This is a genomic window from Ruminococcus flavefaciens ATCC 19208, from assembly GCF_000518765.1.
GTDB lineage: Bacteria > Bacillota > Clostridia > Oscillospirales > Ruminococcaceae > Ruminococcus > Ruminococcus flavefaciens.
The window spans coordinates 1-57,671 of record NZ_JAEF01000024.1; the positions used below are offsets into that span (position 1 = coordinate 1).

43 protein-coding genes and 1 tRNA gene (1 of these 44 running past the window's edge) are annotated in these 57,671 nt (G+C 39.3%); 22 read left to right on the forward strand and 22 right to left on the reverse strand.

The features are described 5' to 3' along the window. The 3 genes from L870_RS16825 to L870_RS0106330 all read right to left on the reverse strand — a co-directional run. The coding region (locus L870_RS16825) for a leucine-rich repeat domain-containing protein (protein ID WP_037271464.1) at nt 1-3,467 on the reverse strand (3,467 nt) is incomplete at its 3' end. Nucleotides 3,468-3,590: 123 nt separating this feature from the next. Then, nucleotides 3,591-3,944, reverse strand: a complete 354-nt coding sequence (locus L870_RS0106325) for an IS66 family transposase (RefSeq protein WP_162148433.1) — start codon at nt 3,942-3,944, stop codon at nt 3,591-3,593. A gap of 177 nt (nt 3,945-4,121) precedes the next feature. Beyond that, nucleotides 4,122-4,334 (reverse strand): hypothetical protein, encoded by a 213-nt coding sequence (locus L870_RS0106330; protein WP_028517431.1) that lies wholly within the window; start codon nt 4,332-4,334, stop codon nt 4,122-4,124. 300 nt (nt 4,335-4,634) lie between these two features. On the opposite strand from L870_RS0106330, the gene L870_RS0106335 reads away from it, so the two are divergent. The 6 genes from L870_RS0106335 to L870_RS18445 all read left to right on the forward strand — a co-directional run bounded on the left by L870_RS0106335 (nt 4,635) and on the right by L870_RS18445 (nt 9,982). Next, a complete protein-coding gene (locus L870_RS0106335) occupies nt 4,635-4,907 on the forward strand; it encodes a hypothetical protein (protein ID WP_028517432.1) in 273 nt (90 codons plus the stop codon). Between the two features lie 203 nt (nt 4,908-5,110). Next, nucleotides 5,111-5,398: a sporulation initiation factor Spo0A C-terminal domain-containing protein gene (locus L870_RS0106340; RefSeq protein ID WP_028517433.1), complete on the forward strand. Its 288-nt coding sequence runs from the start codon at nt 5,111-5,113 to the stop codon at nt 5,396-5,398. A 135-nt stretch (nt 5,399-5,533) separates the two neighbouring features. Further along, nucleotides 5,534-6,223: a recombinase family protein gene (locus tag L870_RS0106345; protein ID WP_028517434.1), complete on the forward strand. Its 690-nt coding sequence runs from the start codon at nt 5,534-5,536 to the stop codon at nt 6,221-6,223. A gap of 213 nt (nt 6,224-6,436) precedes the next feature. After that, the gene (locus L870_RS0106350) at nt 6,437-8,053 is read left to right on the forward strand and encodes a hypothetical protein (protein WP_028517435.1); all 1,617 of its coding nucleotides are present in this window, start codon (nt 6,437-6,439) and stop codon (nt 8,051-8,053) included. 18 nt (nt 8,054-8,071) lie between these two features. After that, the gene (locus tag L870_RS0106355; protein WP_028517436.1) at nt 8,072-8,845 is read left to right on the forward strand and encodes a hypothetical protein; all 774 of its coding nucleotides are present in this window, start codon (nt 8,072-8,074) and stop codon (nt 8,843-8,845) included. Between the two features lie 387 nt (nt 8,846-9,232). Further along, a complete protein-coding gene (locus tag L870_RS18445; RefSeq protein WP_051411441.1) occupies nt 9,233-9,982 on the forward strand; it encodes a coiled-coil domain-containing protein in 750 nt (249 codons plus the stop codon). A 195-nt stretch (nt 9,983-10,177) separates the two neighbouring features. On the opposite strand, the gene L870_RS0106365 is transcribed toward L870_RS18445, so the two are convergent. From L870_RS0106365 to L870_RS0106400, 8 genes are read right to left on the reverse strand one after another with little or no spacing between them, the layout of a single operon-like run. Then, the gene (locus tag L870_RS0106365; RefSeq protein WP_028517437.1) at nt 10,178-10,852 is read right to left on the reverse strand and encodes a hypothetical protein; all 675 of its coding nucleotides are present in this window, start codon (nt 10,850-10,852) and stop codon (nt 10,178-10,180) included. A 33-nt stretch (nt 10,853-10,885) separates the two neighbouring features. Further along, nucleotides 10,886-11,293, reverse strand: coding sequence for a very short patch repair endonuclease (locus tag L870_RS0106370; RefSeq protein ID WP_028517438.1), 408 nt, complete (start codon nt 11,291-11,293; stop codon nt 10,886-10,888). A 22-nt stretch (nt 11,294-11,315) separates the two neighbouring features. Continuing rightward, nucleotides 11,316-12,917 (reverse strand): DNA cytosine methyltransferase, encoded by a 1,602-nt coding sequence (locus L870_RS0106375; RefSeq protein ID WP_028517439.1) that lies wholly within the window; start codon nt 12,915-12,917, stop codon nt 11,316-11,318. Nucleotides 12,918-12,936: 19 nt separating this feature from the next. After that, nucleotides 12,937-15,057, reverse strand: coding sequence for an AIPR family protein (locus L870_RS0106380; RefSeq protein ID WP_028517440.1), 2,121 nt, complete (start codon nt 15,055-15,057; stop codon nt 12,937-12,939). Between the two features lie 21 nt (nt 15,058-15,078). Further along, the gene (locus L870_RS0106385; RefSeq protein ID WP_028517441.1) at nt 15,079-16,014 is read right to left on the reverse strand and encodes a PD-(D/E)XK motif protein; all 936 of its coding nucleotides are present in this window, start codon (nt 16,012-16,014) and stop codon (nt 15,079-15,081) included. Continuing rightward, nucleotides 16,001-18,760, reverse strand: coding sequence for a Z1 domain-containing protein (locus tag L870_RS0106390; RefSeq protein ID WP_028517442.1), 2,760 nt, complete (start codon nt 18,758-18,760; stop codon nt 16,001-16,003). Before L870_RS0106390 ends, L870_RS0106385 begins: the two co-directional genes overlap by 14 nt. Further along, nucleotides 18,753-20,228, reverse strand: coding sequence for an ATP-binding protein (locus tag L870_RS0106395; protein ID WP_028517443.1), 1,476 nt, complete (start codon nt 20,226-20,228; stop codon nt 18,753-18,755). Before L870_RS0106395 ends, L870_RS0106390 begins: the two co-directional genes overlap by 8 nt. 20 nt (nt 20,229-20,248) lie before the next feature. Beyond that, the gene (locus tag L870_RS0106400; protein WP_028517444.1) at nt 20,249-20,485 is read right to left on the reverse strand and encodes a hypothetical protein; all 237 of its coding nucleotides are present in this window, start codon (nt 20,483-20,485) and stop codon (nt 20,249-20,251) included. A 405-nt stretch (nt 20,486-20,890) separates the two neighbouring features. Between L870_RS0106400 and L870_RS0106405 the strand changes: the two genes are divergently transcribed. Genes L870_RS0106405 through L870_RS0106420 form a run of 4 tightly spaced genes read left to right on the forward strand, consistent with a single transcriptional unit; the run spans nt 20,891 to nt 28,050 of the window. Continuing rightward, nucleotides 20,891-23,446 (forward strand): dynamin family protein, encoded by a 2,556-nt coding sequence (locus tag L870_RS0106405; RefSeq protein WP_028517445.1) that lies wholly within the window; start codon nt 20,891-20,893, stop codon nt 23,444-23,446. A gap of 16 nt (nt 23,447-23,462) precedes the next feature. Continuing rightward, nucleotides 23,463-27,053 carry a helicase HerA domain-containing protein gene (locus L870_RS0106410; protein ID WP_028517446.1) on the forward strand — a complete coding sequence of 1,197 codons (3,591 nt, stop codon included), beginning with the start codon at nt 23,463-23,465 and terminating at the stop codon, nt 27,051-27,053. After that, complete coding sequence (locus L870_RS0106415; RefSeq protein WP_028517447.1) at nt 27,050-27,685, forward strand: HNH endonuclease signature motif containing protein; 636 nt, start codon at nt 27,050-27,052, stop codon at nt 27,683-27,685. Before L870_RS0106410 ends, L870_RS0106415 begins: the two co-directional genes overlap by 4 nt. A gap of 2 nt (nt 27,686-27,687) precedes the next feature. Beyond that, nucleotides 27,688-28,050 (forward strand): hypothetical protein, encoded by a 363-nt coding sequence (locus tag L870_RS0106420; RefSeq protein WP_028517448.1) that lies wholly within the window; start codon nt 27,688-27,690, stop codon nt 28,048-28,050. 659 nt (nt 28,051-28,709) lie between these two features. Here L870_RS0106420 and L870_RS0106425 read toward each other — a convergent pair. Together L870_RS0106425 and L870_RS0106430 are read right to left on the reverse strand one after the other, a co-directional pair. After that, nucleotides 28,710-28,785: transfer RNA gene (locus L870_RS0106425), tRNA-Gln, on the reverse strand. 201 nt (nt 28,786-28,986) lie between these two features. Then, entirely contained in the window at nt 28,987-30,621 is a 1,635-nt protein-coding gene (locus L870_RS0106430; protein WP_028517449.1) for a vWA domain-containing protein, read from the reverse strand. A gap of 402 nt (nt 30,622-31,023) precedes the next feature. On the opposite strand from L870_RS0106430, the gene L870_RS0106435 reads away from it, so the two are divergent. The 8 genes from L870_RS0106435 to L870_RS0106470 all read left to right on the forward strand — a co-directional run bounded on the left by L870_RS0106435 (nt 31,024) and on the right by L870_RS0106470 (nt 39,205). Further along, complete coding sequence (locus L870_RS0106435) at nt 31,024-33,381, forward strand: ATP-dependent helicase (RefSeq protein ID WP_028517450.1); 2,358 nt, start codon at nt 31,024-31,026, stop codon at nt 33,379-33,381. A gap of 37 nt (nt 33,382-33,418) precedes the next feature. Next, the gene (gene pyk / locus L870_RS0106440; RefSeq protein ID WP_028517451.1) at nt 33,419-34,846 is read left to right on the forward strand and encodes a pyruvate kinase; all 1,428 of its coding nucleotides are present in this window, start codon (nt 33,419-33,421) and stop codon (nt 34,844-34,846) included. Nucleotides 34,847-34,848: 2 nt separating this feature from the next. After that, nucleotides 34,849-35,847, forward strand: coding sequence for a hypothetical protein (locus tag L870_RS0106445; protein ID WP_028517452.1), 999 nt, complete (start codon nt 34,849-34,851; stop codon nt 35,845-35,847). Beyond that, a complete protein-coding gene (locus tag L870_RS0106450; RefSeq protein WP_028517453.1) occupies nt 35,831-36,328 on the forward strand; it encodes a GNAT family N-acetyltransferase in 498 nt (165 codons plus the stop codon). The genes L870_RS0106445 and L870_RS0106450 overlap by 17 nt, the downstream gene beginning before the upstream one ends. A 51-nt stretch (nt 36,329-36,379) precedes the next feature. Further along, on the forward strand, nt 36,380-36,682 hold the full coding sequence (locus tag L870_RS0106455) for a Dabb family protein (protein ID WP_028517454.1): 303 nt from the start codon (nt 36,380-36,382) through the stop codon (nt 36,680-36,682). A 62-nt stretch (nt 36,683-36,744) separates the two neighbouring features. Then, nucleotides 36,745-37,488, forward strand: a complete 744-nt coding sequence (locus L870_RS0106460; protein WP_028517455.1) for an SDR family NAD(P)-dependent oxidoreductase — start codon at nt 36,745-36,747, stop codon at nt 37,486-37,488. 56 nt (nt 37,489-37,544) lie between these two features. Beyond that, the gene (locus L870_RS0106465) at nt 37,545-38,798 is read left to right on the forward strand and encodes a bifunctional folylpolyglutamate synthase/dihydrofolate synthase (RefSeq protein ID WP_028517456.1); all 1,254 of its coding nucleotides are present in this window, start codon (nt 37,545-37,547) and stop codon (nt 38,796-38,798) included. A gap of 5 nt (nt 38,799-38,803) precedes the next feature. Next, the gene (locus tag L870_RS0106470; protein WP_162148434.1) at nt 38,804-39,205 is read left to right on the forward strand and encodes a DUF3795 domain-containing protein; all 402 of its coding nucleotides are present in this window, start codon (nt 38,804-38,806) and stop codon (nt 39,203-39,205) included. A 33-nt stretch (nt 39,206-39,238) separates the two neighbouring features. Here the strand turns inward: L870_RS0106470 and L870_RS0106475 are convergent, their stop codons facing one another. The 7 genes from L870_RS0106475 to abc-f form a co-directional block, all read right to left on the reverse strand. Next, complete coding sequence (locus tag L870_RS0106475) at nt 39,239-40,930, reverse strand: ABC transporter substrate-binding protein (RefSeq protein WP_242836495.1); 1,692 nt, start codon at nt 40,928-40,930, stop codon at nt 39,239-39,241. Between the two features lie 33 nt (nt 40,931-40,963). Beyond that, entirely contained in the window at nt 40,964-42,019 is a 1,056-nt protein-coding gene (locus tag L870_RS0106480; protein WP_028517459.1) for a M15 family metallopeptidase, read from the reverse strand. Between the two features lie 277 nt (nt 42,020-42,296). Next, nucleotides 42,297-43,088 (reverse strand): helix-turn-helix domain-containing protein, encoded by a 792-nt coding sequence (locus L870_RS0106485; RefSeq protein WP_028517460.1) that lies wholly within the window; start codon nt 43,086-43,088, stop codon nt 42,297-42,299. A 131-nt stretch (nt 43,089-43,219) separates the two neighbouring features. Continuing rightward, entirely contained in the window at nt 43,220-44,587 is a 1,368-nt protein-coding gene (scfB, locus tag L870_RS0106490) for a thioether cross-link-forming SCIFF peptide maturase (RefSeq protein ID WP_028517461.1), read from the reverse strand. A gap of 69 nt (nt 44,588-44,656) precedes the next feature. Next, a complete protein-coding gene (scfA, locus tag L870_RS18955; RefSeq protein ID WP_019679123.1) occupies nt 44,657-44,794 on the reverse strand; it encodes a six-cysteine ranthipeptide SCIFF in 138 nt (45 codons plus the stop codon). 110 nt (nt 44,795-44,904) lie between these two features. Next, entirely contained in the window at nt 44,905-45,852 is a 948-nt protein-coding gene (locus tag L870_RS18450) for a dockerin type I domain-containing protein (protein ID WP_028517462.1), read from the reverse strand. A 12-nt stretch (nt 45,853-45,864) separates the two neighbouring features. Continuing rightward, nucleotides 45,865-47,790 (reverse strand): ribosomal protection-like ABC-F family protein, encoded by a 1,926-nt coding sequence (gene abc-f / locus L870_RS0106505; RefSeq protein ID WP_028517463.1) that lies wholly within the window; start codon nt 47,788-47,790, stop codon nt 45,865-45,867. A gap of 642 nt (nt 47,791-48,432) precedes the next feature. Between abc-f and L870_RS0106510 the strand changes: the two genes are divergently transcribed. The 3 genes from L870_RS0106510 (at nt 48,433) to L870_RS0106520 (ending at nt 52,216) form a co-directional block, all read left to right on the forward strand. After that, complete coding sequence (locus L870_RS0106510; protein WP_028517464.1) at nt 48,433-50,673, forward strand: substrate-binding domain-containing protein; 2,241 nt, start codon at nt 48,433-48,435, stop codon at nt 50,671-50,673. Then, nucleotides 50,663-51,010: a TerY-C metal binding domain-containing protein gene (locus L870_RS0106515; RefSeq protein ID WP_028517465.1), complete on the forward strand. Its 348-nt coding sequence runs from the start codon at nt 50,663-50,665 to the stop codon at nt 51,008-51,010. The genes L870_RS0106510 and L870_RS0106515 overlap by 11 nt, the downstream gene beginning before the upstream one ends. A gap of 99 nt (nt 51,011-51,109) precedes the next feature. Next, complete coding sequence (locus tag L870_RS0106520) at nt 51,110-52,216, forward strand: cation diffusion facilitator family transporter (protein WP_028517466.1); 1,107 nt, start codon at nt 51,110-51,112, stop codon at nt 52,214-52,216. 178 nt (nt 52,217-52,394) lie between these two features. Here L870_RS0106520 and L870_RS16840 read toward each other — a convergent pair whose 3' ends face one another. Then, on the reverse strand, nt 52,395-54,749 hold the full coding sequence (locus tag L870_RS16840) for a glycoside hydrolase family 9 protein (protein ID WP_037271470.1): 2,355 nt from the start codon (nt 54,747-54,749) through the stop codon (nt 52,395-52,397). A gap of 408 nt (nt 54,750-55,157) precedes the next feature. Here L870_RS16840 and L870_RS0106530 point away from each other — a divergent pair, with 408 nt between their 5' ends. Next, on the forward strand, nt 55,158-56,618 hold the full coding sequence (locus tag L870_RS0106530; RefSeq protein ID WP_028517467.1) for a sugar transferase: 1,461 nt from the start codon (nt 55,158-55,160) through the stop codon (nt 56,616-56,618). 51 nt (nt 56,619-56,669) lie between these two features. Here the strand turns inward: L870_RS0106530 and L870_RS18455 are convergent, their stop codons facing one another. Beyond that, nucleotides 56,670-57,671, reverse strand: partial view of a lipase family protein gene (locus L870_RS18455; RefSeq protein WP_080676368.1) — the 3' end only. Its footprint extends 3,375 nt past the window's final position; 1,002 of the gene's 4,377 nt are visible here — the last part of the coding sequence; its start codon lies off the right edge, out of view; it ends in the stop codon at nt 56,670-56,672.

Genomic DNA, 57,671 nt, shown 5'->3' on the forward strand with positions numbered 1-57,671 from the left:
GAATTACAGCCGCTGAATATATATCCACCTATACCGTCAGCGCCACCGTAGATAACAACAGTTTTTAGTGCAGAACAATTGTTGAAAGTATACTCGCCGATAGTCTTTACAGACTTAGGTATGGTGATGTTAGTTAGTCCCCTGCACTCTGTGAATACATAGCTTCCTATGGATGTAAGTGTAGACGGGAGTTTTAAAGTTTTTAAAGCTGAGCTGCTGCAATTGCTGAATGCGTAATTTCCGATACTTATAACACCCTCAGGAATATTAGCATTTTCAAGAGATCCACAGTCAGCATAGGAGTAAACTCCGAAAGATTTAATTGTACCCGGTACAGTGATATTTTTGACACCCGGCATACGATAGAATGCATAATTCGGGATTCTTGATCCGCCTGTTACTGTGATTGATTTCAGAGACTTAGGAATAAATCTTCTATTGCCCACAGAGTTATGTATAGAGTAATAATCCTTATCGTTCCCGTTGAGGAAGAAGTCAGAGAACTGCTGTGAGCTTCCTTCCTCGTTTGCTTCTGCGAGAGAATGTCCGATGTACGGTACAGTTATATCTTCAATAGCCGAGCAGCCGCTGAATATATGATATCCTATACTTTCAGTACCTTCACTGATAACGATTTTTTTAAGTGAAGTACAATCGCTGAATACATAATCCTTTATCTTGGTTATGGTATCAGGAACGGTCAGCTCTGAAATGCCAGTGCCTGAGAACACATATGAACTGAGTTCACTGATAGTTGCAGGTATAACGATATCCGTGATAGAAGCACAGTTAGCAAATGCATATTCATCTACAGATGTAACAGCCTCAGGCATTACAAGCTGACCTTCGGGATATTTTACTTCTATTATTTTTTCATTTTCATAATCATATTCGTCATATGATACAGTTGAAAACGAAGAGCAGTTTCCGAATGCATTTTTGCCGATGCGCTTTATCGTCTGCGGCAGATTTATGGATTCCATATTGCTGCAGTTTATAAACACATTGTTGCCAATGCTTGTGATCACTCCGCCGCTTTTTTCATCACCTGCGTTTTCAATAACCGCATATTTGATAATAGAAGGATCTCTGAATGGTGATGAGCCGAAATCATACATATCGCCATATCCGCAGACATAGAGATATCCGTCTGGATAGAGCATATATGAAATATGTTCGCCAAGAGAACCTGTTTCGGAGATAATCTCATCCTTTGTAAATGAAGGAGCCGGAAGAGTCTGCGTTACAAACGGCTGCTTTGTTGTTACAAGCTGTGTAACTGCCGTGCCTGTTACTGTATGTGATCTCCCCGGTTTGTAACCACCGTCAGGATTGCCTTCCGGATCAAGTGTAACATCAGCTTCGATGGTCTTTTCTGTATGACAATTATCTATTTTTAAATTTCCGCTTTCGAGGCTGCTTCCGTTATATGTTACAGAGTAGCTATACGTACCGGGCAGGCAATAGAATACAGCATTACCGCTTCCGTCAACAGCCTGTTCTGTACCATCTAACTTAACTACTGCTCCGGGAATACAGCCTTTGTCTTTACTGCTTATAACGCTGAATGTGGTCCTGAATCTGTTATAATAACAGTCTCCCCAACCAAAACCTTTTTCCGACGAGAAATATGCATTAAAGAAAGGAAGATTTATTGAGAGATCAAAAAGATTCCAGCTTTTCTTCTTCTTGCAAATAATGATTTCAAGATTTACCTTTATTTCAAAGTCTGTTTTAGCTTGTATACAGAATTTGCAGGCATGATAATACGATGCGGTTTCATTTTTATTTATAATAACATTATCAGGAGGATCTTTCTCGTTTTTATCATATTGTACCATCATTTCGCCAATGTCCGCTTCGGCTTTGATTTTAAAACCTGCTTTTATGTCGAAGCCGACAGACGCAATATTTTCACTTGCAATTGCCAGGGATAACTTTAACTCAAGTCCAAAGTAGATCTCGCCCGTAAGTTTCATACTTACATCAATATTTTTTTCATCAAATAGTTCTGCTATTGGCTCAACTTCTCCGTCTTCATATTTAAATCCTCTGACATTGTCCCATTTTACTGAAAATGTGAATTTACCTGAAAATTCAAGGAAAATACGCGGAGAAATATCTATTAAAGTGCCCGGAATGGAAGTAGGTATCACGATTTTTGCAATTTCTAATCCTATAGATTGAGCCTTTGACGATGTTAATATATAAGGAACGTATCCGGATAAACCGTAAGTAACTTTAATTTCAGGTGTTACTTTTACGGAAAGTTCAATTTTGGTTTTTCCGAATTTCTTGAAAAAATTGAAGTTAACAGAGAGTGTTACTGAACCTGTGAGCTTATTTTCATCTTTAATCCCCTCTTCCTTTTCAGGTGTTGAGGAATCTTCATCTTTAAGAGCGAGAGGTTCCTCAAGACTGAAGGTATTTTTTACTGAATACTCAAATTTGGTATTATGTTGAGGGGCAACATACTCAAAATCGAATGTGCCGTCGTCGTCTACGATAACGTCACCGTTTTCATCTACATTCGGGAAGGATACACCTTCATCAGCGGCAGAAGTGTCGATCTGAGCCTTGCCCATATTGCCGTCACTTTCTATCTTGATGAAATCAAACATATCCTCGATATCATCATTGCCCGATACTGTTACGGTATCGCCGTCCTTTTCGATCTTTTCAACGCTTACAGCTATGATATTATCTTCATCAGGCTGTATGTAAAGGTATTCACCCTTTTCGAGAGAAGCAACGCTCTCATCAGCATTGTCAAATACGAAAACATTGTTTTCATAGTCGGCAGAAACAAGAGTATTCTGCTCTTCCGAGCTTTCTGCTATGACTGTGTCTTCATTCAGAACGAGGAAGTTTGTTGTTTCATCTTCATCGAGATTAACTACCTGTTCCTGATCGAAGTCGTTGATGTCCGTGGCAAGTATTTCCTGATATTCCTTTGTGTATCTGCTAAGGGTATAAGGTTTGCCGACGGGGCGGTTCAGCGTATCAAAAAGCTGAGCCTTTACAAGATAATACTGCGGAAGCTTTGATGCATCAGCTTTGAGCTCACTGTTGACAAGTTCGCCTTCTGAAACAGTTGTTTCAACACTGAGGACATTTTCCGAAGTCTCATCATTTATGAAAGAGACTACGATCTTTGCTTCCGTCTGCTGGGTAGATGCTATACGTACTGTTCCCGTTTCAATGTCAAATTCCAGAGATGTGATCTGGAACTGAGAGTTGCAGGCATTTTCAGCAAGTGGATTCTGTACTTCTTCTTCGGCAGCCGCGTGTTTGAAAAAGGTTCCAAGCGAATTAGTCGATCTGATATCGTAATCACCTGAGATATTGCTTGCTTCTTTTGTAGCTGCTTTCGCTTCGCGACCTACATAGTTTGATAAATGATTAGGTAGAACAGCTGTCGTACAGATTATTGCACTGAGTGTTCCTGCGATGAGTCGTTTAAACATTATACTGTTTTCCTCCTTTATATTTATTTGGCATAGTATACCTAATAAAATATTATAAGAAAAAATGCATTTCTTGTCAATATAATTTTGGGATTAATTATGTGCTTATTGAACCGTAGGTTGCTATAATGATTGAAAGTAAGCGCCTTTTATTACCCAATTAGCCAGTGATGTTCGGTTCAGATAAATACCTCTCAGCTTCCAATACTGCTCCTGACGATAAAGCGGTTCTCCAAGCTGATATTTTCTCTGCATAATATCTGCAACAAGGCTTGCGTCAGGGAGCCCTTTTTTGATAATACAGACAGGAGTTTTGTTTTCAGCTGTGATGATATTAGCCTTTGTACCGTTTTTATCACAGTTTATGCATTTGTAGACCTTGCGGTAATACTCGATTTTATACACCTTTTCTGGTATTACAGCAAGTCTTGTAGTAATGTATTCCTCTGCATATTCGGTCAGAGATCCTCCGCACACTTCGCACATCTGCTTTTCTTGCGGCAGTTCATATACTATTTTTTTAGTTTCAAGGTCTGCTCTTATCTCTTTTCTGCCACGGTGCTGTCCTGTTTTCTTCGATTTCGGTACAATAGTTTCAACTGTAGGCTCAGGAGCAGCTGTATCAGCTTCTGCTTCGGCTTCATTGAAAACACCCTAAAAAGCAAGCTGACCGTCATTGATAAACTTAGCTTTTTCACTTTTCTGTCCAAACAGCATTTTATTCCGCTTCACAACAAGTTCGGTCAGATGTTCGATACGGAGGTCTTTATCCTCATTGGATTTCTTTAATTCATCAACTTCTTTTTCAAGGGCGGAGCATTTCTGTATTACCAGATCATATGCTTTTTTCAGCTCAGCATAATTCATAACGAAAAGCTCCTTTCCTTAGTATCAGATGATTTATGATAGGGCTGAGTATAAGAAATGACGCAAAGGAGAACTGACTGCGGTTACTATCAACAACAAAAGAAGAAATCATCCCTTTAGATGATTATGTCAATAAAAAATGAATTTCATAAACAGGAAGCTCATCTTTTAAAAGGGGAGCTTTCCTAATAATTATTTCATTGACTTTCACATTATAGTGTGATATAATCGTAAGCGAAAACGCGATAAAAAAATTGAATACTATTAATCAAATATATTTTTCATAGAAAGGAAATGTTTATGGACTATGATATAATAATAGCTGTATTAATAATAATTATTTCAGTATATTTTTTGGTTAAGCGTATAATAAATGATTATAAAAAATCGCAAATTAAGAGAAAAAGGTTTTTTTATTATAAAGAAGAAGGTCATTTGGCGAGAATGTATGAAAACAGAGTAGTTTATGGAGGTTTGACAACCTTAATTGTAGGTTGCATAATATATATTTATTATAGATTAAGCGGAAAACTAGAAAATATTATCCCTTTTATGCTCAGGTATTATTTTTAATGCATATAAAAGAGTAATTGTATATGATGCCGTAGTAATAAATCCATTACACTTGATCTATCACACCATTGAAAAATAAAGTTTTACTGTTGTAGAGAAGCATATAAAACACAACATCAATTTATCCTTCTATGCAAAAAAAGAGCTTGCTATCATGCAGGCTCTTTTTGTTTTGTATCATCTTAATTATGGAGGTATCTTCAATGAACACAATCAAAAAAGCATTAAAAAGAACAGCGTATGAGTTCGATGTCCCCTTATCCGAGGTACAAACTGAAATACAAGATCTAATCGACAAATGCTACAACAGTAACGAGAAGGAAATCAATGACAACTGGCGGCAGATTTGCCCCAACGGTGAAAAGCCAACTCCTGAGCAGTTGATTGCCTATGTAACTGATATGATTAACAACGAACAAAATGATACATTACAAACGTCCAATAGAAGGTTTAATCTCATACACCTTTTACTTGGGCGTTTTTGCATCTGACAAGTGAATTGGTGTACCAAATTAGAGGCTCACCGAAATTGTATTAAAATTCTGTTGACACAGCTCTAAAAAAGAAGTATAATTTAGTAGTAAAATAAACGCTCGTTTAATTTGGTATGATTAGAGGTGTTTTATATGGTTTATGGATATTGTCGCATATCAAAGCCAACACAAAATATTGAACGACAAGAGAGAAATATTTTATCTCACTTTCCAACTGCAACTATTTATAAAGAAGTTTATACTGGTGTGGTTATAAATCGTGCTTCTTGGTTGAAACTCTGCAAAGTGGTAAGAAAGGGAGACACAATTATATTTGATAGCGTTTCCAGAATGAGCCGTAACGCCAAAGAGGGCGTAGAGCAGTACATGGAGTTGCTCGATAAAGGTATTGAGCTTGTTTTCCTGAAAGAGCCTTATGTTAATACCGAAAATTATAAGCAAGCTCTAAGTGGTGGCGTTGAACTTGTTGGTAACGATATAGCCGATGTTTATATTGAAGCAACCAATAAGGTTTTAAAGATACTCGCTGCTAAACAGATAGAGTTGGCTTTTGAGCAATCTGAAAAAGAAGTAATGGACATTCGACAGCGTACAAAAGAAGGTATCGAAACAGCACGTTTGAACGGTAAGCAGATTGGGAATGTTACCGGCAGAAAGATGGTGATAAAAAAAGAAGCTCCTGCAAAAGAACTGATAAAGAAACACTGTAAAACCTTTGGTGGAACACTTAATGATGACGAGTGCATTCAATTGGCTAAGATTAGCAGAAATACTTATTATAAATATAAACGGGAAATCAAAGATTTAATTAAGAATAGTTAAAGAATTACTGTACCAATCCTATTCCTTTCAATTAAGATAGATTTAGGGCTGAGTATAAGAAATGACGCAACGGAGAACTGACTGCGGTTACTATCAACAACAAAAGAAGAAATCATGAAAAAAAAACAGGTTCTATCAGATAGTAAAGAAGTTCGGAATATAAAAGTCAGTTAAAATAATAATCGAAATGCAGTATAAATAGGGAGTGTAAAAATGGAAAAGAAGAGTCGTAAAGAGATGTCAGAAGAAGAGGAAAAGGTAATAAGGGAAAAAATAATCAATAAATCTGCTAAATCCAGATTAATAGGCACAGATAAAAATGGAATCATGGATTTAATCCTTAGTAATACTAAGATTGATTATACCAATGGTGATAATAACAATACTGAAAGTGGTCATCATAAAATATGTTCAGAATTATTTAAAGAAATAGAATCTGATGAGTTTTTCGTTTATATTGATAATTGTGAAACATATATGGGTTACAATAATAATGAAAAACCATATTTTGAGCCATTTATAAATCAAACTGTTAATAAAGACTCAGAGGCTTTATACTATTTACATTGCTCCATTGTTACTTATAAGATGTTGGATTATGATTATACTATTAAGCATTTACGTGAGAAACGTATACTTGAATATATAGGTTACAAGCCTTATTTTATTGAATTTGTAATACCGGTTTATGAAGACGGAAAAACTGAGTGCAATATAGAAATAGGCGAGAATACTAAACAAGAGCTATTAGATTTCAGGAAGCCGCATTGGTTCAAGGCAAGGTATATAAATGAAGCAGAAAAGGAAAATTCAAAAGCACCATATGTAAATGGTAAGCTTGTAGAATGTGCAAGTCCGATTAATTTCAAAGAAGGTTGTTTAGAAATTGTTGATGCAAATCCTAACGAAAAAGATATTGAAAAGGAGATCAATGAAATCTATGCAGCATCATCTTTTGCTTCGTCAAATGAAGTGAACACTGTTTTGGCAAATAGAATTAAGCAAAAATTAGATATTGCAAGAGCATATAATGTTGGACATGGTAATTTTCTGTATTTAAAAAGTAATGATGATAAAACTAATATGATCTACGATATAGGCTATATTACTGAACTTCAAAATATGCAAAAACGACAGGCAAATAAAGCTGCTATTTTAATAAAACCGTCGATAGTTATTATTTCACATTGGGATTGTGATCATTATTACGGAGCATATGCCAATAAAGAATTAATGGAAGTCCCATGGATAGCACCAGATTGTGCTGAAAATGGGTATATTGCAGCTAAACGCCTTATAAGATTTTTAAAATACAGTAATGAAATGTATCTTGTAGAGAGACTTCATTCAACTAAGCCGTCTGTAGCCAATAATCAACCATTTGCAGAATTGATACTTCAGAATAAAAAGACAAATGCAATTTTCAAACTTGAAATTTATCGTGGTTCAGGGAAAGAAACTAATATTACTTCTAAGAACTGTGAGGGGCTCGTGGTAAAAATAACTAATGGAGACATAATAACATTGATGTGCGGAGATGTGCCATATTCATGCCTTCCTGATACCCTTACAAACAAAAAGTGTTACAATTATCTTATAGTTCCACATCATTGCCGTGAAATGAGCGTAACAAAATTAAAGTCTATTTATTCAGTTGAGAATGCTATCATCTGCGAAGGGGATAAAGTTGCTAATAATCATTATGATACCCTTTCAAATGATTTGAAAAGTGATATCCATTTTACATATGAAGCAAAACTATCTATAGATTTTAGACTTGATGAAAGCAAACCTATTGTAATAGTTAACTGTGGTGGAGATCATATATAATAGTAAAAGAGGTTTTTTATGTCATTAATTGTTTTTGTATTGTCTGTAGTTATTTCACTTTTTTGTATTATGCTTTTTGCTGCTATTGCTGCACCATTTCGATACAATAGTAAAAAAGCAAGGAAAGACGCTAAAAAAAATAAGATCTGCCCAAACAGAAAATGGCTGATTTTTCATTTCTCGTGTATTTGTATTTTTATAGTTTATTATTTGCCAATTTTGTTTTACTGTTTATACAGCCGTACTGACGAAGCCTGGCTTAAGATAATATTATTGCTTTTCAATATTGTTTCTATTTATTTAGCAATGATAATAATGGATTCTCGACTTTTTAAGCCTAAAGAAAAATCATTAGATAATAATATTAAAAATTACATATATTTATTAACGCTTATAGCTGCGTCTATCATACTTGTCATATTTGCTCTTTTAAATATTGATACTTTAAAAAAGAACTCAAGTGATGCTGATGATTTTTTGGAATATATGCTCGCTCCTTTAGCAGCTTTAATCGGAAATATTGTACCTTTAAAAAGTATGTACTCTATGAATGGCGTTAAGGCAGAAGTAAATACTAACAAAAAAAGCGAATACTTCATAGAAAATAAAAAAGATAAACATAATATCTGGCTAATTACGGGAGTCATTAATTGTATAATAGCTTTATTTTTCTTCCTTGGTTTTTATTTTGAGAAAATCAGTGCTGTTTTAGATAATATCCATATTGTTTCAATTGTTTTAGGGATTGCTGTTTCCTCTATATTAGTTAGAATGTTTAGATTAATGGAATAATTAGAGTCTTACAATGATAAGGAATACAAATGAAAAAAGTGCGGATATGAATGCCCAAAATGGCATAATGGTGAGCAAACCGCAGTTTCTACTATGAAAATGCTCAATATAAAGCGTAATCGTTTCTATTAGATAGTAAATAAGCTCAGTATATATAGGTTTTACATATTGGATTAATACGTTTATTACAAACGCTTTGTAATTATGCTATATTCAAAGCATATAACATCGGTTATCTCTGGTTGTTGCATTTGCCGAAAATTATTACTAAAATATAAATTGTTGCAGATTGATTTGAAGAATATGTGTAAATGTGATAAAATAATAATATAAACAATAGTTTCTGTGTTGATCTATAAACTATTACTTTTTAAAGGAGGTAACGTTATGAAAAAAAGGATATCTATTCTATTATTAGTATCTCTAATTTGCTGTACAACTTTTAATAGTTGTGGTTCTACTATTACGAAAGAAGAATATCAAGCGGTTGTCTCTGAAAAAGATCAAATTGAATCCCAAAATGCCAAAACAAAAAAAGATTATGATAAACTACAAGATGAATTTGATAAACTAAATAATGATCAAGAAAAGCTAAAGCAGGAATACGAATCATTAAAAAAAGATTATGAAGACTATCGTGAGAAAATGAAACCTTTTGAAGAACTCGACGCAGCTGAAGCCGAAGCAAGAAAGATTGAAGCAGATGCAAAGAAAAAGCAAGCTGAAGAAGAAGAAAAAGCTCGAAAGCAAGCTGAAGAAGAAGAAAAAGCTCGAAAAGCTGAAGAAGAACGCCGTATAGCAGAAGAAAAAGCAAGAATCGGATATGAAACTGGAATAACTTATGAACAGCTCGCAAGAAATCCTGAAGATTACAAAGGTGAAAAAGTTAAATTTTATGGTAAGGTTATTCAGGTCATAGAAGGAACAGACGAAATTCAAATTCGTTTGGCAATTGATAGTAACTATGATACTGTTGCTTACTGTGGATACAATCCCTCTATTGTTAGTTCAAGAGTATTAAATGACGATTTAATAACAATATATGGTATTTCTGTTGGTACAATATCTTATGAGTCAACGTTAGGCGGAAAAATTACAATTCCAGGAATAGCTGTTGAAAAAATAGAATTTTCATAATTGATTGACTCTGATTATCAAAGCTCTCCTTTCGGGAGAGCTTTTTTATTCTCTCACATTACGTTGTGAGTTTGACAATATTAATACACAGCGATCCTCAAAAACAAAGAATATTTGCACCTATAACAAAGAGCTTTGCTATTTGCAAAGCTCTTTTTAAAATAAATACAACTCACAACCTTGTAGTTAATACACTCAGCTTCTTCGCTTATTATTAACCATGTTTTCACCATCATATTCTTCAATCTGCTGAATAATACGATCAAGAAATTCTTTGAGTTTAGGATTGTTTTCAGCTCCTGGCGCAAACCATACATTAGATTGACCAAATCCAAAAGACATTCCTTTTCTTTTTCGCGGAACTCTCCATTTTTGATTTCTTCTTGCATTTACGGGCAAAAGTACACAATCTCTACTTTTCGCAAGAGCATTATAAGATTGGGTATAAATAACTTCATCATTATCATCATAGAACTCACATTTTTCATATTCGCGGTAAACTATAGCATGTTGATACCAACCTACTACATAAGTTTCATATGTACTTGAAAAAGGATACTTAGCACAGTAAACAACAATAACATCATCTACGGCTATTTCTTTTTTCTTATGTTCGCATCCGTAAATCTTTTCAATATTCAGTTTATTAACAGTAACTCCATTGGTAGATTTTGTTTCAACAAAGCCAAGGCAGTATTCATCAACCTCTGAACTACCATCTAATAATAATTCAACCGGAGTAAAATTATACTTTTCGTGAGCATCGCCAGTAAGTTCAACATATTCCCCACCGCCACGTGGCTGATCAGTACCATCCTCATTTCCGTCATATCTTTCCATCCATGCTATATTACAAAAAAGTATCCTCATAAAGTTATCCCCCTAGATATAAAATTATTCTGGTTAAGAATCACCTTTGATTTCTTCTATCAGTTTAATAAGCCTTTTTTCATTAATCTCACATTCCCACAAAACTATTACATTCCAGCCTTTTTCTTTCATTAACTCGTGATTCTTTTGGTCTCGTTTCTTATTATTTATAAGTTTATTAGACCAATAATCAGTGTTAGATTTAGGCCATACAAAATTTTCACAATCATGCAAATGCCAAAAGCATCCATTAATATAAATAGCTATTCTGTATTTGGGCATAATTATATCCGGTTTTCCAGGATAACGTTTATCATTTTTCCTGAACCTAAGACCGTTTCGGTGAAGAAAGCTTCTGACAAAAATCTCAGGTTTCGTATCTTTACTTCGAATATGAGACATATTCATACTTCGAACTTCTTTGCTATGATTGTCAGCCATTATTACTCCTGTTTTTAATAAATTATTTTTTCTTCAATAGTTTTGCTAATTTCTTTGCAATTGCATATGCCATTATTGGAGGGACAGCATTACCAACCTGTTGATATTGTTTGTCTTTCGTACCGCTAAAAACAAAGCTGTCTGGAAATGTTTGAAGGCGTGCAGCCTCTCTTACACTGACTGCTCTATTTTTAGTAGGATGTATCCACATTGATTTTCTGACATTTACAACTGTTCCACTAGGTTCATCATATTGCAAGCGCATATAAATAGTAGTTTGTGTTCTTTTAGGATCAGTGTAAGTATTCGATTTCATATCGTCAGATAGAGAATGGAAATTTTGACCTTGTGCTAATGCTTCAAATCGTTTCATTGCTGTCTCAGTTGTATCAGTAATAATATGATTCATAATCAAGTCAGTATCATGAAGTTCTTTTGCAAGATCTGATAAATTTTGAGTACCTAAAGTAGTTATACCAGTATCATCAATTATTGATTTGAAAGGCTCAATGTTTTCTAAATCCTCTATGGCATCTCTTACAGTTCTATATTCATCCTCATCATATTTAGGCTTTGGTAATACGGCTTTATTTGAAATATTCTTTTTTATTCCCATTATAACGAATCGCATACGACGCTGAGGAGCACCATAATCCGCTGCACATAAAACATTGCTTTTTATGACATATCCATTTTCTTCAGATTCCAAGACTGATTTTATATAATCGAATACCGCAAAAGAACGTATAACAGCATATAATCCATTTTCAATTTTGTATTCATCCACAAGCAGATTATTATCAAAGATTTCAAGTGCTTTGCTTAACATTCTTTGAATCATTATTGCCGGTTCAATAGCTTCCTTAATTGTATCTATTAGTAATTTATTATTATAGTAGTTAAGCATCGCACTAAATGCATTACATGATACTTTTTTTGTATAATCATTTATACCTGAATTTTCTTCGATATATGCTTTGGATACTTTTATTATCTTTTTTTCGTGATTAGATAATACTTTTCTCAATTTATCAATATTCTTTGTAGCTTTATAAATAATGTTTAATTCTGAATATAATTCATTCGGCCAAATTCGTTCAACTACAGCAAATCTATCCTCAATAATATCAATTGCACCTTTGAATATATACTTATCATCGAGCAACTTTAGAGGTGTTGTTTTAACCTTAATATTATATTTCTTAATAAGATTTTCATCATTCTTTTCCAAGTAAAACCTATGTACATCCGATTTCAACATACTTACATTTTCCATAACAAAAGCTTTGGGTTGAAGTTCTGATATTGCTCGAACATACTGTTTTACAAGCATATTATTTTGGCTAATAGCTGTATTTTTTTGCCTATTGGCATTAGAGAAACCTTGACATGGAGGTCCGCCTATAACTACATCTATATTACCATATTTTTTCTTAATTTCGTTGTAATCTGCAGCACACACGTCACCTCTAACATCCACTTTCGGATGATTACGACGATATGTTTCTTGCATATTTGGGTTATTTTCAAATGCCACCTTAATCTCGTATTTTCCAGTTTTTACAAAACCAAGACTAAGCCCACCTGCACCTGCAAATAAATCAACTACTTTATATTTACTCATTTTGTTTATCACCTAGAATTTACTTTAATTTTGGAGGGAATCCTTCTCCTATAGCCTTTTCGCGTAAAGCCAATAAATTTTTACATTGCCAATCATCCGGGAAATATCCCATTGACATTTTAATTGCTATTTTTAGCGCTTTGGCTTCTGTTATTGTTGCCAAGTTATGTTTTTGAATCCAAAGACTCAACTGTTTCCAATATTCTTCGCCCAATTCAAGCACTTGTTTTTGTGAATCAATTGTATTTTCAATTTTACGAAGTTCTCTGGCTTCTCGTTTGGTATTATTTTCCTCTTCATATCCTTGAAGAATTGAGTTTAAACCATGAACAGGAGTTATTGTCATAGATTTAATCTTTTCCCAGCAAGCAGCTTGTTTACACCATTGCGTAACATTTTCTACAGGTCTATCGTCCGATGTAATTGAATAATAAACCTTCTCAGCTATAATCATCATTTGCGTTATTAATACATCCGGACATTTTTGTTTTTGCCAGATTTTTTGTAAATCAATGGTTTTATCTGGGAACCATTTACGGATTAAATGATGTAATAGTGCAGTGGAATATGCAACTATATTGGCTTTATAACCGCCCTCATACCATTCCTGTTTAGGTATCAATTTATCGGTAGTTCGGTAAATAATAACTAAAGATATAGCGTTCATAAAATAATTATCATTAAAATCATCTTTTTTTGTTTCCCACTGTGCTTCGGTTCTTTTGGCAAACTCTGAGAAGTTTGATTCAGCTCCTTTGCTTACAATATGTGGATACTCATCCCATGCACTTAGAACTTTTGCTAAATCAGTTTTTGTAACAACTTGATCTTTAGGATTTTGCGTTGCAAATTTTCTTTCTTCAGACTTTGTCATATTCATCGTTGCTTGTATGTACTGACCTCTTGCACGTTCATAGAACCAGTGTGTTTCATGCTGTGCGCCGTCTTTAGCAGGAGCAAATTTGCGCCTTGAAATCTGTTCCAACCTAATATGATATTCATGGGTGGAAAAGAAATCTGCTGCTTTTATTTGATTTTGGCTATTTGCACTTTTTGAAATTACTGGTACCATAGTTGCGGCCAATTCAGGTTTAACTTGTGTCAGTTTCATTAAAACATACACTTTAGATAAGTCAGCTCCACTGCCTCTTCTGACAGATGAAAGAGTTGCTGTTGTTTGACCTCCATTTACTATCTGAAGATCTTTTGCAAAAATTAATTTTCCGTTTTTTACTACAGTATCAATTGCAGTAGCTGCCAAACCGTTATTGTACACAAAAAATCTCTCAGGTTCATTTAGGACGGTATTTCTTATATCTTTATTTACACCTCGTTTTCCTAAAAATGAACGAACATTTCCTTCAAGCATTCTGCTTCCGTATTCATCGTATAAATCAGCAATAACATTTCCCGGAACAGTGCACAAATAACTTATGCATTCATCGTTGCTGTCACCTGAGTTTGCAAGAAGGCACGGAACACCGCCTTCAATGTAATCATTAAAATCGATTTCTATTTCCTCGTGACTATTTCCGTTGCCAAATATTCTAAAAAAACGCGGCATATCCCATATTCGGTACTCAACATCGATATCGAGTATAGGTTCAGCATCTAGCACTCCTGTTCTTTTGCTCTTTTTTCTTTTTGATGATGTATTATCAGTTATATTTGCTCTTTCACTAAGAGACATATCTGTTAAGAGTATAATCACAAATTTTGAAATATACTTTGCTTGATCAGCAATGTAAGATGCAAGATCATAAGCGGCTGTACTGATTTCTATTCTGGATGCAAGCTCATGTTCAATAGCATTGGAGGCAAAAGCCCTGCATCTATCCAATGCAGTTTTGGCTTCGCTTCCTATTAAGGTTTCACTTTCACTGCTTCCAGAAAATGTTGCAACAAGTAAATAGAATGATCCATCATGTTCATCAAAAGCATAACCATTAACATTCAATGCTGCATTTCTATATCCATTGCCCTGATAGTAGCAAGGAGTATATTCAGGAAGAACGTCTCCTTCGAAGAGTTTTAGCGCACATATTTTAACAAAACTGGCAACCGTTCCATTAGCTTCACTTTCTTCTGTTGCAAGAGCATCTTCAAGAAAATCTTTTCTGTATTCCTCAAAACTTTGCATATTATACCCCCTTTTTATTTATTAATCTGCTTCCCAGTCGTAAATTGCAGGAATGCTGAGTTCGTAACTGCCTTGAATTATTGCATTTTGAAGTTGACTGCGTCTCAACCGAGGAAAAGAATCATTGACAGAGTATTTCTCTAATTTGCAAAACTTATAATACTCTTCAGAAACTTCATCGTCTCTTTTATAGCCGCAAAATGATAATCTGTTTTCCCAAATTGTTATAGTACGTTGATCAGAACCGATAATTTGTTCAATCTCTTCTACAAGTTTGTTCAGTGTGAAAGAATCTTCAGATTCTGCTGCTCTTTCAACTCTACAAATAATGATAAAACCATCGTCAGAAATATCAAGTTGATCGAGAGATGTTATATTAATTGTACTCTTGCTTAGAGATATTGTTTTGACCTCATACCATAAGTCTGAGAACGTAAAATCTCTATCCGAGTATAATGGTCCCATCCATCCTTCAACTGATTTAGATATGCCATATTTAGGAATACAAATATCTTTAAGAACTAATAATTCGCCTATAAGTCCTTTGACCTGATTCTGACTCATTCCTTCACTACGGTCTTTTTCAAATAGCCTTTGCCATTTTTTGAATCTGTTAATTACTTTTTTTACTCCCGTTGTTTCATCAGAAGAATTATATGAGCAATCAACTAGATCCCAACATAATGAAATAAACATTTCTTTCAAAGTTGAATCTGTCAAAGAAAAGCAAATTGCATATTTATGATCAGCTCTTTCGTTAGCTCTAACTTTTATTTGTTTGCTTGATAATGGCATTTTAGGCAGATAACTTGATATAAGCATGATTTGCATATTTTCATCTTCATCATATGACACGAAAAAGCTTAATGGATGAGCCGGATCAATTCTGCGACCAACGTTATTCTGTCCTTGAGGGTTAATAGAATTCCATAGGGAAAGAAGTTCAATCTTCGTCATCAAGCTGATCCTCCTCTATTTCATCATCCATGTATTCTCTTTGCTCAACAAGATTAAGATAATAAACCGCATATATTGGCTCTGAACCAGCAGATCTTGGGAATCCCATGCCATAACCTACTATCAAATCATTATTCATATCAAAATCATCAATAGCATTTTCTGAGTCAGGTAATAAGTAATGTATTATTATAATTGGGTTTCTTCCCTTAATGAGATATGCTCTGTCAGGGAAGCTCATTTTGCTGAGTTTATCTTCAGCTGCATTTCCGTATTTTTTCTCGTATTCACTTCTTTTATATTCGCGGAAATCGTTTTCTGCTTCAGCTTTTTGTTTATCCGTAAGTCCATACTTGGTTAATCCCATAGTACCAATTCTTAGCTTGCTACCATATACGCTATATGGTACAGGCTTTCTTGAAAAAGGTCTTTTAGTCGGACGAATTGGTATGCCGCAGATTCTATGGGAAATTTCAGAGGATTTACTTGAATATACAAGGACATCCCAAGTCTCAAATTCATTATTATTCTTTATATATTTGATTAGTGTGTCGGAATTGGCTTCCATATTCATAGGGTGATTGTTATACTTGCTTAAATAATCACAAATTATATCACTCGGGACATTTGTCCAAAACAGAGGTTGCTTACCGCTTCCGACAGGATTGCCACATTGCGTTATAATATCTTTCAAGAAACTGTCAGTTCTATTTCGATTGCCTCTAATTATATCTATATTTGGGCGGAAACGAGGAGTTTCAAAGAAAGATCCATCCAGAGTTATCCAGCGTTCAACTCGTTCGGAGTGTTTCATTTTGTTTTTGGCAGTTATAATAAGAGTTGTTGGATGTGCACGTACCTTTAATCCAAATTCCTTTGGAGTTGCTCCGAGACGATTCATTCTGGAAATCTCTTCACGTAGTTCGTTAGCTGCCTGTGTGATATGAGCATACCAGCCTATGGCATCGTCCGGCATCCAAATTCTGAACAAATCCTCATAGCCGCTTCTATAACCAAACCATCTGCCCATCTGCATTAATGTATCATACATTTGAGTGTTTCTATGGAAATAGCTTACCATCAAACCTTCAAGAGTAAGTCCTCTTGATAGGCTTAAACCACCAACGGCAATAACTCTAAGGCCAGTATCATTATACATAGCATAATCCAGCATTTTTGTACTGCTTTTTTGGTTGATTGTTCTAACTTCAATAGGTGAAACAGCATTATAAAGGTATTCTTTTTGAATTATTTCCCACGGAATAGCATATTTTTCAAAAAATGGATAATTTGTTTTATACCAGTCTTCTCTTAAAGCATTAAGAAATGGATTTTTGCAAGCTTCTTCTTCGTCAAGCATACAATAGTGCTTAATATCCTGAATGCTCTCGAATAGCCATTCATTTATTTTTTGACTTATCTTGTTTTGAACTAAGACAAATCGACTTACATTTACTAACATCGATCTATGTGCGGTTTTATCGCCATTAATATCACGTGCTACATTTGCTAATATAAAGTACCTTAATGCCGAATATAAACTATCGGGCAATGAATTAATTGGTATATCTTGTTTATGCTTATATGGGAAATAATCACCTGCATCGTCAAGTGTTGCTAATGATTTCGAATAAGAAGCATCATCACCAAAAAGCTCGTTACTGCCAATATAGTTTGTTGGAGCATCGAGTGAATATATATAGTCTGATGGAAATAAGTCATCATTTTCCATTTCTTCTGTTTTTTCAGGAAGAATGAAAATATTGGCAAAAGGAGTAGCTGTAACAGCTATATAAGAGCTTGAATTAAAAAGACTTAATAATTTCCGTATATGACGATTAATAGTAGTAGGGTTATTATCTTCTTTTGTGTTTATAGAAGCATTATCTGCTTCATCATCAATAAGAAGCAGTGGGTAATTAATCTTTCCATTGCCTTTTTTGTTATCCTCAAGCCAACCTATTAAGTTTTCCAGCGTCCTTGCGTTTTTCTTTAATACAAAAACAACAGGTTCTTTTGTCATATTATCAAGATTGACATTCATGCTATTTAGAGTTGCTTTTTTGAAATCACTTGCCTCAGTAGTGAATCCGGTAGCAAATCTGTTAGCATCCTTTAATCCAACACCTTTACGAAGTGTTTGACTGTTGCGTTGCAAGTAAGCCTTACTGCTTCGACCAATAAATCCTTCATCGACACGTTCTTGTGTTTGTCGTCTTAAGCTTTCAACTGTTCCAGTAAGAAGAATTATTACTCTATAACCGACATCAGCAGCTTTGTTCATAATAGCAATATAGTTAGCCGTTTTACCTGACTGAACATCACCTATAAGTAAACCTCGCCTGTGAAGTATTCCGCCTGATTGAGGATTTCCCGCAAGATCTACAATTTTATCTGATACATTATCTATTGTTGCAATAATATTTGAAGGACGTTGCATATCTTCTTCCAGATATAAAACATATCTATTCCAATAATACCAATAATCACTGCTTTCTTTAGCTTTCAAAGCATTAAGCCATGGTGTGTATGGTGTTTCAATTGAAATACCTACATCCATTTCAACATCTAACGCTGACTGCAACTTTTTTATTACAAAATCAATTTCATTTTCTGTAATATCTGGGAGCATAGGCTTTACCATATCACTTGCTTGCTGAAGTTCATCTTCTTTAGGCACTCTATTGGGAGCAATGTTTTTTAAACAAGCTCGAACAAGATCTTCAAAAAGTTTTAAATTAGCCATCGTTATTCAACTCCTCTGTAAGATATTCAACTATTTTTTTATAATTGCAAAACGGATCGGTTTGAATCATTATTTGTATTTGCTCACTGCGCATTGGGTTGTCTTTAATATTATTAAGTATGATTTTTGCGAATTCCCAAGCCTCTGCTTCGGCATCTTTTTCTTTTCTGACATTAACTTGTTCTTCATTATTCAAATCAACATATAACTGATTTAAAGGAAGATTACCCTCAACAAGTTTGAGGTAATTTTCAAGCAATGACTTCTGTGCTGAATCTAAGGATTCACATAAAGTGTTTAGAAAAATGTGATCGCGATTAAGATTATAAACCACACCTTCTCTTATATGTGTCTTATTCCAAAGATGATTGCCTTTATCGCTTATTTCACGTTTTCCGCGAAAAGTCCATGCACGCTTGCTACCTTCTGAAATTCGTTCTACAATTCGTTCCAAATTCTTTTTAATTACATCAGGCGGAATTGCAGAGGATTTTCTTATATCTAGTGTCCATAAATGATCGAGTGCATTAGGAATGTCCACTCGTATTCTTGCTAATTTGGACAATTCATCTTTCCTGTGGAATCTAAACCAGGTTCCCCACACTAATAAACGCTTATTTCTGTATATGTAAAATCCTTGATTCTTTGTTAGTCCTTCACTACCGCCAAGTTCATCCTTTTCTTGACGTGTCAACTTGCTGATATGCGGAAGCATATAACAAGATACATTAACAATATGCTTTTCAATAATAAATTTTTCATCTGCCTGAAAATTTGTACTTTTACCGATAAGAAACGGATCCTTAGGTGTTAACGGTAGCTTATTGATATTTATACTTATTTTTTTAATTCCCGTTTCTCCAGATAAATACCTATGAAAGACCAATGAAAGGTGATTTCGTACATAGTCCATTTGCTTATTCATGATTTTATCTGTAGCAGTAGCACCTTCGAGCATCCTGTCTAAGTTTTCCCATATTACTAATGTTCCATGTTCAAGCTCTTTTAATTGAATATTGTATTGAGGGATTTTATCTATATCAGCTTTATCTAGCTTAATCAATGACCAAGAACCAGTACGATAAACTTCGTCCAAGTCCCACCTTCGCCCTTCAAGAACAGCACCTTGTTTAGAAATTACGGTAAGGCAACGACATTGTGAAAGAGAAGCTGTTTTTAAGCCCAAGCCAAATCTTCCTAAATCATTTTCAGCTCGATCTTTTAAAGAACTCTGGCTGCCATATCGCATAGCATTATTAATTTGCGTTTCGTCCATTCCTACACCATTATCTAAAATTGAAACATATGGAACAGCATCATATGGGGAGAAGAAAATATTGATCTCATTAGCTGATGCAGCAACACTATTATCGACAATATCAGCAATTGCAGCTTCTAAATTATATCCTATTGCTCTTGTGGATTCCATAAGAACTGGTGCAAAAGGCGGCATATCAATTATTTTCATACTTTTACCCTCATTAAAATTTATAAATCAAGCTCTTTACCAATAAGTTCAATTAGATATTTGGCAGTATCTTTGTCTAATTGCAATGATTGGCTAATTTTACCTGGATTTTCACGATCAGATCTACCATAAGTGTCAATCTGAATATATTTTTCGCCATACATTTCAAAAGTCGTATAAGTAGTATATACCTTTTCATGTACAGAATTTCTCTGTTTTTCTATTTTCTCAATGTTATTTATATCTAATTGAGCCATGATCTTATCCCTCCTGTAATATTATAAAATTGTTTTAACCAGAAAAATGGTGAATTTCTTCTGATTGTACATTATCTCAAAATATATTATAACACAAATGCGCTTTTATGTCAACGATGTCGAAATTATAGTTAATGTTATTATCTTTAAAATTTAAATAATTAAAACCAGGAAAGTATACGATTATATTTGTTTATATGTAACTGCTATTAAGAACGATGATTGGTTTAAATTCTCTTTTTTTTATTGTGCCTTTGTGATAAATAAATCTTTTCTGCTTTGTATATTTTAACATTATTTATTAAGAAAATGTTATGTTTCAACATATGCAATTGACTATACGCAGCTTAATTTGTATAATTATTATATAAGAATTCCTTTTAAGGATTTATAAGGAGGGTAACTATGTCCAACATTATTAAATTCAAAATTGTAAGTAATCCATATAAAGAGGATATAAAATTTGGCACTATAGATGAAAACTCTAATCAAATGATAGAAGTATCAAAAGATGAAAACAGTGATTTGAATAGCGATGAAATAAGAAAAGGTTTCTTTCCTTATAATGTAAAGAAAATAATTAACGAAATAATAGCTATGAAATCTAAACAAGGAAATGTTATTCAGATAGAATTTGAAGGAACTGATGATGAATTTTCTGAGTTAGAAGAGCTATGCCAAGAAAAAGAATACCAGAACAGAATCGAGCTTTTGCCTCAAACAAGATACCTAAATAATGCAAAAGATATACTTCCAAAGATTGCCGAAATTTTTCAGGAGATGCAGCCTCTAATTGCTGACAGCATTAATTCTAATCCAGAAATAGCTTTGATGAGAAAAAAATTCGATGAAGCTGTTGATAATAAAAAAATCCCCATATGTGTTATTGGTAATTACAGTTCGGGTAAGTCAACATTTATAAATGCGCTTATTGGCAAGGAGATATTACCAAGTGGAGATGATCCAATAACTGATTGTGTGTATCAGCTTAATCGTTCACACAGTTCAGAATCAGGTTATGTTGAATTTGATTATTTTAATTTACCATTAAAAATATCAATAGAAAAACATAACAGCAGAGGAAAAGGATGTGTTATTTCTGGTCCGGGCAAACGTGATGATGAATTTATGTGTGAAATACAAGATGAGATGGATAAACTTACAGCGAGTTCTATCCATGTAAGAATTCATTTTTTACTTGTTTTAATTGAAAAACACAAAAAGAAATTAAAAAGGAATAATATTGAGAAAGATATTAGTTCATTAATAAAAATCAATCTTCCTTTCAGTAAAGAAGGCGTTCTTTCTCAATCACAGTATAATTATGTAATATTTGATACTCCTGGAGAAGGTTCTGCAACGAATATTGATCACTCTAAAATTCTTGAACAGCAAATGCAACTTTTATCTAATGGCCTTATAATGTTTATTACTGATAATAAATCACTTGATAAAGTTGAAGGAAGGGATTTGTGTGAGAAAATAATATCAATGAATTGTTTTGACAAAAGATTTACCATGGTTATTGCTAATCGTGCAGATAGTGCACGATTACCTAAAGATGGCTATTTTGAACCTGAAGAAATAGAGGATAAGCTTAGTCAAACTGTATGTAGGACATTACAATCAAATCGAATTTTTTATGTTTCATCTATTGTTGGATTAGGTTCAAAACAGGAAGATGACTTTATCGATGAAGATTATCAAGATGTGTATGACAAAGAAATCGAGTCATATCTTAATCCAAATTCAAAACATCCTAAAGCTTTATATAAATCAAATATTATTCCAGTGCAAATAAAGAATAAATGTGTTAAGTGGTCGGAGGAAGAACCCAATAAAGCATTTGCTAATAGCGGACTATTTTGGATTGAACAGGAAATTAGATTATTTGCTGAAGTACATTCACCCTATAATAAGTGCACTTTGTCAAAGAAATTCCTTGATGAAATAATCTCTGAAACGACAAATCGCATTGTTAAAAATGTTAAGCAGTGTGAAGTAACAAAAAAAGAGTTGAATGAAAAACTCATAAATGACAAAAACGAATTTATTATTTCACTTGATAAAAAAGTAAAGGAAGTTGGAGATGAAATTGCTGCTAATTATCCAACCAAAGAGATGAAAGACATTACAGTAAAAGCATATAATTCTATAACGCGCGAATACTTAGATGAAAGACAAACAGCAATTGAAAAGGAAATCGGTGAAAAGCATAACTATAATGAACTAAAAAGCGCACCTGTTTTGACTCAAAAAGATGCCGCTGACGCCCCCCCTGAAAATTCTAAATCGTTTACTGCGTATAAGCAGAAAAAAGAGTATAAAAAGAATCTTCATGATCTTGAAAAACAAATTGAAAAAGAAGTATCCGAATCTCTTCTCAAAGAAATAAAAGAACAATTTACCCAAGACATTCACGGTAACCAAACTAAACTAGAGATGGCTTCACAAAATTATTGGTTACAAGCTTCAGAATCATTTAAAAATACAATGATAGATTATGTAACTAAGTCAGAGGGCATAAGTGATGAGAAAAAAATAGAACTTGAAAAGATAATTGCGGATTATAAGACTTTAACATTCGAAAAAAATGCGGATATGGTTTTTGTTTTTTCAGAATTGACAAAGCATTGGCTCAAAATAGGTAGTTTTGTTATTGGAGCTTCCAACTCTCTAAATCTTAATAAATTAAAGACAAGATATAACTCTTCAATGCGTGATAATACCAGTGAAATGCTAAATAAGCTTAAAACGAGCCATGAAGGCAGTTTTAAGACATGGAAAAGCAACTTAATCAATGATCTTAAAGACAACATCATAAAATTAAACCCTGATCTAAGAGATCTTAATAATAGTATTATTCAGCAAGAAGAAAACATTGCAAAATCAGAGAATACCAAAAATCGTTTAAATGACTATAAGGTACAGATTGAAAATTTAATGAACTGGATTCAATAATCATGGAGGTGTTTAAATGGGATTAATGAAGATAATTTCAGGAGCCACATCAAAGGTTAATGATAAAATTTCCAAAGCAGCAGCTCTAAGCCCTAAACAACTAAGTGATATAGCTGATAAAAGAGAAAATTACCTTCTCGAAATGCCTAAACCTAATGATGTGATTGCTCAGGCTACAACGGAAAAATTAATTGCTGCTAATAGTATTGAAGTATTTAATGCTTATCTGCCGCAAATATCAAAAATATATTCTCCAATTGAAAAGGATTTTTTCGATAGTGAGTATAATATACGATATTTTAATATTACAAAATGGGTTACTGACAAAAAGGAAAATAGCCTTGAAAAACTTGTAAATGTATATGCTGTTTTATCTGATGAAACATGTAATATTGCCCTTGTTTTTCATAGAAAATGTCAAGAAACACAAGTGTATCTAGCTGTAACCAATACTAAAAACGCTAACAATAATAATGATGCTGATACGTACAAAAAGCGCCTTCAGGAAGCTATAAAAGGGAATTTTCCTGGTACTGAATTTGGTATTGACTCTGGAAGCGGTATTCCGCCTTTTCTAAATAATGATATTCCTTATTCTGTTGCATCAGCCTCAAATATTCCAACGGAAAAATCAGAAAAATTTATTAGTCAAACTATTGAAAAACTATTGGACGGTATTGTCCCTAGTAAAAATAAGGAAGAATATACCTTGATTTTACTAGCTTCACCAATAAATGATGTCGAAGATAGAAAACTTCGACTTGCAGAGATATACACTGGTTTAAAGCCATATGAATCATGGCAAACAAATTTTACTTTTACTGAACTACACACAGAAGGTTCAACAGCTACGGTTGGTGTGAATGTTGGTGCAAGTGCTGGTATTCAGAATGGGCAGACATCATCTGCTACGAATTCTGACGCTGTTGCTAATAGTGAAAGTGATACAGAGACAGACACAACGAATGATGGAACTTCAGATACAAATAGTGAAATGAACTCTGATATGACTTCAGACACTGACACGACGGCAAATTCACATACTGATAATAAATCATCTTCAAATACAGATACAAATACTATATCAAACACTGATAATACATATGAGGCTACAAGTGATAATAAAAATGTTAATGCTTCTTTGATTCTCGTTGGCGGCGGAAGTAGTTGGGGAACAACATCTGGCTCTGGTAAAGCAAGTACAACTGCTAAAGGAACAGCCAAAACACTAATGGAAGGCTCGGCTGATACTGTAACTAATACAGCGGCTAAAACCGTTGCCAAGACTCTTGCTAATACTGTTTCTAAAACGACTTCAAGTCAAGTTGGGCATGCTGTTGCCAAAACACTTGGAAAAACAGTTACTAATACCCTATCAAAAACAGCTGGAGTATTTAGCAGCACTAGCTTAGGTGTGAATTTTGGAATGAATTTTGCTCGTTCATCAAATGTAAGTGCATCAGTTGGAAAAAACGAAGGTATTGTACAGTCGTTTGAAAACTACAATATAAAGCATGCTTTAGAATTGCTTGAAGATCAAATGAAACGCTTAGAACAAAGTACCGCTCTTGGTATGTGGGATTTTGCAGCATATGTTCTTTCTGAAGATAGAAATGTTGCAAATAATGTTGCTCATACTTATTTGTCATTAACTCAAGGTGAATCGTCATATATGTCAAGTTCAGCTGTCAATCTTTGGAGAGGTGACATAGAAAGTACTGACATTTATGCAAAAACGATATGCAGTTACTTAAGAGAATTACGACATCCAATATTTGCTTTAAATCCTGACATAGTTAATTCAAAAGAAGGAAAAGACTTTCAAGTTTATCCAACAGTTGTAACAGCAACAACAAGTCTTTCCGGTAAGGAACTTGCATATTCATTGAATTTTCCGCAAAAATCCATTTCTGGACTGCCTGTTATTCAATGTGCAGATTTTGGAAGAAGTGTATCTTCTTTTGAGATTTCTCCTGCTGAAGAGGAAAAATATTATTTGGGAAACATTTTTCATATGCTTCATGAGGAGAAGCTTCATGTAGAATTGTCACCAAACGCTATGACATCCCATACGTTTATTACCGGAAGTACCGGTTCCGGTAAATCAAATACTGTTTATCAATTACTAAGTGAAGCGATAAATGATGGGAAACATTTTCTTGTAATTGAACCTGCAAAAGGCGAGTATAAAAACGTATTCGGCAATGAAGAAAATGTAAGCGTATTTGGAACGAATCCATATTTGATGCCTTTGTTAAAGATCAATCCGTTTAGTTTTCCGAAAAAAATACATATTTTAGAACACCTTGATGGATTGATTGAAATATTTAATGTATGTTGGCCAATGTATGCTGCAATGCCGGCAGTATTAAAAAACGCCATTGAAAGCGCATATGAAGATTGCGGTTGGGATTTAAAAACTTCTAAAAATGCTTTTTCAGATGACTTGTATCCCAATTTCGATGATGTTGTTCGCAATATAAAAAAGATAATTGATTCAAGTGAATATGACACCGAAAACAAAGGTGCTTATAAAGGCTCGCTTATTACAAGGCTTAAATCATTAACAAATGGTATTAATGGAATGATTTTTACAAATGATGAAATATCAAGTGAAGCTTTATTTGAAAACAATGTTATATGCGATTTGAGCAGGGTGCGTTCCAACGAAACCAAATCATTAATAATGGGACTTCTAATTTTGAAACTTCAAGAATATCGCTTAGAAAGTTCTAAAATGAATGCTGATTTACAACATATAACTGTAATTGAGGAAGCTCACAACCTTTTGAAGCGTACTTCAACAGAGCAGCCTGTTGAAGGAGGTAATCTGCTTGGCAAAAGTGTCGAAATGCTTTCGAACTCAATAGCCGAAATGCGAACATACGGTGAAGGATTTATTATTGTGGATCAATCACCTGGATTGTTGGATATGTCTGTAATTCGTAATACAAATATCAAGATTATAATGCGCCTTCCAGATGAAAATGACCGTATTCTTGTAGGAAAAGCTGCAAATCTCAATGATGATCAAATTATTGAAATCGCCAGATTTCCAAGAGGTGTTGCTGCTGTATACCAAAACGAATGGGTTCAGCCAGTATTATGTAAAGTTAAACATGTTGAATATGAGGAGACTCCTTATAACTATACACCATGTAAGTCAGAAATAACAGAACTAAACTTTAATGATAAAATACAAATAGCTAAACTATTATGTAATGGTATTCGGATTGATAAAGAACAATTTATAAGGGAAATAAAACCAAAGTTAACCAATGCCAATCTTTCCTCATATATTCAAGTTCTTATTCAAAAAACTCTAAATAATCCTCCTAATCAAGCTAATATGGAACAAATCGGAGAGATTGTACGAAGTTTATTCCCTGATCTTTACTCCGAAACCAAGAAGATTTGTTCGGATACTTCTGACAAGAAAGCATGGACAAATCATATTGAAACATTGCTTTTACAGAAATATAATCAAGATATTGATGATATTACTAGACGGTATATTATTCATGGCTTAGTTCTTGCATATGTATACTTGCATCTCAATGATGTAAATACATTAAAAGATTGGACGGAAATGGGGGGGTTAAAATGATTGAAGCATTGGCAAAGGCAGCTGAAACAGCTGCAAAAGCAGAAAAAATTGCAGAAGTCAAAAATATTGGTTCAAAAGCATTTGATCCACGAAAACCGATTGATATCATTAATAAAGAATTCAAGATAAACGATAAGCCTAATTTTGATCCTCAAAAGCCATTAGATATCAAAACAGATAAGTCTTTGGTTCAAAATGAAGTTCGAGGTAATAAAGAAGTAAGTGAATTGATAAAAGACTATTTAAATGATTTAAAAAGCAAATCTGAATGTCCTGACACGCTTAATGAAACACCTTTTAAGGAATCTGATTTAAGAAAAATTAGTCCCGAAGAAAACGTTTCAGCTCGTAAAGATTTTGATAACAAAAAAGCAGATCTAAGAAAACAATGGGAAGAGAAAACTGGAAAGGAGTGGCCTGTTTACAAAGAAGATGTTTATTCAGATTCAAGGGCTTTAATAAGGCAAGCCGGAACCCCATATGATGCACATCATATTCAACCACTAGAGCTTGGCGGAAAGAATGAAGTTGATAACATTACTCCAATTCATGCCAAAGATCATTATGATAAGCAAGGAGTGCATGCGCCAAACAGCCCATATAGCAACTTGGTGAAGAAAATAGGAGGATAAAAATGACTATTAAAGAATACTTAGGCAAAATAAAAGAGCTTAAAATTGATGAGATAAAAGTTAATCATATTGAAAAACAATATTCAGAAGGAATACCCAAAAATGTAAAGCGGTTAATATCTAATTGTGACAAGACTATCTTTTTTGATAACGATAACATTCTTAGACTTCTTTCCTTTTCTGAAATAATGAACGCCGAAAAAGATTTACACGTTGATTTTAAGTCGAGAAATATGATTCCTCTTTTTGATTGTGGTGATAACGACTTTATAGTTTACAATTATAAAGATGCTAATTGGGCAAAATTCAATATAATTGATGAAGTCATTTTCAAAACTGAAAACAATTTAGAAGAAGTGTTTTGAAAACAATATCCCTCTATTTCATAAGAAATAGAGGGATAAATTTTTTATATAAACCTATTGACATCCCCATTGTGATGTGATATAATAAATTCTGTAATATAAAAAAGCACCTCGCAAGGAGCATCAGAGCTGGTAACTCTGACACTCCTGATAATCAGACAGATGCAGCAACATCTGAATGACTTAGCAAGATGGCTATTTTGCGTGTATTATTATATCACGTTGAATATAGTATTGTCAAGCCTTTCAGTGTATGTTTTGCGGCATCAGACTGAAAGGTTTGTTTTTATATATTACCGTGAACAATGGTAACTTGACAATTAAATATATAGATTTGAAGCGAAGGTAAGCATATAGTAAATAGCGGTTTAATATGCTTTTCACACTTTACATTAATGAGCCATGACGTGAGCCTGTTTAGTAGAACTAAATCAACTCTTGGGTTTGTCAAGACAAGGCAGTATTCTGTATTGCCGTTGTTACAAGTAACAACGTAAAAAGTATCACGAGCCATATAAAGTGTAGAAAGCGAATAGGTGGACAGTACCATACCAGCTCGGTGACACCTATTCGAGAACAAACAACAGCTGTCAAATCAAACTATAGTTCAGTAAGTAAAAAACGGTTCACTGAACAGTGAACCGTTCTCACTGATATATTGGTTGGGGTGGAAGGATTTGAACCCTCGAAATAACGGAGTCAGAGTCCGCTGCCTTACCACTTGGCGACACCCCAGTGTATGTACTGATTTATTCAGCTTTATTATTATATCACCTATGTAAGTGTTTGTCAATAGGGAATTATATATTTTTATGTTTTAACTTTAGTTCGTCACAAAGCAGCAGCTCCCGGGCTAAAATGACCGAACCCGGGAGCTGTGCTCCGCATATAAATACATTCTTCTTTCTTTTGGACTACTCTATATAAACTCCTATTTCAGCGATATAATCTTTCAGCGAGCATTGCAAGCTCCGAAAGCTCTACCGTTTTCTCATTTTCCTCCAACTCTCCAACTGTGTCGATCACATGATCATAACTCGAATTGCCCTTATACTCGGAATCTTTAAGAAGCATTGCAAATTCTGCTGCCGCTGAAGCGAGTTTTATAGACGCTGATGGTTCTTTGTTATATTTCTCCATTCCGAAAAGCTGACTTTCGTATACGTCCTTATCGTTGTCTACAGGCTTATATGTTACGGAAAGCTTGCAAAGCTCGCTTCTTCCATTATCTTCAACGGGCTGTGTTTCGTGCTCGGAAGCGAATTCGAGCTGTACTCCGCGGTAAGTCTCCCCTGTTTCAGCAAGCTCTACTTCGTAAAGTGCAGTTACACTATGACCTGCTCCGACCTCACCTGCGTCCTTAGTATTGTCGTAGAAGTCCTCTGCATTCATAAGTCTGTTATCGTAACCGATAAGTCTATAGCTCTTTATCCTTGAAGGATTGAACTCTACCTGTATCTTTACGTCCTTAGCTATTGTATATATAGTGCCTGCCATTTCCTGAACGAGAACTCTGTACGCCTCGTCTACAGAGTCTATATAGCTGTAGTTGCCGTTTCCGTTATCAGCAACTGCTTCAAGTCTGTCGTCCTTATAGTTGCCTGTGCCGAAGCCTAAAACCGAAAGATATATACCCTTATCGCGCTTTGTTTTTATGAGCTTCACAAGCTCGTCCTCAGAGCTTGCGCCTATGTTCAGATCACCGTCTGTAGCAAGGATAACTCTGTTGTTTCCACCCTCGATGAAGTATTTCTCAGCAAGCTCGTAAGCCTTGTTTATTCCGCCCTCACCGTTAGTTCCGCCCGATGCGGTGATATCATAAAGTGCCTCAAGGATAGCGTCTTTGTCCTTTCCGCTTGCGCCTTTCAAGCGTGTAGAGGCATCACCTGCATATGTAACAATAGAGATGCGGTCATTCTCACCAAGTTTTTCAGCCAGCATTGAAAACGCGCTCTGTACCAGCGGGAGCTTGTTATAATCAGACATTGAGCCTGATGAGTCGATAAGGAATACCAGATTTGAAGGCGGAGTCTCCTTCTGTTCAAGACGCTTGCCCTGTATGCCTATCATCATAAGCTTGTTTGCCGGATTCCACGGGCAGTCTGCGATCTCAACATAATCACCGAAAACTCTTCCCGCTTCTGGATCGGGATACTCATAGTCGAAGTAATTGATGAATTCCTCTGCGCGTACGGCGTCCTCGGGAACTATATTTCCGTTCTCAAGCATTCTTCTTACATTTGAATATGAAGCAGTATCCACATCTACCGAGAAAGTTGAGAGGGGCTCGGCTTTAGGATCCTTGAAGCCTGCTTCGATAAAGCCCTTATAATCCTCATTGGGCGAAACGCTTTCCGCAGGCTTCCATGTCTCGCAGGCTGCTTCAGCAGGGGCTTCGTCACAATAATCGTCTGTGTCAGGAGTTACTATCACATTATTATTGCTGTGTCCGCTGTTTGGAGCATAGTCTCCCGAAATATCATTCTGACCTTCTGCGCAGCTGCACATTGCTGTCATCATCACTGCACAGGCAGCGGCTAATGCTGTAGTTCTTGATAGCTTGGTACTCATATAATTTCCTCCTTTATTGTCCTTGCGGACAAATTTTATTTCGTATTCTATGCTTTAATTATACCCCTGTATCAACTCATTTACAACAACAGAAAAATGCCATTTTAAAGACGATTTAAAGTATATTCCCTTAATATAAAGTTTCATTTTCTTACAATTTATTGAAAATATTACAGCTTTCTTGCAGAAGTGTATCTCCGCAATACGATGCAAAACGACAAGTCTCGCCTTATACTTCAAGAAAAGCAAAAATCTTTTCCTCGAATGTTGCTTTATAGTAAATAATGTGATATAATGGAATTATCAGTTTTGAGAGCGTGGGGTAAAATAGTACCTCACTTTAATAGTACATCGGGATATACTATTAAAACAGATAAATCAGTGTTTAATGGAGATCATTTTATGGACATTAATTCTTACATTTCAGCAAAACAGAATGCACTGAAAAAGTATTTCAGTCGTATGAACGATATGCAGCAGGAAGCCGTTTTCACAGTAAACGGTCCTGTTCTTGTGCTTGCAGGCGCAGGAAGCGGAAAGACCACTGTTATCGTTAACCGTATTGCTAATATGATAAATTTCGGAAATGCTTATTTCGACACAACACGCGAAGGAAGTGACGGGGATATCACTTTCCTAAAGGACTACGCAGAGGGAAAGACTGACGATTTCGACACTCTCAGGGATATCGTCGCAGTTGATCCTGTGCGTCCGTGGAATATCCTTGCCATAACCTTTACCAATAAAGCAGCAGGCGAGCTCAAAGAAAGACTTTCCGCTATGATGGGTGAAGAGGCTCTCAATATCAATGCTTCCACATTCCACTCTGCCTGTGTAAGGATACTCAGAAGCGAGATTGAAGCTCTCGGATACGGCAGAGACTTCACTATATATGACTCCGACGACAGTCAGAGAATGATAAAAAATGTAATGACAGAGCTTGATGTTTCCGAAAAGCAGCTTGCTCCCAAGGCTGTCCTCAGCGAGATAAGCTTTGCAAAGGACAAGATGTTATCTCCTGCGGATATGCTTGCCGATGCAGGTCAGGACTACCGCAAGAAGATGATAGCCAAGCTCTATACTATATATCAGGAGCGCATGAAAGCAGCAAATGCTCTTGACTTTGACGATATACTTGTACGCACTGTCGAGCTTTTCGAGCAGTTCCCCGAAGTTCTCGAAAAATACAGGAACCGCTATAAATACATAATGGTGGACGAGTATCAGGACACCAACCATGTACAGTTCAGACTTGTATCTCTCCTCTCGGAAGGTCACAAAAACCTCTGCGTCGTAGGTGACGACGACCAGAGCATATATAAGTTCCGCGGTGCCAATATTGAAAATATACTCGGATTTGAGGAGCAGTTCGCAGGTGCTAAGGTAGTACGTCTCGAACAGAATTACCGTTCCACACAGACTATACTTGATGCGGCTAACTCAGTCATAAGCAACAACACAAGCCGTAAGCCCAAGACTCTCTGGACATCAGGTGATAAGGGTGACAAGGTCTACTGGTACAAGGCTGTTGACGAAACAGACGAGGCTAAATTCGTTGCAGATACTATCCTTGAAAGATACAAGGAAACAGGAAAGTATTCCGATAATGCAGTTCTCTACCGCATGAACGCACAGTCAAACTCTATCGAGCGTATGCTTGTAAAATGCGGTATCCCCTACCGTGTTTACGGCGGTATGCGATTCTACGACCGCAAGGAAATAAAGGACGTTACCTCATACCTTGCATTCATCAACAACCATAACGATATGCTTCGTTTCAGACGTATAATAAACGAACCAAAGCGCGGCATCGGTGACTCAACACTTGCTATCATCGAGGATATCAGCCGTGACCTTAAAATATCGCCTTTCGAGGTAATGAAAAACTGTGAGGAGTACGCTCCCCTTTCAAAGAAAACATCAGCACTGAAAAGTGCGTACACTCTTTTCGAGCTGCTTACAGAAAAGTCAGAGGAGCTCCCTCTCGATGAATTTCTCGATTTCCTTCTTGATAAGACAGGCTACCTCGACAGCCTTAAAGCTCTCGAAAATGCAGATGTAAAAATAGAGAACGTACAGGAGCTCCGTACATCTATGGTGCAGTACATGGAACAGGCTGAGGAGCCTACTCTCAGCGGTTTCCTTGAAGAAGTTGCACTCTATACCGAAGCTGACCGCGATGACGGAAGCGACGACAAGGTAACTCTTATGACTGTACATTCCGCAAAGGGACTTGAATACGAAAACGTTTTCGTTGTAGGTCTTGATGATGGTATCTTCCCAAGCGCACGTTCCTTCGACAGTGAGGACGATATGGAAGAGGAAAGACGACTTGCCTACGTTGCCATAACCCGTGCAAAGAAGCGTCTTTACCTTGCAAATGCAAGACAGCGTATGCTTTTCGGTCAGACTCAGCACAATATCACTTCACGCTTTATGAAAGAGATAGGCAGTGAGCTCGTTGAAAAGCACGACAATGCAGCCGCTATGAAGCAGCAGCTTGAGTCAGAGAGCAATGCTGTTACGGAAGTTCGCTCGGCTACTTTACAGCAGCAGCTTGCAAGAAATAAAAAGAGCACAGGCGCTCCCAAGGAAGCTGTTACATATACCGCAGGCGAAAAGGTATCACACAGCATATTCGGCGAAGGCGTTATAGTTTCCGTAAAGCCCATGGCTAACGATTCCATGCTGGAAATAGCTTTCGATAAAGTGGGCACTAAAAAGATAATGGCAAACTATGCAAAGCTTAAAAAGCTCTGATGCTAAACTATATTATAATGATATAAGGTGATTCCATATGAGAAAAACAAAAATTGTATGTACTATTGGTCCTGCAACTGATGATGAAAATATCATGCGTGAGCTTATGCTGGCAGGCATGAACGTTGCACGTTTCAACTTCTCTCACGGAGATTACGAGACACACGAAAAGCGTTTCCACGTTATAGAAAAGCTCCGCAAGGAACTTGACCTGCCTATTGCAACTCTCCTTGACACAAAGGGGCCTGAGATACGTCTTGGCAAATTCGTTGACGACAAGCCTGTAGAGATACACGACGGTGACACCTACACCCTTACTACAGACGATGTTCTCTGTACGGATAAAGTCGGAAGCATAAGCTTCAAGAAGCTGCCACGTGACGTGAGCATGGGTACAAGAATACTCATTAACGATGGTGTTATCGAGCTTCTTGCAGAAAAAGTAACTACCAACGAGATAGTATGCAAAGTAATTCACGGCGGAACACTTTCCAACAACAAGGGAATAAATGTACCCGGTGTAAAGCTCTCAATGCCATACCTCAGCGAAAGAGATATGGACGACCTTGAATTTGGTTCAAAAATGGGCTTTGATTTCATCGCCGCAAGCTTCGTGCGCACAGCCGCAGATATCAATTACCTGAGAAAATTCACACAGAGCCTCGGCTGGTTCGATGTAAGAATAATCGCTAAGATAGAGAATACAGACGGCGTTGAGAATATCGACGAGATACTCGAAGCCGCTGACGGTATCATGGTAGCCCGTGGAGATATGGGCGTTGAGATACCATTCGAGCAGATACCTGCAATACAGAAATCCCTTATCAAGAAGGGCTACAATGCAGGCAAGCAGGTCATCACAGCTACACAGATGCTGGAGTCTATGATAACAAATCCGCGGCCTACCCGTGCTGAGATAACTGACGTTGCAAACGCTCTCTATGACGGCACAAGTGCTATCATGCTCTCGGGCGAGACAGCCGCAGGTGCTTACCCTGTCGAAGCTGTAAAGACTATGGCTCTTATTGCTGAGACTACCGAAAACAATATCAATTACAAAGCTCGCTTCTCGTCACGTCGCGCAGATCAGAACGGTACAGTTGCTGAGGCTATCGCTCACGCTACCGTTACTACTGCTCACGACCTTAATGCAAGAGCTATTATCACTGTATCTCTCGGCGGACAGACTGCAAGACTTATTTCCAAATACCGTCCCAGCTGTCCTATCATAAGCTGTACTATGAGCGAAGTGGTATGCCGTCAGATGAATATGAGCTGGGGCGTTATACCGTTCATTATAGACGAAAAGACCAATACCGACGACCTCTTCGCAGCAGCCGTTGAAGCAGCAGAGTCCCACAGACTTGTTGAGGACGGCGACCTTGTGGCTATCACCGCAGGCGTGCCTCTCGGTGTATCGGGTACTACTAACCTTATGAAAGTTGAGAAAATAGGCGGTAAATAATAATGACTACCCAGAAACAAAACAGAATATTTGAAATAATCTTAGGTGTGATCTTAATTGTACTTTCAATAATATCATTTAAATCATTCATAAGATCATATTTCCCGTATTCAAGACATATTTCATGGGATGATATCAAAGATTTTTTCAGCATGGGAAAATACGCAGTGCTGGCAACGATCAATCTTATTGCCGTACTATTTCAGGCAGTATTTGGTTTAATGCTGATAACGGGAAAATACACTAAATCTTGGCTTCAGATACCGTTAGCCATAACAACTGCGGCACGTATAATCTCTACGTATATCGTATGGCTTATCATCGAACTAATAACAGGTGACATCGAATACAGTGACTTTTCACGATACTTTGCAACAAAGCAATTTATTTGCCTCATCATTGCGCCATTGATCGAAACAATAGGCATTATTGTGGCTTTTATGACTATAAACAAAAAAATAATCTGGAAATCAAGGAAAAGTCTCCTCATATACTCTTTAGCAGGAACAGCTGCAAGTATCATCTTATCAGCCGTAACAAATCTGGCTGCTGTTTCAGCGCTCATTTTCCTGATACCGTGCTTCGTTCAGCCATATGCAAGCAAACGCAGCATCAAAGGCATTATAGGTGAGATAGCAGCTATATTATGTTCACTGTCATATTACATAGTATGCTGGCTTGTCAACAAGATCTATGACTCTGAAAATGAGGCGTTATATAATTTCTTCTTTGGCACTAACCATGCCATCGACCTTCGCCACTTTGATGTTCGCTCCTTCTTAGAGTGGGCTCTAAGATTAACATCTCTCCTCATACCTCTTATCCTGTTTGAGAGACAGGTGGGAGAACTTAAAGAGGAAGAAGCTTCCGAGCATATAAGTGTGATAAAAAAGCTTGACGCTGTATTATTCAAGAATAATGACGAAGAAGCTGACGACGAGTACAGCGAGGAAGACGACGAGTACTCAGACGAGGAAGAAAGCGATGACGATAACGACTGAGCGACTTCTCCTTCGTCCCCTCACACTTGACGATGCGGAAGCTGCCTTTGAATGGACAGGCGATGAAAGAGTTGCAAAGTATATGATATACTCCACTCACGAGAGCATTGAAACTACAAAAGAGTGGCTGCGAACAGTAAAGTCCACGGATACACAGTTCGAGTTTGGCTTTGTGCGCAAAAGCGACGGTAAGCTAATCGGCTCAGGCGGCATAAGGCTGTACGATGACGGCTTCTGGGAATTCGGCTATAACTTCCGCTATGACTGCTGGGGCATGGGCTACGCTACGGAAGCTTCAAAGGCTATGATAGACAATGTACGGAGCAGGTACGGCGATATAAGGCTGAAAGCAGAATGTGCTGCGGAGAATACAGCCTCCGCACACGTAATAGAAAAGTGCGGACTGCACTTTGTGAGCTTCGGCGAATACCAGAGCTATGACGGCTTAAAGACATTCAGATCAAAAAAGTTTGAGTTATAAAGCCAAACTAAGCACTAATAAATAACAACTTACAGGAAAGCAGGTCATTTTATGATAAAGCATATCGTAATGTTCAAATTAAAGGAAGCTGACGGCAGAAGCGAGTACGAAAACGCTCTCGAAGCACAGAAGCGTTTCGACAATGTTATTGCTAATGTCAAGGAATTGAAAAAAGGCGAGGTAGTTATCAACTCCAAGGACGCTCCCGAGAGCAACTACACTATCTCTCTTCTCTGCGATTTTGACAGCATCGATGACCTGAACGCATATCAGGTACATCCTGCTCACCTTGAATTCGGTAAATTCATCGGCAGCGTGAAAACTGACAGAGCCTGCATCGACTACGAATACTGATAACTTTTCTCACGTCCAAAAGACGTGAGAATTGTATATATACACAAACGGAGGTAGAAAACATGGTAAACGTGAAAGGCAGATGGGCACTTATAACAGGTGCCAGCAGAGGTCTCGGCTATCTTGCAGCTATATATATGGCTAAGCTCGGCTGCAACCTCGTACTTCACAGCAGGACAGAAGAGCACTGTAAAAAAGTCCTCGATGAAGTAAAAGCTCTTGGCGTTGACGCTTACATTGTGACAGCAGAGTTATCAGACATGGATCAGGTAGAAGCTATGTGCAGAAAAATAGACGAAAACGGCACAAAGCTGGACATAATTCTCAACAATGCAGGTCTTCAGATCGCATACAGAACCGAATACCTCACCACCCCCGCTTCAGACTATGACATAAGCTTCAAGATCAATACCACTGCACCGATGATGATATGCTACCACTTCCTTCCTCAGATGAAGGAGCGCGGCTTCGGACGTATCGTAAATACTACAAGCGGTATCGACCTTGAACCCGAGCAGGCAGGCTACTCCGCAGCTAAAGCTGCCCTCAACAAGGTAACACGCGACCTCGGCAAGAATTATGAGGGTACAGATGTTACGCTCAGCCTTACAGATCCGGGCTGGTGCAGAACAGACCTGGGCGGTCCTAAAGCACCTAATTCGCCCGAAAGCGCACTCCCAGGCATACTGGTAGGAGCTTTTGTAGACGATAAGAAAAACGGACGTATATTCTCGGCACAGGAGTTCACGGGTATGACTCTTGAGGACGCTGTTGCCAAGGCTGAAAAGCAGGCGGGAGTATACTAAAAAACACAGGGGGCGGCACTGCCGCCCCGTTAACATTACTAATATAAGGAGACACCATGAACATTGAAGAATGCATGAGCTTCATAAATTCCTACACAAAATCAGGCGGCAGGATAACCGATCTTTCCCGTGCAGCCGATCTTATGGAGCGTATAGGAGATCCGCAGAAAAGGCTCAGATTCGTACACATTGCAGGTACTAACGGCAAGGGCTCTACCCTTGAATATATCGCAAATGCCTTGCAGCTTTCGGGCTACAAGACGGGCAAATTCACCTCGCCTTTTATCCTCAGATACAACGACAGGATACGCATAAACGATGACGAGATAGACGAGGAGTCCCTATGCAGCATCGCCGAATTCGTCAAGGAGCGCGTTGGCGATATGGCTTATTCGCAGTTCGAGATAACTATGGCTATAGCTCTGCTCTGGTATGAGCGTGAGAAGTGCGATATCGTTGTTCTCGAAACAGGTATAGGCGGACTCCTTGACTGCACAAACGTTATACCTCCGCCGCTCATCTCCGTTATTACCTCTATTTCTCTCGACCATACCGCGCTTCTCGGTGAAACTGTGGAGGAGATAGCTGTACACAAGGCAGGCATCATCAAAAGCGGCTCTGCTGTTGTGCTGTCCGAGGACAATCCAGACAGTGTACGCGAGATAGTACGTAATACCGCAGAAAAAGTCGGTGCGGAGCTTATCCCCTGCGAGCCCTGTCCTCCCGATGCTGACGGCGGACTATTCTCCCCTTTCATGTACAGAGGTATCAAGCTCACACCTGCAATGGCTGGCATACACCAGAAGTACAACGCGCAAACTGCCATAACTGCCTGCATTTACCTCAGAAGCAAGGGCTTTGAGATAAGTGACAGTGCTATAATCAAATCAGTTGAGACTACACAGGTACGCGCCCGTGTGCAGTACATAGACGGTGAGCCGCCTGTTATCGTTGACGGCGGACACAACCCCGCAGGAGTTGCCATGCTGTCGCTTATGCTCATGTATCTCAGCACACGCGGTAAGAAGATATACACTGTTATGGGCATGGTGGACTCAAAGGACTACATAGAATGTGTAAAGAAGATATCGTCACTTTCGGACAAGCTTTTTGCAGTAGACGGCTTTGCTCCCAATGCAGTACCCTCGGAAACTATCGCAGATATAGCAAGCTTCCGCACGGAAGTAGAGGCAGGTACACTTGAGGAATGTGCAGAAAAGGCAAAGGCTCTTGCCCTTGAAAACAACGGCATCGCTGTTATATGCGGCTCTCTTTACCTTGCAAGTCAGTACCTCAATGAGAACAGGTGATGATAATGAAAAGGATAATAGCTGCCTGCGGAAATGACTGTTCAGTCTGTCCACGGTATAATGCGCCGCCATACAAAAAGACAAAAGCCGAGCTGCATCACACTGCCGAGCTTTGGTACAAAATAGGCTACCGCGACCATGTGGTATCAAATGACGAGATATCCTGCAATGGCTGTAGTCCCGAAAACTGGTGCAGATACCATGTTATCAACTGCTGCAGCGAGAAAAACATCGAGAACTGTTCACAGTGCGCAGAATATCCCTGCGACAATATGAGAGAATGCTTTACGGTAACAAGCTCCTTTGAGCCGAAATGTCGTCAAGTCTGCACATATGATGAATACGCAGTCATGAGCAGAGCGTTCTTTGAAAAAGAGAAAAACCTCAACGAACTACGCAAAAAATGAAAAAAGTCCGTGAATATTCACGGACTTTTTATTTTAACTGTAATTCTTTGCTATTCTGTAATCTATAGAGCCTGTGAACGGGTCATAGATTATATCCTCATTGGTATCTTTTGCTACAAGATATGTGCTCTTATAGAACAGCGGCACAAAACCGAACTTATCAAGTATGCCTTTTTCGGCAGCTGTGTAGCTGTTTACAAGCTCGGTAACAGATGAACTCTTCAGTACGTCATCGGTATTGAAGCCGTCTACTGCTGCGTGTTTAAGGCAATCTGTAGTTCTGAACTTATCAAGCACAGCAAGTCCGCTGTTGAAATCGCCCTTGACAGGATAAAGCGCGATACTGTAATCGCCGCTCTCTATCCTCTCGTTGAATTCCTTTGAGGTAAGGTCCTCGATACCTATATAAATACCGAGGCTGTCCTGCCAGTGCTGAGAAAGCACATGGAGATAACGGGAATCAACTGTGCTCGAATCAACGATTATCTTTACGCTCTCCACAGAGCTCACTTTAAGCTCGCTCTTTGCCTTTGCAAGCGCGTCCGCAGCCGCTTTTGTATCGTAAATATCAAACTGTTTCTCAGATGAAAGCTCACGGTAGCTTCTTCCCACAATGTCAACAGCAGGCGGTATGATTCCGTAAGCAGGCTGTATATCACTGCCTGTCTCGCCTTTAAGAGCTTCTCTGTCTGCGGCAAGTGCAACTGCCCTGCGAAGATTTTCATTTGAGTAGAGCTTATCCGACGGATTGAAAATAAGTCCGAGAGTCATTGCCTTATAGCCTGAGATGTGATACTTTTTCGGATTGTATCCCCCCACCTTGACAGACGAAAAGCACTCAGCCGTATCGTCCTTAAAGCACTGCTTCACAGCAGCCTCGCTTTTTTCAATGGAAAAGCTTACAAAAGTCGGGTATATATCATAGCTTTCGTTTTCATTTACCTCGTTCTTGCGCATATAAAGTATATTTGCATTTCCATAGGGGTCGTAATACCACTGACGCACATAGAACGGTCCGTTAGACATTACCGATCTGTCGTCCAGTCCGTATCGACCTTTCGTGGACAGGAAGAACTCCTCATTGCAGGGATAAGCCGCAGGTGTTGCAAGCAGGCTAAGGAACTCCGCACAAGGATAATCAAGGGATATCTCAAGTGTATAGTCGTCCTTTGCCACGACCTCAAGAGCTTCCATAGAATGAGCATTATCCCTTGCAAGTCTGCTGCCGCTCAGACACATGAATTCGCTTGCGAAGGGTGAATGCATATTCGGGTCAAGTATTCTCCTGAGAGCAAAAACGTAATCGTCTGCCGTAACAGGAAAATACTCATCATCGTCTATTATATCATCATTGTTTTCATCAAAGAACCAGTAATTGTCCTCACGCAGATGAAATGTGTAGACGCAGCCGTCCGCGGAAACACTGTAATCCTTAGCGTTGCAGCAGGATATACTGCCGTTTTCGTCCTTCATAACAAGTCCGCTGTAAAGGTTTTTGATGACCGTAGCGGAGGAAGGGTCTGTAGCGTACTGCGGGTCAAGGCTTTTCGGATTGTACGCAAGAGCGGCGCGGTACATATGACCTGAACCGTCACCCTTTTTATTGCCGCTGCCGCAGCCCGTAACACCTGTAATGCACATGACCGCACAAGCTGCGATGCTGAATATCTTTCTCTTTTCTTTCACATTTATCTCCATTCTTTTTTCAAATGCTCTGACAACCAAAATAGTCCCCCTGAGTCGGGGGACATTTTTGCTTTAATTCATGCTTACAGTTACAATAAATCCGTCAACATTATTTCCCGAAACAGTATATGTCTTGTTTGCGGGTACAGGAACATCTGTATTTCCTGTTGGATTTGCGGGAGCATAGTATATCTGATAAAGCTTATTTCCGACTGTTACCTCAATAGGTTCGTCCTTAGTATGTGCTTTAAGCTCGTTTATATACTCCTCCAGCGAGTAATTGTTCTGCTTCATATATACAGCATGAGGAGCACCTACATATCTGTATGTATAATCTCTTGCGCGCTCACTTGTCGAGCCTTCCTTTCCCTCAGGAAAGCGCACTACAAAGCCGTAATCTGCGGCATTTTCATATATCCAGCTGTAAACGCCTGTAGGCGAATAGTATCCCGATGTTGAATCCTTCGGAACTATAGCCATATCAAAGCTTCTGCCAGTATGATAATCGGAATAGCCGCCCTGGAACTGAGAATTACCGTTGTAATACTTGTCATTCTGTTCCTCAAGTGTACGATAGCCGCCGATAACATAGATATCGGAATTATTCTCAGCCTCATAGAAAGCCTGCATGAGTGCCTGAACCTGTGCAAGTGCTTCCTTGTCAAGCTTTGTTACCATATCGCTTACGTGGAATGCTACGCCGTCTATAGTATCATAAATTGATACAAGCTCGATATCGTCCTCAGGGAATTTATACTCATGGTCTGAATTAACGAGAATGAGATTTCCTCGGTTGATATCAGCTGCGTTATGTACTTCTGTTGTATACAGCGACTCTGACGGCTTCTGTCCGTCGGGAGTGCCTGTTATAAGAGAACTTGTCTCATTACTTGTAATAAGACCGTCAATAATTGAAGACTGCTGTGTATTATCAGTATTTGATGCCTGAGTCGTCGATGCGGAGGTGGGTTTCTTTTCCTTGTCCGAACAGCTCTTACAGCATGATGCAAGCACCACCACAAGAACTACGAGAACAAGGACTACCGCAACGAGTCTGTCATATCTTACCTTATAGCGCTTTGATACTTTATCTCTTTTGCGGTTTCTTCGTTTATCTCCGTTAGTCATAAAACGAAATCGCTCCTTAAAGAATATTCGGTTATAATCAGACAGCCGCTATGCTTTCAGAGGGTTATATGCGTACTGCCTGTCCATTGACCGCATACAAATGCGGTATTCTCCAAAAATTGCTCCCCAATATGATTTTCACGCAAAAATTGCTCATACTCAGTATTATATCACAAATCTTTGTACTTGTAAAGTGTTTTTTTGATTTTTTGCACTAAAAGGCTATATAAATTCCCACATAATTCAAAGCTCGGTATACAAAATAGACAAATAAGCCCTATTCTTCTGAATTTTCCTTCCTTCTTCTGTACTCCGACGGGGTACAGCCCTTATGCATTTTGAACTGCCGCATAAAGTATGATTCACTGTCATAGCCGCAGGTCTCTGCAATAGCCGTAACTGACATGGCTGTATTTTTCAGCAGCTCGGCTGCTCTTACCAGTCTGCTCTCGATGACGTCCTGACGGAAAGTAACTCCGAAAGCCATGAGATAAAGGCGGTGAAAATAGGAACGGCTTATCTGCATCTCATCGCATATATCATCAACAGACCACATATTCATAGGGTCATCATATATAAGTTCACGGTACTTTTTCAGCTCGCTGTACCTCGGTATCTTCTCTTCGGGCGAAGCTTCGGGACAATCGGCTGCATCACTGAGAGCTATGAAGATAAGGCGCATGGAAAGCTCCATAAACTCACTGAAATGCCTGCCTCTGTGCATTGACTGTGACTGCATAGCCCTCAGAGTGCCTGCTACAGAAAAGCCGTCGCTCAGCTCTATGGGAATATCCTGCGGCAGATTCATAGAAGAGATGTACTGCCTGTCAGCAGCAGAGGTTTTGAAGCTCACTATGTCATATCGCATATTCTTTCCCTTTATTGGGCGGAATGTGGACTTATAGCCGCTTGTGAGCAGAGCTGCACAGCTGCCAGATGTGTGAAGAGCCTTTCCCCCGTCCATATACATAACAGGAGTCCTGAAAAAAAGCAGAACAGGGTCTGCTCCCAGTTCACCGCCGAAAGCAGTTTCGCGGCGGCAATTCAGCTGTATACGGTTTATTTTCATGGCTCTCCCCCCCTGTTGTTATTATAATATGATTATAACATATAAGCTACGCAAAAGCAAGAGACACCTGCACAGCAAATACAAAGGGCGGATAAAATCCGCCCCTTCTGAACACTATTCACCACAACTGATCACTCAGCCGTATCAGCCATTTTGACAGCTTTCATCATTATAGCGCACTCAAGACGCTTCTTTTCAAGCTGACATGATATCTTATGAGCAGTTCTGATATCGCCCATATACTGGTAATTATTAGCGTTACAGCCGCCGCTGCAATAGAATTTAGCCCAGCACTCGCGGCAGTCGGGCTTTGAATAAACGTGAGCCTTTGCGAAATCAGCTTTCATTTCCTGATCAAAAGTGCCCTCGTCGATATTGCCCATTTTGTACTCGTCAATACCTACGAACTGATGACAGGGGAAGATATCGCCGTCAGGAGTGATTGCTACATAGTCGTTTCCGCAGCCGCAGCCCCTGAGACGCTTGATAGCGCACGGTCCCTGATCCAGATCCAGCATAAAGTGGAAGAAATTGAACTTCTTGCCGTTCTTCTCATTTTCGAGGAGCTTCAGTGCAAGCTTTTCGTACTCTGCAAATACAGCAGGAAGATCCTTTTCTGTAAGTGCATAGATATCGTCATCGCCCACAACAGGCTCTACGGATATCTGGTCGAAGCCTGCTTCGTTAAGGGCAAAAACGTCGTTGGAAAAGTCGAGGTTCTTGTTTGTGAAAGTACCTCTTACATAATACTCCTTATCGCCTCTGCCTGCAACGAGCTTCTGGTACTTAGGCAGTATCATGTCATAGCAGCCCTGTCCGTTTGGCAGTACGCGGAAATAATCGTTAACTTCCTTACGTCCGTCAATAGAAAGAACAACGTTTGACATCTCACGGTTGATGAAGTCTATCTTCTCATCGTCAAGAAGAAGACCGTTTGTAGTGATAGTAAAGCGGAACTTCTTGTTGTACTCCTTTTCGCGGCTTCTTGCGTATTCAACTACCTGCTTCACAACATTGAAGTTCATGAGCGGCTCACCGCCGAAGAAGTCCAGCTCAAGATTTGGACGGTCGCCCGAATTCTCAAGAAGGAAGTCGATAGCGTGTTTGCCTGTCTCAAATGACATGAGCTTTCTGCCCTTGCCGAAATCGCCTGTGGAAGCAAAACAGTACTTGCATCTTAGCTGGCAGTCATGTGCGATATTAAGGCACATAGCCTTTACGGGAGAAGCTACGGAATACTTAGCGTACTTCTCATAATCGTCCTCTGAGAAGAGTATCTTGTCGTTGTAAAGCTCCACTATCTCGTCATAGCAGTCGCGGATATCCTGCTCGCTGTATGACTTTGAAAGCTTGTCCACAACCTTCTGAGGACATTCTGCTTCAAAAGGCGGCTCAACATTGTCAAGGAGATCATATGTAAGCTCGTCCACAAGATGAACTCCGCCGCTGTTTACATCGAGAACTATATTCAAGCCGTTAAGCTTATACTTATGTATCATTTATTTACCCTCTATTCAAAAAATATGAGGCAGCATTTTCATACTGCCTCGACCGATCATAGCGTTAGCTTATCTCTCGCACTTCTGGTTTGCAACTGTGCATGAGGTCTTGCAAGCAGACTGACATGAAGCCTGACACTTGCCGCAGCCGCCCTTCTGAGCAGACTCTTTGAGATTTGCCTTATTGATAGTCTTAATGTGTTTCATTTTTAAACCTCCATAAGATCATGCGGTTTTAGCCGCAAAATACTTTATAATATTATATCATAAATCAATTGCTATTGCAATAGCTATTTTAATAATTTCATATTTTTTATTTATTCGCCGCCCATAAGGCTGTCGAATACAAAGTTGTAGATATCAGCATAGGTAGCATCGGTATAATGCAGACCATCAGTTGTTCTGAAGCCGTAATACTTCAGATACGCATTACTGTCAAGGAACTGTATCCTGCTGTCAAGACCGTCACGCATAGCGTTATTGAAAGCATCTATCCTGCTGTTGAGGTAAGCGTAATTGCCTTCACATGGATTTACGGACATAAATATAACAGTATTATTATCAAGGAACTCATCGGGCATACTGTTGTAAAGTCTGAGGTAAGCGCCGCTGTCAAGGTCGTTTACGCCGAGATTGATGATGACCGTCTTATCGCGTATCTGGTATATCTGCTGAGCATTGTCCCTGAACAGCTTGATTCCCGCACCGACCTTAGCTATATAGTCGATAGCTATACTTCTTGCCATACCTACTGTACGTGAATCGCCTACCCAGAACCACTCCTCATACTCGCTGTCTATTCTCGGAGGAACATATTCCGCAACAGGAGTCTCCGCAACAGGTGCAGGTGCAGCAGGAGCTTCACCGCCGCCGTTATCGGTCTGCTCGGCAGGCTTTTCCTCTTCATCGGCTTTCTGCTTGAAGCCATTCTTTTCGAGGAAGTCGGTCATTATCGGGTTTTCATCATCACTTACAGAAGCCCATGCATAGTAAGAAAGTATGAGCGAAGCATCAACTGCGTCCACCTGACTGTCGCCGTTCAGATCGGCAGCCGATTCCTGATAGGTAAATAACGGGCTTTCCTTGCCCGAAGAAGTACACGCATATGCAGCAAGTACAGAACAAGCGTCTGCCGAGTCAACCATACCGTCGCCGTTTATATCGCCGATAAGATACAGACCTGCTTCGCCGTGTGCGGTAATACCTACAGATGAAGCAGCAAGCGCAGCCGTAGCGGCTATGCTCATAAGCGTTTTGATCTTCATAATAATACTCCTTTACTGTTCAAGCTCGATCAGAAGCTCGAAATTCTCGTCGATCCTCTGTTTGAGCTCTTCGATCTCGGCACATTTACGGTTCATAAGCTCGTAATCACTGTAGACCTCCTCCTTGCCGATCTCCTCGGTAAGAGCGTCTATCTGTGCCTGTAGGTCGTCGATTTCCTTTTCAAGGCGTCTCATTTCGTTTTTTCTCGCAGCGTCGGCACTTCTCTGCTGCTTGCTGCGATAATTCTTAGCAGACTTTTCCTTGGCTGCTTCCGCAGCTTTCTGCTGTTTTTCAGCTTCAACAGCTTTTCTTTCGGCAGCCTGCTCATCTCTGAGTACATCGAGGTATTTCTCGAAGCCATAGTTATGAAGCCTGTACTGTCCGTCAGTAAGCTCGATAAGCCTGTCAGCGATCTTGCTCAGGAGATATCGGTCATGGCTGACAAATATGACCGTTCCCGTATATTCAGCCAATGCCTCCTCGATAGCCTCTTTTGAGCTGAGGTCAAGGTGGTTGGTAGGCTCGTCAAGTATAAGTACGTTTCCGTGCTCCTGCATCATTATAGCAAAGCAGAGCTTAGCACGTTCGCCGCCGCTGATGACTCCTGTTTCCTTGAAAACATTCTCTCCCACAAGTCTCACCTGTGCAAGGAGACTGCGGACTTCAAGGTCTGAAAGCAAAGGATAGCGGCTGTGGAGTTCTTCCATTACGGTAAGCTCCTTATTAAGGTTGGTACTTTCCTGCTCAAAGTAGGATATCTTTATATTGCTGTTCCAGCGGACAACGCCCTTATGAGGGAGCTGTTCCTGTATGATACGCAGAAGAGTTGATTTGCCGATACCGTTATCTCCTATAATTCCGACTTTTTCGCCTCTTCGGACTTCAAAATCGAGAGTATCGACAAGAGTTTTTCTTCCGCTTCCCTCACCCACCGAAATGTCGATGCCTTTGACCTTTAATACGTCTATAGGCGGCTCGACAGCGTAGGTAAAGCGTATCTTTGCGTGTTTTGTATCATGTACGGGACGCTCTATGCGTTCCATTTTTTCAAGCTGTTTTCTGCGGCTCTGCGCCATTTTCGTAGTAGAAGCACGGACGAGATTTTTTGCAACATATTCCTCCATATGAGCTATCTGCTTCTGCTGCATCTCGTATTCCTTTTCGCGGCGCGCATCATTTTCCTCGCGCTGACGCACAAAGGCTGTATAATTCCCTCTGTATCGTGTAAGAACGCCTCTTTCTATCTCGCATATCGAGGTACAAAGCCTGTCAAGGAAGTATCTGTCATGTGATACTATCAGCACCGCACCCTTGTAAGTACGGAGATAGTCCTCAAGCCACATGATTGTCTTGAAGTCAAGGTGGTTTGTAGGCTCGTCGAGAATAAGCAGATTAGGCTCTTCAAGGAGAAGCCTTGCAATGCAAAGGCGAGTCTTTTCGCCGCCGCTGAAGCCCGAAACGGTACGCTCAAGCTCTTCGCCCGAAAATCCCATACCGTTGAGCACCATGCGTATCTTCACATCGGTGTTATAGCCATCATTGGCTTCTATCCACGATGAAAGCTGCTGATACTCGTCTGCGGCGGAATCATCGCCCATTTCTATTTCCAGCTCTATCTCGCGCAATCTGTCGATAGCACGATGTATTGGTTCAAAAACGCTCCGCATCTCCTCGATAACGGTATTCTCGGTATTGAGACCGCCCATCTGTTCGAGATATCCTACGGTAGTCTTTGCCGCCATAGATACGATGCCGTCCTTTTCGGTAAAGCGGTCAGGCTCAACTGAGCCTGTAAGTATCTTCAGCAGTGTTGACTTTCCGCAGCCGTTGTTTCCCACAAGACCTATCTTGTCGTTTTCGTCGATAGTAAGGGAAACATTGCACAGCACCTGATTGCCGTTATAAAACTTATTTATATTTGTTAGGCTTGCAAGCATATTGATTTTCCTTTGTTTTCTGCCAGTGTGCACAAATGAAATTGAGCATTTTTGTGCAGACTGCAACTAATACCTACATCATAACACATTTATAGGTAAAAAGTCAATGGTCACGGTAAATATAAATAAGCAGCGATTTTTGTGCTATTTTATACATTCTACATCAAAAAACGCCTATTTTCCGCACCTTTTGCCGTTTAAATGAAGAAAGTCTCCGCAAGGAGACTTTCTTCTGAGGGAATATTAGAATTATTGATCAGAGAGGGTACTCTGAAAAATTGTCCTGCACTAAAGCTCCGCGAGCTTAATCTGCGCACACTGTACAAAAGGCTGCCTACTGCCCGATGTCAGACCTGCGCTGATCCCCTGGAAGGCATAATTGCGAAAGATAACCCCTTATCTTCTTTAGCTCTGAATTACGCCTACAAGTATATTATACACTTTTTATTATCATTTGCAATGAAAAATACTATCTTTTTAAGAAGATTTTTTGAAATTACAACATTAAATATATAAAATCATCTTGCAATCATCACTTTTATATGATACAATAGTACATATAGAAATGGTCGTTTTTTAGTTATCAGTGAACAGAATTATTACTCTTCACAGCCTTAGAGCTAAACGAACGGAGGGATATTAATGAGCAAACGAATACTTATCGGCGTTATCATAGCCGATTGTCATATAGCTTTCCAGAGTGAGATACTCCGCGGCATCATAACTCAGGCTTTCAAGAGCAACTGCGATGTGGCTGTTATCTCTCCCCTGCATAATTTCTCTCTTTCCTCCGTACACAAGGACGCGGAAAAAACTATATTCGACCTTATAATGTCCGAAAAAATCGACGGCATAATCTATGACAGAAATTCCCTGCAAAACGAGGATATCTGCCGACACATGGACGAGCTGTGCAAACGCTCGGAAAAGCCCGTAATGCTCCTTGATTACAACGATCACAAAAGCTTTGAGACCACCTCTGTAGATGACCGTGACGCTTTCGAGACTATCACAGACCACCTTATAAATGTTCACGGCTACAGAAGGATATACTGCCTTACGGGTCCGAAAAACACCTTCAGCGGCGAGGAACGCCTTGCAGGCTACAGGACTTCAATGAAAAGGCACGGCATTAATGTAGAGAAAAGCTGGTATGAATACGGAGACTTCTGGACGGAAGCTCCAAAAAGATTTGCCAAGCGCATACTCAGCGGCGAGCTTGAACGCCCCGAGGCTATAGTCTGCGGAAACGATGTAATGGCTATAACACTTTCAAAGCTGTTCATCGACGCAGGTGTAAGAGTCCCCGAGGATATAGCTATAACAGGCTATGATGCGTCTATCGAGGGATATCAGGCAAGTCCGTCCATAACGAGCTACAGCCGTCCGAACTTTCAGCTGGGCGCTGAGGCGATACGAAGGCTTTACCGCATCATAACAGGAAAGATATGCGGCAAAGTCCCCAACGAGAACGGTGAGCTCCGTCTCGGAGAGAGCTGCGGCTGCACCGAAAATCCGAGCCTCAGGCACAGTATACTCCGTAATATCAGCATAAACGCCAGATTTGAGTCAGAGCTGCTCTACGGCGATATGCTTTTCGATATCACAAATGCAGATAATATTTCGACTTTTGCCGACAGGCTGGATAATTACACCTACTTCCTGCATAAAATGAGAAGGGTGCGCATCTGCCTTACCCAGAGCTATGTCGATGCTACCGTTGACAAGAATGCCGAAGAGCTTAACTTCAATATCGGTGACAATATGAAGGTGGTCCTTGCAAAGTCCGCAATATGGCGTGAAGCCGAAACAAATCTCATATTCAGTTCATCTGAGATACTCCCCGATTATAATGAGGACCGCAGCTATCCCTCCGCGTTTTTCATCTCGCCCTTACATTATAATAATAACTTCTTCGGATACTGTGCAGTCTCATTCGGAAAAGAGCCCCGTTCCTTCAGTTCGCTGTACATGAAATGGATAAACTACGTCAACGTTGCCCTTGAGCAGGTACGTATCAAGGCTATAATGAACCGCACTATCCTCAACACCAGCAAAGCCCTGCTTTACGATCACCTTACAGGACTGCTCAACAGAAGCGGCATAGAACAGGAATTCAGTAAAAAATTCCCGAATGCAGCGGGAAACAGATCCGTGGAATGTATCATATTCGAGCTGCACGGACTTAAAAAAGCCTACTATCAGAGCGGCGAGGAGAAATCCAACAGCATTATGGCGGCTTTCGCAAAGAAGCTCCGCTCATGTATACACAACAAGGAAATATGCGGTGCATGGGCTTCACAGACCCTTTGCGTCATAAGTCCGGACAGTGCCCGCGCCGAAGCTATATACAACGAGCTTTGCGGCAAAATAAAGGAAACACAGTTCAGCACCGGCGAGGAAAACTGCAATATCGACTTTTCAGTGGGTGTGTGCAGCTGTGAGATCACGGAAACTGCCGAGCTTTCCGACGCGATGTATAAGGCTACCATGAACAGGGTATTCTCATATGCAATATCCGAGACTACATCAAATCCGCAGTTTGAAAAGCTGTGTCTCCTGCGCAACAGGATAATGAAAAATCCCGAGCTGCCGTGGAATATCAGTGAGATAGCCGAAAGCCTGTATCTCAGCAAGAGCTATCTGCAAAAGATATATAAAGCCTATTTCGGCAAGAGCATAATAGAGGAAATGATACAGTTCCGCATAGACAGTGCAAAGACCCTGCTGGCTCAGACGGATATGACAGTTACCGAAATATCCCGCGAGTGCGGCTATTCATCGTATAATTACTTCGTGCGCCAGTTCAGAATGTGCGAGGGACACTCGCCGTCAGAATACCGCGATGAACAAAGAAGAAAGGCTGAGGAAAATGAAAGCTGAAGTCATACTTATGAAATGCCCCGAAGCTCGCCGCATTTACGGCGTAAGAGTCGAGGAATGGGAAGGCGACTGGTTCAGGACATGGGCATTCCCTATCGACGAAAAAAGAGCTTCCCATGAGGGATTCGACAAAGTCAAAATAAAGGGAAATCTTTACCCCGCAGATGAATTCAACGGCTGTCCTTACTGTAAGACCATAAAATTCGTGCAGTGCGACAGATGCGGCAAGCTCAGCTGCTGGAACAACGAGGAGCGCGTCACCTGCGGCTGGTGCGGACGCTCGGGAAATGTTACCGCTACAGAGGAACAGATAAACGTCAAGGGCGGCGGCTATTAAACAGCGCGGCAGCATAAACAAAAGGCATATCTCATCGCATGACAGCGTGACGCTGCACCCTTTCCATAAACAATAAAATAAAATGAGGTGAACTTCTCCGTGAACAGAGATAAAGTCATCATAAAAACAAGTATCATCGGCATACTCGCCAATGTATTGCTTGCATCATTCAAGGCAATAGTCGGAATTCTGAGCTCCTCGATCGCTATCGTGCTTGATGCAGTAAACAACCTGAGTGACGTAATGTCCTCGGTCATAACTATTATAGGCACCAAGCTTGCAAAAAAGCGTCCCGACAAGAACCACCCCTATGGCTACGGACGCATAGAAAACCTGAGCACCACCCTTATCGCGGTAATCGTACTCTACGCAGGTGTAACTGCTCTTGTGGAGTCCATAAAAAAGATAATACACCCTGTTGTACCTGATTACTCGGCAGCTGCACTAATAATAGTTGCATCGGCAGTAGTGGTAAAGATAATTCTGGGTACTTACGTAAAAAATGCCGGTATAAAGGTCAATTCCGACTCACTGATTGCTTCGGGAAGCGATGCTCTGCTGGACTCGGTTATCTCCGCATCAACGCTCCTTGCTGCCTTTATCTATATCCTTTTTGATATACGCACAGAAGCATGGCTGGGCGCAGTCATTGCCATTGTCATCATAAAATCAGGACTCGGTATGCTTGGTGACAGTCTGTCAAATATTATCGGCAAGCGCATAAGCAGCGAACTTTCTAAGGAAATAAAGCAGACAGTCTGTTCATTCCCCGAGGTTCAGGGCGCATACGACCTTGTACTCCATAACTATGGTCCCAATCTGCTTATAGGCTCTGTGCATATAGAAGTCCCCGATACGCTCACAGTTGCAGAGCTTGATAAGCTTGAACACCGCATCACCGAAAAGGTGCTGACAGAACACAGGGTAATTCTCGCAGGCATAAGCGTTTATGCTGCAAATACCGCAAACGATAAGGCTACACAGATGTATTCGGAGATACGCAGGAACGTAATGTCCCACGAGCATCTTCTCCAGATACACGGCTTCTACCTTGACGAGGAGCATAAGACTATTCACTTCGATATCATCATCGACTTTGCAGCTCCCGATATCGACGAGATATATCAGCATATCCTTAACGAGACTCAGGAGATGTACCCCGATTATCATGTAAGTATAACTCTCGATACAGACGTAAGTGACTGATCCTGATTTAGCTTTGCTAAATCAGGATCAGAGCCGTTAGCCGTTAGCCCATTGTAGGGGGTGGCGTTCCGCCGCCCGATAATAAAGCGGCAAAGCCGCTTCCTGATGGCTAAGAGCTAAAGACTAAAGGCTCATATCGAAAAATCCCCCGAGGCACTGCCTCGGGGGATTTGGTTTTTTATGCGTTTTGGGCGATAAGGAGCTTTCTCAGCTCGACCTCGTCGTGGATATCAACTTCTCCGTCACCGTTGAAGTCAAACTGTTTAGCTGCATCTTCCGAGCTGAATGCTTCAAGACCGAGCAGCATCCTGCGAAGTCTTACAAGCTGTGCTACTTTATACACCTTTGCAGGCTTTGTGCCGTCAGGCTCTGTACCTCCGATAAGCTTTCCGTCAGCGTATACGCATACGTTTTCACAGCGTTTAGCGAACTCAACTCCGCTTACGATATTATCGTAGTCCTCACCCTCTTCGGTAAGGTCTATCATGCCCTTTTTGCTCCAGTCGTTGGAAGAATCCCACTTCTCACCGTAATAGTTGCCGATAATGAGCTGGTACTTCTTGTTGGAGTTTGCAATAGCATAATCAGGCCATGATATCTCGATGTAATAGATATCGTCCTTGTACTGCTTGGGCTGAGAAAGTACAGCCGCCTTGCCTGTTACCTCTGTCTCGACCTGATCGTAGGTCTTTTGCAATACGAAACTGCCGGGAATAGTCTTGTTCTCGAATTCCTCTATGCTGAAATAATAACGTATGGATATATCATCGTGTGGTTCGAGAGAGTCGGTATTTACAAAGAATGTGAGCTTTGTAACGCCTGAGCCTGTCTTTTCGGGAGCGTCCGAGCAATAGCCTGCTGCCCAGAAATCATCACCCGAGAAAAGCTGTGTATCGTCAGTCTTTTCAGCAGGAGGGAAATTCTCCTCGGGCTTCATGGTCTTATCGCCTTTATAAAGGTAAAGTCCTGCCGCTGCACCGACTATAGCCGCATTGTAGTCTATAGTTACCTCGTTGTATACCCAGTCCTTTGTCACATCGTTATGCTCATCGTTTTCATCAGGACCGCCTGCAAGAGCACCGTAAAGTACGTGCTTGTGCTCGGCAGGATCTTCAGCCATTGTAAGTCCCGAAGCCGCACGGTGATGAGGGTATTTTACGGAATTCTCACCGTAGCCTACTACATAGCTTCTGCCGAGAGGATTATCGCCGATGATGTATTCCATCTGTCCCAGTGACCATTCTGTAAAGGTGTAATCGGGATTTTTCTCGTTATACTTATCCTTGCCCTTGTTGTACTTATCATACACCAGAGCCGTGAACTGTACAGCTGTATTGTATCTTGCACTTCCCCATGTATCAAGGTGGAAATAACCTGCGGGAGTCAGCTTCTTGTTCATGACCGTATTCAAAGCCTTTGCTTCCATTTCCCAGAAATCAAGGACTTCATACTGACCTCTGCCTATAGCAACACGGGTCTCCTCGCAGACCTCGGGGTAGATATCCTGTATGCGTCCGAAGATAAGTCCCACGCCGTTCCACATATCGTTCCAGCAGAGAACATAACCCGGAGGCGCATAGTAGTCGATGTACTTCTCGCATGCTTCAAGATAATCATGATCCAGTGTTATGAGATAGAGCCAGCCTGCTGCGAAGCAGAAATCGTCCTCCCACTTGCTCGATGTGTAGAAACTTGCAGGGCCGTCCTTGCCTTGTCCCACTTTTTTCTCGTTCTTATTGGCAAAGTCGAACAGTGCCTTTGAATAGTCAAGGCACTTCTCCGCATACTCGGGGTCTGTGTCCTTAAAGTTGTAATAGTTTATTGCAAGAGCTGCTGCACTTTCCGAAACATCGTCCGTCGTAGGAATATCCGATGTGGCAAAGAATGCAGGTCTGCCCATAGCGTCTATCTCGGGAGCCTGCCAGTAGCTGTGGTCAACAGCTCCGTCGCCCACCTGATAGCAGAAAGCAATAACGTCGCCGTTCTTGTCGCGGAAGGTGCTGCGCATGAAATAGTCGCAGAAATAACGGCATATAGTCTCTGCGTGGGCTGCCTGTCCCGTTTCCTCATAAGCCTCACGGAACTCATAATAGCCCCATGATACCACAGAAGCCGCATAAGCCTCGGGAAGTCCGAATTTTACGTGATCGCCTGCGTCATGGAAGCCGCCAGAAACATCAATAAATCCGTCACCATCGGGGTCAAGGATATCCTTGTACTTTTCCATGAAGCTCGCAGACATATTCGTTCCCGTATGGTCGTCATCAATGGGGTGCATCGGTACCTTTGAATCGTATACATGACAGTTTCCTCGCCATGAAAGGCGGTTGTTATCGGATACTCCCGTACCGCACATATTTGCGTCATAGAAATAAAGCGTGTACTGCAAAAGCTTTGCCCAGTTGTTCTCGGTCTCTGCATAATCAACAACATCGGGAGTAGTCGCCGCCATAGCCGTACTGCCTGCCGCAGAAGCTGTCAGTGCCATAACAGCCGCAGAAGCAAAAGCAGATACTCTTTTTACTATTTTCATAAACTCATTCCTTTCCGATAATACTGATTGAATCAGGGAAGTATTATCTTAATTCTTACTTATCATGTAACTCAGCCCTTAGCTATTAGCCAATGTGTCGCCTTCGGCGAATAATTTATAAATAATGTGAGCGTAAGCAAACACTTTCGGCTAATGGCTCATGCCTGACGGCTCACGGCTGTATTACACAGTTTTTCTTACCTATTTCAATTTACAGCAGTCTTAGACATATTCTTTTTATAGTTCCATTTTAGCCTATATCAGCCAATATGTCAACACATATCCCGAAGATTTTTTACTTGCAGCAGCAACAGGCATCAGCCTTGACACATTTGCAGTTATGGTTTATAATTATTATAAATTAAATGTCCCGAACATAGCAGGACAAAAAAATCACGGAGGTGCTTCGTGGGAAATAAAGGTTTAAAGGAAGGGCTGAAGCACGGCGATTTCATCATACTCGACATGATATGCCTGCAATTTTGCTTTACTATAAGCTACTGGATGCATATAAGCTTCACCAACCCATACCGTACCGATGACTACCAGTATCAGGCGGTCATCCTTACAATGTGCCAGCTCCTTCTCATAGTTTTTTCAAATAATTACCGAGGTATACTCAGGCGAGGACGGCTTGAAGAGTTTTTTTCCATAATAAAATACATATCAGGAATAATCCTTATCGCGCTGGTATACCTTTTTGCCGTAAAACATTCTGTTACCGCATCACGTCTTCAGTTAGGTCTTACGTCGGTAACATTCACCTTTGTTGACTATCTCGTCAGACAGCTCAATAAAATCAGGGTGTTCAATTCAAGCAAATACAAAGAGAACCGCAAATCTATAGTCCTCATAACTTCAGGAAGTATAGCAAAAAAGTCGCTTATGGCTCTTATAAGTGAGCAGGAACACCGCAGCTACTTTATTTCAGGTGTTGTAGTCACGGACAGAGAGTGCACTGAGGGTGAAAAGGAAGGCGAAGTTCCCTTTTATTCTCTAAATGATGAGACAATATCAAAGCTGACTCACGGCTGGGTGGACGAAGTATTCCTGCTGCAAACAGAAAATATGGAGCTTCCATCAATGCTTATGGAAAGTCTTTTCCGTATGGGTATAACTGTAAATTACTCCATAACTTCTATCTCTGACGGCAGATGGCCTATAACGGAGATGAAAAACTTAGGTCCGTACAGAGTCCTTTCGAGCAGTGTCTCTCCTGCTTCCGCAGGTGAAATGGCTGTCAAGCGCCTTGCAGATATCATAGGCGGACTTATAGGCTGTGTCATAACAATAATAGTATTTCTATTCCTTGCACCTGTTATATACGCAAAATCTCCCGGACCTATATTCTTCACTCAAAACAGAGTAGGTCAGAACGGCAAAACATTCCGTATGTACAAGTTCAGAAGTATGTACATGGACGCTGAAAAGCGCAAGCAGGAGCTTATGGCTAAGAACAAGATAGACAGTGATATGATGTTCAAAATGGACGACGACCCGCGTATAATCGGCAGCGAGAAAAAGGACAGGCACGGCAGGCCAAAGGGTATCGGAAACTTTATCCGCAAATACTCCATTGATGAGCTTCCGCAGTTCTATAATATACTGAAAGGCAATATGAGCCTTGTGGGCACTCGTCCGCCTACAATTGACGAATGGGAAAAGTACGATCTTGGTCACAGAATAAGAATGAGCATAAAGCCCGGGCTTACAGGTCTGTGGCAGGTCAGCGGCAGGAGCGGCATCACAGACTTTGAGGAAGTTGTCCGCCTTGACCGCGAATATATCGAAAAATGGAGCCTGCTCCTTGATATAAAGATAATCCTGAAAACTATCGTCGTTGTATTCAAGGGCAACGGTGCTTCGTAATAATGATAAAAAATGAGCCTTCAGACTTGGTCTGAAGGCTCTTAATATTATTTAGTGGAAATCATCTGCAAAAATATGCTTTGTAAGAACATAATAGCTCTGTAAGTAATGTGGGTGTTCCATTCCACCGAGATTTGTCTCTATCAATTGCAACTTCGCATTTCCAAACCTTGAAGCCATTGCGAAATCTATCAAGAATCCTTTAGTATTTGTTGCATCGCCTGATTTTGCAGCTAAAATCTGCATAAAAAACGCAGGGCATTGACAAATATGCTGATACTCTTTAAATTCAGGTTCTCCACTTATATTCTGTTCTAGTCTCTTAATTTTTTCACCCTTCAAGCAAAACGGCAAAGCATTTTTGGGGATTTTATTCGCTATATCAATAGAATAATATTCGGAAGTAATATTTTCAAAATTATATTCGTTTTTTTCAGGATCATAAACGAAATCGAAGAAAGGATCATAAGTAAATTTGTAACAATTATTTCTGAAATAATCAGCATCTTTTTCTCTCATATATTTCTTGAGTTCATCAAGAGCGTCTTTTTTATGATAGCATGACTCAAATCTGTCTTTATATATATCATCAATGTCATTCAAAGCTACAAAAGACAATGCATCTATGGTTTCCTGCAATCCATCACCTAACGAATCCCAATTATAGCTTCCTATGCTATTACCTACTACACTCAAATCAGTTGTATAACTCAGTTCTTTAGACAGATATTGCCAATCTTTTTGATAACCAGAAGAAATACCTTTTTCGTCTGCTGTTCTACCGTATCTTGTAAAATGCCATGTATCCATAGGTATCTTTGGAACAAAATCATCTGAATTATTAATATTGAAAATTGAATTATACTTGGCATCGTGTGCAGTGCTCTTTGTTGTAGTACTTGGGCATGCAACATTATAAGAAAAAGTCTCATAATGATGTTCATCCTCAATCAGATAATATGACAACAGATTAGAAACAGCAGCAGCACGGGAATGTCCTGTAACAAAGAATGAAATGTTTTCTTTGCTCACATTAGCACATCGAACTTCAAC

What these genes read in the sequence shown, in the direction of transcription:
- L870_RS0106415 (WP_028517447.1), top strand. Translation starts at nt 27,050, where the DNA reads ATGATTGAAGCATTGGCAAAGGCAGCTGAAACAGCTGCAAAAGCAGAA.
- scfA (WP_019679123.1), bottom strand. Translation starts at nt 44,794, where the DNA reads ATGAAACACATTAAGACTATCAATAAGGCAAATCTCAAAGAGTCTGCT.
- L870_RS0106430 (WP_028517449.1), bottom strand. Translation starts at nt 30,621, where the DNA reads ATGAGTACCAAGCTATCAAGAACTACAGCATTAGCCGCTGCCTGTGCA.
- L870_RS0106410 (WP_028517446.1), top strand. Translation starts at nt 23,463, where the DNA reads ATGGGATTAATGAAGATAATTTCAGGAGCCACATCAAAGGTTAATGAT.
- abc-f (WP_028517463.1), bottom strand. Translation starts at nt 47,790, where the DNA reads ATGCTTGCAAGCCTAACAAATATAAATAAGTTTTATAACGGCAATCAG.
- L870_RS0106455 (WP_028517454.1), top strand. Translation starts at nt 36,380, where the DNA reads ATGATAAAGCATATCGTAATGTTCAAATTAAAGGAAGCTGACGGCAGA.
- L870_RS16840 (WP_037271470.1), bottom strand. Translation starts at nt 54,749, where the DNA reads ATGAAAATAGTAAAAAGAGTATCTGCTTTTGCTTCTGCGGCTGTTATG.
- L870_RS0106390 (WP_028517442.1), bottom strand. Translation starts at nt 18,760, where the DNA reads ATGGCTAATTTAAAACTTTTTGAAGATCTTGTTCGAGCTTGTTTAAAA.
- L870_RS0106485 (WP_028517460.1), bottom strand. Translation starts at nt 43,088, where the DNA reads ATGAAAATAAACCGTATACAGCTGAATTGCCGCCGCGAAACTGCTTTC.
- L870_RS0106380 (WP_028517440.1), bottom strand. Translation starts at nt 15,057, where the DNA reads ATGCAAAGTTTTGAGGAATACAGAAAAGATTTTCTTGAAGATGCTCTT.
- pyk (WP_028517451.1), top strand. Translation starts at nt 33,419, where the DNA reads ATGAGAAAAACAAAAATTGTATGTACTATTGGTCCTGCAACTGATGAT.
- L870_RS0106355 (WP_028517436.1), top strand. Translation starts at nt 8,072, where the DNA reads ATGTCATTAATTGTTTTTGTATTGTCTGTAGTTATTTCACTTTTTTGT.
- L870_RS18445 (WP_051411441.1), top strand. Translation starts at nt 9,233, where the DNA reads ATGAAAAAAAGGATATCTATTCTATTATTAGTATCTCTAATTTGCTGT.
- L870_RS0106480 (WP_028517459.1), bottom strand. Translation starts at nt 42,019, where the DNA reads ATGACTAACGGAGATAAACGAAGAAACCGCAAAAGAGATAAAGTATCA.
- L870_RS0106460 (WP_028517455.1), top strand. Translation starts at nt 36,745, where the DNA reads ATGGTAAACGTGAAAGGCAGATGGGCACTTATAACAGGTGCCAGCAGA.
- L870_RS0106400 (WP_028517444.1), bottom strand. Translation starts at nt 20,485, where the DNA reads ATGGCTCAATTAGATATAAATAACATTGAGAAAATAGAAAAACAGAGA.
- L870_RS0106445 (WP_028517452.1), top strand. Translation starts at nt 34,849, where the DNA reads ATGACTACCCAGAAACAAAACAGAATATTTGAAATAATCTTAGGTGTG.
- scfB (WP_028517461.1), bottom strand. Translation starts at nt 44,587, where the DNA reads ATGATACATAAGTATAAGCTTAACGGCTTGAATATAGTTCTCGATGTA.
- L870_RS0106405 (WP_028517445.1), top strand. Translation starts at nt 20,891, where the DNA reads ATGTCCAACATTATTAAATTCAAAATTGTAAGTAATCCATATAAAGAG.
- L870_RS0106395 (WP_028517443.1), bottom strand. Translation starts at nt 20,228, where the DNA reads ATGAAAATAATTGATATGCCGCCTTTTGCACCAGTTCTTATGGAATCC.
- L870_RS0106365 (WP_028517437.1), bottom strand. Translation starts at nt 10,852, where the DNA reads ATGAGGATACTTTTTTGTAATATAGCATGGATGGAAAGATATGACGGA.
- L870_RS0106375 (WP_028517439.1), bottom strand. Translation starts at nt 12,917, where the DNA reads ATGAGTAAATATAAAGTAGTTGATTTATTTGCAGGTGCAGGTGGGCTT.
- L870_RS0106385 (WP_028517441.1), bottom strand. Translation starts at nt 16,014, where the DNA reads ATGACGAAGATTGAACTTCTTTCCCTATGGAATTCTATTAACCCTCAA.
- L870_RS0106470 (WP_162148434.1), top strand. Translation starts at nt 38,804, where the DNA reads ATGAAAAGGATAATAGCTGCCTGCGGAAATGACTGTTCAGTCTGTCCA.
- L870_RS0106345 (WP_028517434.1), top strand. Translation starts at nt 5,534, where the DNA reads ATGGTTTATGGATATTGTCGCATATCAAAGCCAACACAAAATATTGAA.
- L870_RS0106510 (WP_028517464.1), top strand. Translation starts at nt 48,433, where the DNA reads ATGAGCAAACGAATACTTATCGGCGTTATCATAGCCGATTGTCATATA.
- L870_RS0106435 (WP_028517450.1), top strand. Translation starts at nt 31,024, where the DNA reads ATGGACATTAATTCTTACATTTCAGCAAAACAGAATGCACTGAAAAAG.
- L870_RS0106330 (WP_028517431.1), bottom strand. Translation starts at nt 4,334, where the DNA reads ATGAATTATGCTGAGCTGAAAAAAGCATATGATCTGGTAATACAGAAA.
- L870_RS18450 (WP_028517462.1), bottom strand. Translation starts at nt 45,852, where the DNA reads ATGAAGATCAAAACGCTTATGAGCATAGCCGCTACGGCTGCGCTTGCT.
- L870_RS0106420 (WP_028517448.1), top strand. Translation starts at nt 27,688, where the DNA reads ATGACTATTAAAGAATACTTAGGCAAAATAAAAGAGCTTAAAATTGAT.
- L870_RS0106370 (WP_028517438.1), bottom strand. Translation starts at nt 11,293, where the DNA reads ATGGCTGACAATCATAGCAAAGAAGTTCGAAGTATGAATATGTCTCAT.
- L870_RS0106465 (WP_028517456.1), top strand. Translation starts at nt 37,545, where the DNA reads ATGAACATTGAAGAATGCATGAGCTTCATAAATTCCTACACAAAATCA.
- L870_RS0106335 (WP_028517432.1), top strand. Translation starts at nt 4,635, where the DNA reads ATGGACTATGATATAATAATAGCTGTATTAATAATAATTATTTCAGTA.
- L870_RS0106340 (WP_028517433.1), top strand. Translation starts at nt 5,111, where the DNA reads ATGAACACAATCAAAAAAGCATTAAAAAGAACAGCGTATGAGTTCGAT.
- L870_RS0106450 (WP_028517453.1), top strand. Translation starts at nt 35,831, where the DNA reads ATGACGATAACGACTGAGCGACTTCTCCTTCGTCCCCTCACACTTGAC.
- L870_RS0106515 (WP_028517465.1), top strand. Translation starts at nt 50,663, where the DNA reads ATGAAAGCTGAAGTCATACTTATGAAATGCCCCGAAGCTCGCCGCATT.
- L870_RS0106350 (WP_028517435.1), top strand. Translation starts at nt 6,437, where the DNA reads ATGGAAAAGAAGAGTCGTAAAGAGATGTCAGAAGAAGAGGAAAAGGTA.